This is a genomic window from Streptomyces sp. ME02-8801-2C, assembly GCF_033793965.1.
Lineage (GTDB): Bacteria > Actinomycetota > Actinomycetes > Streptomycetales > Streptomycetaceae > Streptomyces.
Genome location: NZ_JARAXP010000001.1, coordinates 115344 through 172566 on the forward strand (window position 1 = coordinate 115344; position 57223 = coordinate 172566).

The 57223-nt window shown below is 70.1% G+C and carries 51 protein-coding genes and 1 tRNA gene (2 of these 52 only partly in view); 31 read left to right on the forward strand and 21 right to left on the reverse strand.

Annotation, left to right across the window (positions count from 1 at the left end; all coding sequences use genetic code 11):
• Positions 1-470, forward strand: the 3' portion of a protein-coding gene (hisF, locus tag PV396_RS00535; RefSeq protein WP_319199554.1) for an imidazole glycerol phosphate synthase subunit HisF. It extends 286 nt beyond the left edge of the window; 470 of the gene's 756 nt are visible here — the last part of the coding sequence; its start codon lies off the left edge, out of view; the stop codon is at positions 468-470.
• Positions 471-567: 97 nt separating this feature from the next.
• On the opposite strand, the gene PV396_RS00540 is transcribed toward hisF, so the two are convergent.
• Complete coding sequence (locus tag PV396_RS00540) at positions 568-1203, reverse strand: TIGR03085 family metal-binding protein (RefSeq protein ID WP_319199555.1); 636 nt, start codon at positions 1201-1203, stop codon at positions 568-570.
• 81 nt (positions 1204-1284) lie between these two features.
• Here PV396_RS00540 and hisI point away from each other — a divergent pair, with 81 nt between their 5' ends.
• The 11 genes from hisI (at position 1285) to lgt (ending at position 10295) form a co-directional block, all read left to right on the forward strand.
• Positions 1285-1710: a phosphoribosyl-AMP cyclohydrolase gene (gene hisI / locus PV396_RS00545; protein ID WP_319199556.1), complete on the forward strand. Its 426-nt coding sequence runs from the start codon at positions 1285-1287 to the stop codon at positions 1708-1710.
• An 11-nt stretch (positions 1711-1721) separates the two neighbouring features.
• Positions 1722-3200 (forward strand): anthranilate synthase component I, encoded by a 1479-nt coding sequence (locus PV396_RS00550; protein WP_319199557.1) that lies wholly within the window; start codon positions 1722-1724, stop codon positions 3198-3200.
• Positions 3201-3275: 75 nt separating this feature from the next.
• On the forward strand, positions 3276-3923 hold the full coding sequence (locus PV396_RS00555; RefSeq protein ID WP_319199558.1) for a TIGR02234 family membrane protein: 648 nt from the start codon (positions 3276-3278) through the stop codon (positions 3921-3923).
• A gap of 132 nt (positions 3924-4055) precedes the next feature.
• Complete coding sequence (locus PV396_RS00560) at positions 4056-4310, forward strand: HGxxPAAW family protein (protein ID WP_319199559.1); 255 nt, start codon at positions 4056-4058, stop codon at positions 4308-4310.
• 92 nt (positions 4311-4402) lie between these two features.
• Entirely contained in the window at positions 4403-4852 is a 450-nt protein-coding gene (locus tag PV396_RS00565; RefSeq protein ID WP_319199560.1) for a DUF2752 domain-containing protein, read from the forward strand.
• A 164-nt stretch (positions 4853-5016) separates the two neighbouring features.
• Complete coding sequence (gene trpC / locus PV396_RS00570; RefSeq protein ID WP_319199561.1) at positions 5017-5826, forward strand: indole-3-glycerol phosphate synthase TrpC; 810 nt, start codon at positions 5017-5019, stop codon at positions 5824-5826.
• Between the two features lie 22 nt (positions 5827-5848).
• Positions 5849-6022, forward strand: coding sequence for a tryptophan biosynthesis modulator TrpM (gene trpM, locus PV396_RS44965; protein WP_416071310.1), 174 nt, complete (start codon positions 5849-5851; stop codon positions 6020-6022).
• 178 nt (positions 6023-6200) lie between these two features.
• Complete coding sequence (trpB, locus tag PV396_RS00575; RefSeq protein WP_319199562.1) at positions 6201-7484, forward strand: tryptophan synthase subunit beta; 1284 nt, start codon at positions 6201-6203, stop codon at positions 7482-7484.
• Entirely contained in the window at positions 7481-8299 is an 819-nt protein-coding gene (gene trpA, locus PV396_RS00580; RefSeq protein WP_319199563.1) for a tryptophan synthase subunit alpha, read from the forward strand. Before trpB ends, trpA begins: the two co-directional genes overlap by 4 nt.
• Positions 8300-8401: 102 nt before the next feature.
• Positions 8402-9178, forward strand: coding sequence for a DsbA family protein (locus PV396_RS00585; RefSeq protein WP_319199564.1), 777 nt, complete (start codon positions 8402-8404; stop codon positions 9176-9178).
• Between the two features lie 118 nt (positions 9179-9296).
• A complete protein-coding gene (gene lgt / locus PV396_RS00590; RefSeq protein ID WP_319199565.1) occupies positions 9297-10295 on the forward strand; it encodes a prolipoprotein diacylglyceryl transferase in 999 nt (332 codons plus the stop codon).
• A gap of 63 nt (positions 10296-10358) precedes the next feature.
• Here the strand turns inward: lgt and PV396_RS00595 are convergent, their stop codons facing one another.
• From PV396_RS00595 to PV396_RS00620, 6 genes are read right to left on the reverse strand one after another with little or no spacing between them, the layout of a single operon-like run.
• Positions 10359-11192 carry a CoA ester lyase gene (locus PV396_RS00595; protein WP_319199566.1) on the reverse strand — a complete coding sequence of 278 codons (834 nt, stop codon included), beginning with the start codon at positions 11190-11192 and terminating at the stop codon, positions 10359-10361.
• Positions 11189-12397 carry a CoA transferase gene (locus tag PV396_RS00600; protein ID WP_319199567.1) on the reverse strand — a complete coding sequence of 403 codons (1209 nt, stop codon included), beginning with the start codon at positions 12395-12397 and terminating at the stop codon, positions 11189-11191. The genes PV396_RS00595 and PV396_RS00600 overlap by 4 nt, the downstream gene beginning before the upstream one ends.
• A complete protein-coding gene (locus tag PV396_RS00605; RefSeq protein WP_319199568.1) occupies positions 12394-13860 on the reverse strand; it encodes an ADP-ribosylglycohydrolase family protein in 1467 nt (488 codons plus the stop codon). The genes PV396_RS00600 and PV396_RS00605 overlap by 4 nt, the downstream gene beginning before the upstream one ends.
• Positions 13848-15047, reverse strand: a complete 1200-nt coding sequence (locus PV396_RS00610; protein ID WP_319199569.1) for an ADP-ribosylglycohydrolase family protein — start codon at positions 15045-15047, stop codon at positions 13848-13850. The genes PV396_RS00605 and PV396_RS00610 overlap by 13 nt, the downstream gene beginning before the upstream one ends.
• Before the next feature lie 8 nt (positions 15048-15055).
• A complete protein-coding gene (locus PV396_RS00615) occupies positions 15056-16318 on the reverse strand; it encodes an ADP-ribosylglycohydrolase family protein (RefSeq protein WP_319199570.1) in 1263 nt (420 codons plus the stop codon).
• Between the two features lie 25 nt (positions 16319-16343).
• Complete coding sequence (locus tag PV396_RS00620; RefSeq protein WP_319199571.1) at positions 16344-17438, reverse strand: ADP-ribosylglycohydrolase family protein; 1095 nt, start codon at positions 17436-17438, stop codon at positions 16344-16346.
• 308 nt (positions 17439-17746) lie between these two features.
• Here PV396_RS00620 and PV396_RS00625 point away from each other — a divergent pair, with 308 nt between their 5' ends.
• The 3 genes from PV396_RS00625 to PV396_RS00635 all read left to right on the forward strand — a co-directional run bounded on the left by PV396_RS00625 (position 17747) and on the right by PV396_RS00635 (position 24918).
• Positions 17747-18478 carry a VIT1/CCC1 transporter family protein gene (locus PV396_RS00625; RefSeq protein WP_319200584.1) on the forward strand — a complete coding sequence of 244 codons (732 nt, stop codon included), beginning with the start codon at positions 17747-17749 and terminating at the stop codon, positions 18476-18478.
• 364 nt (positions 18479-18842) lie between these two features.
• Positions 18843-23465, forward strand: a complete 4623-nt coding sequence (gltB, locus tag PV396_RS00630) for a glutamate synthase large subunit (RefSeq protein ID WP_319199572.1) — start codon at positions 18843-18845, stop codon at positions 23463-23465.
• Entirely contained in the window at positions 23458-24918 is a 1461-nt protein-coding gene (locus tag PV396_RS00635) for a glutamate synthase subunit beta (protein ID WP_319199573.1), read from the forward strand. Before gltB ends, PV396_RS00635 begins: the two co-directional genes overlap by 8 nt.
• Before the next feature lie 101 nt (positions 24919-25019).
• Here PV396_RS00635 and PV396_RS00640 read toward each other — a convergent pair whose 3' ends face one another.
• The gene (locus tag PV396_RS00640; RefSeq protein ID WP_319199574.1) at positions 25020-25859 is read right to left on the reverse strand and encodes a chitosanase; all 840 of its coding nucleotides are present in this window, start codon (positions 25857-25859) and stop codon (positions 25020-25022) included.
• A 90-nt stretch (positions 25860-25949) separates the two neighbouring features.
• On the opposite strand from PV396_RS00640, the gene PV396_RS00645 reads away from it, so the two are divergent.
• The 6 genes from PV396_RS00645 (at position 25950) to PV396_RS00670 (ending at position 31888) form a co-directional block, all read left to right on the forward strand.
• Positions 25950-26669 (forward strand): VWA domain-containing protein, encoded by a 720-nt coding sequence (locus PV396_RS00645; RefSeq protein ID WP_319199575.1) that lies wholly within the window; start codon positions 25950-25952, stop codon positions 26667-26669.
• A gap of 75 nt (positions 26670-26744) precedes the next feature.
• Positions 26745-28385: a cytochrome bc complex cytochrome b subunit gene (locus PV396_RS00650; protein ID WP_319199576.1), complete on the forward strand. Its 1641-nt coding sequence runs from the start codon at positions 26745-26747 to the stop codon at positions 28383-28385.
• 55 nt (positions 28386-28440) lie between these two features.
• Positions 28441-29226: an SDR family oxidoreductase gene (locus tag PV396_RS00655; protein ID WP_319199577.1), complete on the forward strand. Its 786-nt coding sequence runs from the start codon at positions 28441-28443 to the stop codon at positions 29224-29226.
• Between the two features lie 31 nt (positions 29227-29257).
• On the forward strand, positions 29258-29872 hold the full coding sequence (locus tag PV396_RS00660) for a TetR/AcrR family transcriptional regulator (protein WP_319199578.1): 615 nt from the start codon (positions 29258-29260) through the stop codon (positions 29870-29872).
• Positions 29873-29916: 44 nt separating this feature from the next.
• Positions 29917-31074, forward strand: a complete 1158-nt coding sequence (locus PV396_RS00665; RefSeq protein ID WP_319199579.1) for an acetyl-CoA C-acetyltransferase — start codon at positions 29917-29919, stop codon at positions 31072-31074.
• 52 nt (positions 31075-31126) lie between these two features.
• A complete protein-coding gene (locus PV396_RS00670; RefSeq protein WP_319199580.1) occupies positions 31127-31888 on the forward strand; it encodes an SDR family oxidoreductase in 762 nt (253 codons plus the stop codon).
• A gap of 160 nt (positions 31889-32048) precedes the next feature.
• Here PV396_RS00670 and PV396_RS00675 read toward each other — a convergent pair whose 3' ends face one another.
• Positions 32049-32792, reverse strand: a complete 744-nt coding sequence (locus tag PV396_RS00675; RefSeq protein WP_319199581.1) for an ankyrin repeat domain-containing protein — start codon at positions 32790-32792, stop codon at positions 32049-32051.
• A 75-nt stretch (positions 32793-32867) separates the two neighbouring features.
• On the reverse strand, positions 32868-33779 hold the full coding sequence (locus PV396_RS00680) for a hypothetical protein (RefSeq protein WP_319199582.1): 912 nt from the start codon (positions 33777-33779) through the stop codon (positions 32868-32870).
• Between the two features lie 222 nt (positions 33780-34001).
• Here PV396_RS00680 and PV396_RS00685 point away from each other — a divergent pair, with 222 nt between their 5' ends.
• From PV396_RS00685 to PV396_RS00715, 7 genes are all read left to right on the forward strand, one after another.
• Positions 34002-34760, forward strand: coding sequence for a serine protease (locus PV396_RS00685; RefSeq protein ID WP_319199583.1), 759 nt, complete (start codon positions 34002-34004; stop codon positions 34758-34760).
• A gap of 332 nt (positions 34761-35092) precedes the next feature.
• The gene (locus tag PV396_RS00690) at positions 35093-35983 is read left to right on the forward strand and encodes an AraC family transcriptional regulator (protein ID WP_319199584.1); all 891 of its coding nucleotides are present in this window, start codon (positions 35093-35095) and stop codon (positions 35981-35983) included.
• An 87-nt stretch (positions 35984-36070) separates the two neighbouring features.
• Positions 36071-36415 carry a chorismate mutase gene (locus tag PV396_RS00695; RefSeq protein WP_319199585.1) on the forward strand — a complete coding sequence of 115 codons (345 nt, stop codon included), beginning with the start codon at positions 36071-36073 and terminating at the stop codon, positions 36413-36415.
• Between the two features lie 141 nt (positions 36416-36556).
• The gene (locus PV396_RS00700; protein ID WP_319199586.1) at positions 36557-37033 is read left to right on the forward strand and encodes a two-component system response regulator; all 477 of its coding nucleotides are present in this window, start codon (positions 36557-36559) and stop codon (positions 37031-37033) included.
• 148 nt (positions 37034-37181) lie between these two features.
• Positions 37182-39689 carry an aminopeptidase N gene (gene pepN, locus PV396_RS00705; RefSeq protein ID WP_319199587.1) on the forward strand — a complete coding sequence of 836 codons (2508 nt, stop codon included), beginning with the start codon at positions 37182-37184 and terminating at the stop codon, positions 39687-39689.
• A 215-nt stretch (positions 39690-39904) separates the two neighbouring features.
• The gene (locus PV396_RS00710) at positions 39905-41269 is read left to right on the forward strand and encodes a pyridoxal phosphate-dependent decarboxylase family protein (RefSeq protein ID WP_319199588.1); all 1365 of its coding nucleotides are present in this window, start codon (positions 39905-39907) and stop codon (positions 41267-41269) included.
• Positions 41266-42753, forward strand: a complete 1488-nt coding sequence (locus PV396_RS00715; protein WP_319199589.1) for a lysine N(6)-hydroxylase/L-ornithine N(5)-oxygenase family protein — start codon at positions 41266-41268, stop codon at positions 42751-42753. Before PV396_RS00710 ends, PV396_RS00715 begins: the two co-directional genes overlap by 4 nt.
• Before the next feature lie 39 nt (positions 42754-42792).
• Here PV396_RS00715 and PV396_RS00720 read toward each other — a convergent pair whose 3' ends face one another.
• Positions 42793-44607, reverse strand: coding sequence for a bifunctional metallophosphatase/5'-nucleotidase (locus PV396_RS00720; protein WP_319199590.1), 1815 nt, complete (start codon positions 44605-44607; stop codon positions 42793-42795).
• A gap of 149 nt (positions 44608-44756) precedes the next feature.
• Here PV396_RS00720 and PV396_RS00725 point away from each other — a divergent pair, with 149 nt between their 5' ends.
• Positions 44757-45485 (forward strand): SIMPL domain-containing protein, encoded by a 729-nt coding sequence (locus tag PV396_RS00725; protein WP_319199591.1) that lies wholly within the window; start codon positions 44757-44759, stop codon positions 45483-45485.
• A 134-nt stretch (positions 45486-45619) separates the two neighbouring features.
• The gene (gene pyk, locus PV396_RS00730) at positions 45620-47056 is read left to right on the forward strand and encodes a pyruvate kinase (protein WP_319199592.1); all 1437 of its coding nucleotides are present in this window, start codon (positions 45620-45622) and stop codon (positions 47054-47056) included.
• A 46-nt stretch (positions 47057-47102) separates the two neighbouring features.
• Here pyk and PV396_RS00735 read toward each other — a convergent pair whose 3' ends face one another.
• Together PV396_RS00735 and PV396_RS00740 are read right to left on the reverse strand one after the other, a co-directional pair.
• Positions 47103-47879: a helix-turn-helix domain-containing protein gene (locus PV396_RS00735; RefSeq protein WP_319199593.1), complete on the reverse strand. Its 777-nt coding sequence runs from the start codon at positions 47877-47879 to the stop codon at positions 47103-47105.
• Between the two features lie 80 nt (positions 47880-47959).
• Positions 47960-48042: transfer RNA gene (locus PV396_RS00740), tRNA-Leu, on the reverse strand.
• 100 nt (positions 48043-48142) lie between these two features.
• Between PV396_RS00740 and PV396_RS00745 the strand changes: the two genes are divergently transcribed.
• The gene (locus PV396_RS00745) at positions 48143-48799 is read left to right on the forward strand and encodes an ANTAR domain-containing response regulator (protein WP_319199594.1); all 657 of its coding nucleotides are present in this window, start codon (positions 48143-48145) and stop codon (positions 48797-48799) included.
• A gap of 87 nt (positions 48800-48886) precedes the next feature.
• Here the strand turns inward: PV396_RS00745 and PV396_RS00750 are convergent, their stop codons facing one another.
• From PV396_RS00750 to PV396_RS00785, 8 genes are all read right to left on the reverse strand, one after another.
• Positions 48887-49603: an ABC transporter ATP-binding protein gene (locus PV396_RS00750; protein ID WP_319199595.1), complete on the reverse strand. Its 717-nt coding sequence runs from the start codon at positions 49601-49603 to the stop codon at positions 48887-48889.
• Positions 49600-50472: an ABC transporter ATP-binding protein gene (locus PV396_RS00755; RefSeq protein ID WP_319199596.1), complete on the reverse strand. Its 873-nt coding sequence runs from the start codon at positions 50470-50472 to the stop codon at positions 49600-49602. Before PV396_RS00755 ends, PV396_RS00750 begins: the two co-directional genes overlap by 4 nt.
• 5 nt (positions 50473-50477) lie before the next feature.
• Complete coding sequence (locus PV396_RS00760; protein ID WP_319199597.1) at positions 50478-52250, reverse strand: ABC transporter permease subunit; 1773 nt, start codon at positions 52248-52250, stop codon at positions 50478-50480.
• Positions 52251-52255: 5 nt separating this feature from the next.
• Entirely contained in the window at positions 52256-53188 is a 933-nt protein-coding gene (locus PV396_RS00765; protein WP_319199598.1) for a branched-chain amino acid ABC transporter permease, read from the reverse strand.
• A gap of 108 nt (positions 53189-53296) precedes the next feature.
• On the reverse strand, positions 53297-54481 hold the full coding sequence (locus PV396_RS00770) for a branched-chain amino acid ABC transporter substrate-binding protein (protein WP_416071324.1): 1185 nt from the start codon (positions 54479-54481) through the stop codon (positions 53297-53299).
• A 272-nt stretch (positions 54482-54753) separates the two neighbouring features.
• Entirely contained in the window at positions 54754-55431 is a 678-nt protein-coding gene (locus tag PV396_RS00775; RefSeq protein WP_319199600.1) for a hypothetical protein, read from the reverse strand.
• Between the two features lie 68 nt (positions 55432-55499).
• Positions 55500-55964, reverse strand: a complete 465-nt coding sequence (locus PV396_RS00780; protein ID WP_319199601.1) for a hotdog fold thioesterase — start codon at positions 55962-55964, stop codon at positions 55500-55502.
• Positions 55965-56034: 70 nt separating this feature from the next.
• Positions 56035-57223 carry the 3' portion of an FdhF/YdeP family oxidoreductase gene (locus tag PV396_RS00785; RefSeq protein WP_319199602.1) on the reverse strand. 1091 nt of this gene lie beyond the right edge of the window, so only the last 1189 of its 2280 coding nucleotides appear in the window; the start codon falls outside the window, past its right edge; its stop codon occupies positions 56035-56037.

Here is a 57223-nt window from a genome sequence, read left to right on the forward strand (position 1 = left end):
CCGGCGCCGACAAGGTCGGCGTCAACACAGCGGCCATCGCGCGGCCCGACCTGATCCGCGAGATCGCCGAGCGGTTCGGCCGGCAGGTGCTGGTGCTGTCCGTGGACGCCCGCCGCACCGAGTCCGGCTCCTTCGAGGTCACCACCCACGGCGGCCGACGCGGTACCGGGATCGACGCCGTCGAATGGGCCCACCAGGCCGCCGAACTGGGCGCCGGGGAGATCCTGCTCAACTCCATGGACGCGGACGGCACCAAGGACGGGTACGACATCGAGATGATCGAGGCCGTACGCAAGCACGTACGCGTGCCGCTGATCGCCAGTGGGGGAGCTGGTCGGCTTGCCGACTTCGCGCCCGCTGTCGCGGGTGGGGCGGATGCGGTTCTGGCCGCCTCTGTGTTCCACTTCGGGGATCTTCGGATCGGGCAGGTCAAGGATGCGCTTCGGGCGGCTGGGTATCCCGTTCGGTGACGCGCGGTTCTTTTGCTGCGGGCCCGGTGGGGGCTTGTCGCGCAGTTCCCCGCGCCCCTGAACCGCGCCCCTGTCGGGCGCGGTTCAGGGGCCCTCCTCAGATGCCGAGCTGTTTCGACTCGTGCAGCTTGGTGATTGCTTCCTTGTCGCCCTCGAGTTCGACGTCGGCGGCCGACTGGCGGCCGAGGGCGAAGAGGAGCAGTTCCGACGGCTCGCCGGTTGCCGTGACCACCGGGGTGCCGCGGTGGGCGACCGCCGTCTGGCCGTTCGGGCGGCGCAGCACCAGGCCCGTCGCCGCGCCCCGGCCCGCCAGCCGGGCGGTGCGCTCCAGGCGGGACCACAGGGCGTCCTGGAACACCGGATCCAGCTCGCGGGGCGTCCAGTCGGGCCGTGCCCGGCGCACGTCCTCCGTGTGGACGTAGAACTCGACCGTGTTCGACGCCTCGTCCACCTGCTTCAGCGAGAACGGCGAGAAACGCGGCGGGCCGGTACGGATCAGCTGGATCAGCTCCTCGTACGGCTTGTCGGCGAACTCCGCCATGACCCGCTCGAGACGGGATCCCAGCTGCTTGATCAGCAGCCCTCCGGCGGCGTCCGGCCGGCGCTCGCGCACCACCACGTGAGCGGCGAGATCACGGGTCCGCCAGCCCTCGCACAGCGTCGGGGCGTCGGGACCCTCGGTCTCCAACAGGTCGGCGAGAAGAAGTCGTTCACGCTTCGCATAGGTAGACATGCCGCAAGCCTACGACCGCCCCCACGGTCCGCCCAATGGACATCACCGTGGAGTGTCAGTGGGGCGCGGCACAATGGGCCCATGACCAGCAGCACGCCCCCGCCCGGCAGGACCGGCGGCCCCAGCCCCCTGGCCCCGGAGATCGCCGCGCGCCTCAAGCGCGGTCCCGACGGGCTCGTCCCCGCCGTCGCCCAGCAGTACGACACCGGTGAGGTGCTCATGCTCGGCTGGATGGACGACGAGGCGCTGCACCGGACCCTGACCACCGGCCGCTGCACCTACTGGTCGCGCAGCCGCCAGGAGTACTGGGTCAAGGGCGACACCTCAGGCCACTTCCAGCACGTCAAGTCCGTCGCCCTCGACTGCGACGCCGACACCGTGCTCGTCAAGGTCGACCAGGTGGGCGCCGCCTGCCACACCGGCGCGCGGAACTGCTTCGACGCCGACGTCCTGCTCGACGTGTCGCTCGAGGACGCCGATTCCGGCGTCCTGCCCCAAGGTCAGTAAGGTCAGCGGCCATGGACCTCGAGACCTTCCGCAAGCTGGCCACTGACCGGCGCGTCATCCCCGTCACCCGCAAGCTCCTCGCCGACGGCGACACCCCGGTCGCGCTCTACCGCAAGCTCGCCGCCGAACGCCCCGGCACCTTCCTGCTGGAGTCCGCCGAGAACGGCCGGTCCTGGTCCCGCTACTCCTTCGTCGGCGTCCGCTCCGACGCCACCCTCACGGCCCGCGACGGCCAGGCCCACTGGCTCGGCACCCCGCCCGTCGGCGTGCCCACCGACGGCGATCCGCTCGTCGCCCTGCGCGCCACCATCGAGGCCCTCCACACCCCCCACGAGGACGGCCTGCCGCCCTTCACCGGCGGCATGGTCGGCTACCTCGGGTACGACATCGTGCGCCGCCTGGAGAAGATCGGCCCCGGCGAGCGCGACGACCTCCGGCTGCCCGAGCTGACCATGCTGCTCACCAGCGACCTGGCCGTCATGGACCACTGGGACGGCTCGGTCCTGCTGATCGCCAACGCGATCAACCACAACGACCTCGACACGGGCGTCGACGAGGCCTACGCCGACGCCGTGGCCCGTCTCGACGCCATGCAGGCCGACCTCTCGCGCGCGGTCGCCCAGCCGCCCGCCGCGCTCCCGCCGTCCGAGCTCCCCGAGTACACGGCCCTGTGGGGCGGCCCCGACTACCAGCTGGCCGTCGACGACATCAAGGAGCGCATCCGGGCCGGGGAGGCCTTCCAGGTGGTCCCCTCCCAGCGCTTCGAAACCCCGTGCACGGCAAGCGCGCTGGACGTCTACCGGGTCCTGCGCGCCACCAACCCGTCCCCGTACATGTACCTGTTCCGCTTCGACGGGTTCGACGTCGTCGGATCGTCTCCTGAGGCCCTCGTCAAGGTCGAGGACGGTCGCGCGATGGTCCACCCCATCGCCGGCACCCGGCACCGCGGGGCGACCCCGCAGGAGGACCAGGCCCTCGCCGAGGAACTGCTCGCCGACCCCAAGGAGCGCGCCGAGCACCTCATGCTCGTCGACCTCGGGCGCAACGACCTCGGCCGGGTCTGCGAGCCCGGCTCCGTCGAGGTCGTCGACTTCATGTCCGTCGAGCGGTACTCGCACGTCATGCACATCGTCTCGACCGTCACCGGCCGCGTGGCACCCGGCCGTACCGCATTCGACGTCCTGACGGCCTGCTTCCCGGCCGGCACGCTCTCCGGAGCGCCCAAGCCGCGCGCGATGCAGATCATCGACGAACTCGAGCCGTCCAGGCGGGGGTTGTACGGCGGCGCCGTCGGCTACCTCGACTTCGCGGGCGACTCCGACACCGCCATCGCCATCCGCACGGCCCTCCTGCGCGACGGCACGGCCTACGTCCAGGCGGGCGCCGGCGTCGTCGCCGACTCCGACCCGGTCGCGGAGGACAACGAGTGCCGCAACAAGGCGGCGGCGGTCCTGCGCGCCGTCCACACGGCGAACCGGCTCGGCCGGTAGCCGGCTCCCGATTGTCCGAATGGGGTGCTTCTCACGTGAACCCCGGGTGACGGTTCGCCCGGGGTTCAAGCGATAGTGGGGTACGTGACTGCCGTACCCGTACCTCCCCCGCGTTCCGAAGCCCCCGTCCCCGGCCGGGCCGGCCGGCTCAGCCTCGCCGTCGCCCTGCTGGCCGGTGCGCTCGGCGCGGCCGTCGCGCTGCTCGCCACCCGCCAGCGCTGGTCGGAGGGCACTGCGTCCGTGGCCGGCGGCGCCTTCCCGCTGACCGCCAGGGGCAGCGACGTCACGGGCGTCCCCGCGGCGCTCGCCGTAGTGGGCCTCGCCGCGCTCGTCGCCGTCTTCGCCGTCCGCCGCTCCGGCCGCCTCCTGGTCGCCGGACTGCTCGCCCTCTCCGGCGCCGGTACGGTCGCCTCGGCCCTCCTCGGCGCCTCCGACAGCTCCGCGCTCGACGAGAAGGCCGCGCAGGCCACCGGCGACACCGCGGCCACCGTGAACAGCCTCAGCCACACCCCCTGGCCGTACGCGGCCGCCGCGGGCGGTGCGCTGATCCTCCTCGCCGGACTTCTCGCCCTGCGCTACGGCCGCCTGTGGCCCGCCATGTCCGGCCGGTACGAGCGCGGCGGCGCCCCCCGCCCGCGCCCCCGGGCGAAGGCCGCAGACCCCGACCGGCCCGAGGAGATCTGGAAGGCGCTGGACCGGGGCGAGGACCCCACGGGGGCATAGTCCCTTCGGGCGACTCGCTCGGCCGACCCCGGGCGTCCCGCACACGTGCGCGTGCGGGACAATGGGCGACGAGCGTCCGGCTCACCACGTACTGCATTCAACAACCGGCAACTCAGCAACGAGGAGCAAGTCATGGCGGGCAGCAGCCACGGTCACACTTTGGCCGCCTGGACCGGCGTCACCATCTCCATCATCGGTTTCTGCGTAGCAGGCGCCTTCATGGTGATGGCCGAGCCGCTGGGCTTCTGGGCCGGCATGGTGCTCTCGGTCCTCGGCGGTGTCGTCGGCTGGATCATGGCCGCGATGGGCCTCGGCAAGCAGAAGCCGACCACCCAGGGCCGCCAGGGCCACCAGGTCGCGAGCGAGCCGGCGGGCGCCGGCAGCTGAACCCCGTAGGGGACCGGTTCTCGTACCGGCAGGGGCGGCCCGGCGAAGCGCCGGGGCCGCCCCTCGCGCGTGTACGGCCCACAAGGGGCAGAATGCGTCGGGTGAACACCGAGCGGGCTCAGCAGGACGTGTCGACGGGCGTCGGGGCCGTGGCGGGACGGGTGGCCCTGCCCGGCGGGGTGCTCGCGGCCGTCGCCGGGGCCTTCGCCTACGTCGGGACGGTCGACCCCAACGAACCCGGCCACTACCCCGTCTGCCCGCTCCTGCGCCTGACCGGCGTGTACTGCCCCGGCTGCGGCGGTCTGCGCAGCGCCTACGCCTTCGTGCACGGCGACTGGGCGACAGCCCTCGGGGCCAACGCCCTCGCCGTGGCCGGCTACCTCGCCTTCGCCGTCCTGTGGACCGTCTGGGTGGTCCGCGCGGCGCGCGGACGGCCGATGCGGATCGATCTCGGGCCGGTGCAGCTGTGGAGCCTTGGAGCATTACTGCTGGTCTTCACGGTTGTCCGGAATCTGCCGTTCGGTGGCTGGCTCCACCCTTGATCAACAACGAATGTCCAGGTAGTGGGACCGGTGTCAACCGGATGTGAGGGGCATGCCCTCCTGCGGATACCATCGGAGTGACCAGCTTTGACAGTTTGTGCAGCTTCGATGCTGTGAATGGTTTGAACAGTCAATCGCCTACCGTCTGGAAGGGGGCCGCTCGCGTGAGTGTGCTCGACGAGATCATCGACGGAGTCCGTGCCGACCTCGCGGAACGGCAGGCGCGCGTCAGCCTCGACGAGCTCAAGGAGCGCGCGGCGAAGGCTCCGGCCGGCAAGGACGGGGTCGCCGCACTGCGCGGGGACGGCGTCAAGGTCATCTGCGAGGTCAAGCGGTCCAGCCCGTCCAAGGGCGCGCTGGCGGCGATCGCCGACCCGGCCGGCCTCGCGGCGGACTACGAGGCGGGCGGCGCGGCCGTCATCTCCGTCCTCACCGAACAGCGCCGCTTCGGCGGGTCGCTCGCGGACCTGGAGGCGGTGCGCGCCCGGGTGGACATCCCGGTGCTGCGCAAGGACTTCATCGTCACGTCCTACCAGCTGTGGGAGGCGCGGGCGTACGGGGCCGACCTGGCCCTGCTGATCGTCTCGGCCCTCGACCAGCCGGCCCTCGAGTCCCTCATCGAGCGCGCGGAGTCCATCGGACTCACCCCGCTCGTCGAGGTGCACGACGAGGACGAGGTCGAGCGGGCGGTGGACGCGGGGGCCCGGATCATCGGGGTCAACGCGCGCAACCTGAAGACCCTGGAGGTCGACCGCTCCACGTTCGAGCGGGTCGCCCCGGAGATCCCCGACAACATCGTCAAGATCGCCGAGTCCGGTATCCGCGGCCCGCACGATCTGATCGCGTACGCCAACGCGGGCGCCGACGCGGTGCTGGTTGGCGAGTCGCTGGTCACCGGGCGCGATCCCAAGTCGGCGGTGTCCGATCTGGTGGCGGCGGGGGAGCATCCCGCGCTGCGGCACGGGCGCGGCTGAACTCCGGCTAGAGTTGGCGCCGATGACACTCACCCTGACCTCCATGGACCGGTACGCCCGCCTTGCGCGTGGCTGCCGGCCTCGTGGTTGCCGCGCGCCGGCGCGGAGGGTGCACGGTCGGCGGGTTCGGTATGTCATCGGGGACGAGCCCGGACAGGTCAACGGGATGCGATGGCCCTGCGGGGCTTGGCAGTAGGGGTTCCGTTTTCGGCCGCGGGTTTGGTGTGGCCGGTCGCGCAGTTCCCCGCGCCCCTTCAGGGGCGCGTCTTCGGCGCCCCGTGTTTCCTCAGGCGCCGTTCTGCTCAGCCCCCCTCTCACGCCTCCCATGTCCAGATCGACCCCGGGGCTTCGAGGCCCCTGGAGGTAGCAGCCCTATGTCCAGTGAGTTCTTCATTCCTGATCCGGTGGGTCAGGTTCCCAGCGTTGACGGGTACTTCGGTGCCTTTGGTGGCAAGTTCATTCCGGAGGCGCTTGTCGCTGCCGTGGACGAGGTCGCCGTCGAGTACGACAAGGCGAAGTCCGACCCCGAGTTCGCCCGTGAGCTCGACGATCTGCTCGTCCACTACACCGGGCGGCCCAGTTCCCTCACCGAGGTGCCCCGGTTCGCCGAGCACGCCGGCGGCGCCCGGGTCTTCCTCAAGCGGGAGGACCTGAACCACACCGGGTCCCACAAGATCAACAACGTGCTCGGGCAGGCCCTCCTCACCAAGAGGATGGGCAAGACCCGCGTCATCGCCGAGACCGGCGCCGGTCAGCACGGGGTCGCCACCGCCACCGCCTGTGCGCTGTTCGGGCTCGAGTGCACCATCTACATGGGCGAGATCGACACCCAGCGCCAGGCCCTCAACGTGGCCCGGATGCGCATGCTCGGCGCCGAGGTCATCGCGGTGAAGTCCGGCTCGCGCACCCTCAAGGACGCCATCAACGAGGCGTTCCGCGACTGGGTCGCCAACGTCGACCGCACGCACTACCTGTTCGGGACCGTGGCCGGGCCGCACCCCTTCCCGGCCATGGTGCGCGACTTCCACCGGGTCATCGGTGTCGAGGCCAGGCGGCAGCTCCTCGAGCAGGCCGGGCGGCTGCCCGACGCCGCCGTCGCCTGTGTGGGCGGCGGGTCCAACGCCATCGGCCTCTTCCACGCGTTCATCCCCGACGCCGACGTACGGCTCATCGGGTGCGAGCCCGCCGGGCACGGTGTCGAGACCGGCGAGCACGCGGCCACCCTCACCGCAGGCGAGCCCGGCATCCTGCACGGGTCGCGCTCGTACGTCCTGCAGGACGAGGAGGGGCAGATCACCGAGCCCTACTCCATCTCCGCCGGACTGGACTACCCGGGCATCGGGCCCGAGCACTCCTACCTCAAGGACAGCGGTCGCGCCGAGTACCGCGCGGTCACCGACGACGCCGCCATGCAGGCGCTGCGCCTGCTGTCCCGTACCGAGGGCATCATCCCGGCCATCGAGAGCGCGCACGCGCTGGCCGGTGCCCTCGAGGTCGGCAAGAAGCTGGGCAAGGACGGCCTGATCGTCGTCAACCTCTCCGGGCGCGGCGACAAGGACATGGACACCGCCGCCCGGTACTTCAACCTGTACGACACCGACGCCGAGGTCGCCGCCAACGCGGCCGACACCGCCGAGATCGAGGGGGACGCCAAGTGAGCGGGAACAATCAGCTGCTGACCGACACCCTCGCCGGTGCCAAGGCCGAGGGACGCTCCGCCCTCATCGCCTACCTCCCCGCCGGGTTCCCGACCGTCGACGGCGGGATCGACGCCATCAAGGCCGTGTTCGACGGCGGCGCCGACATCGTCGAGGTCGGGCTGCCGCACAGCGACCCGGTGCTCGACGGGCCGGTCATCCAGACCGCCGACGACATCGCCCTGCGCGGTGGCGTCAAGATCGCGGACGTGATGCGCACGGTCCGGGAGGCGTACGAGGCCACCGGGAAGCCGGTGCTCGTCATGACGTACTGGAACCCGATCGACCGCTACGGCGTCGAGCGGTTCACCGCCGAGCTGGCCGAGGCGGGCGGCGCCGGGTGCATCCTGCCCGACCTGCCCGTGCAGGAGTCGGCGCTGTGGAGGGAGCACGCCGAGAAGCACGGCCTCGCGACCGTGTTCGTCGTCGCGCCCAGCAGCAAGGACGCGCGGCTCGCCGAGATCACCGCGGCGGGCAGCGGGTTCGTGTACGCCGCCTCGCTCATGGGTGTCACGGGGACGCGGGCGTCGGTCGGTGCCCAGGCCCAGGACCTCGTCCAGCGCACCCGGGCCACCGGTACGGACCTGCCGGTCTGTGTCGGGCTCGGTGTCTCCGACGCGGCGCAGGCCGCCGAGGTCGCCGGCTTCGCCGACGGTGTGATCGTCGGATCGGCCTTCGTGAAGCGGATGCTCGACGCGCCGGACCACGCGGCCGGTGTCGAGGCCGTGCGGGAACTCGCCGCCGACCTCGCGAAGGGCGTACGCGGCGCGGCGTGAGCCGCACGGCGTAAACGGGCGGGACATTTCGCACAGCTCGCCCGAACGGGTGGACCTGGGGCCGGGGAGACGCAATGCGTCTCCCCGGTTCGTTCTGCGGGTGTGAGCGAGAAGAATCGTGACGGAAAGCGCACCGCCCGCGAGCGGCTGGCGGTCGAGCGTGAGAAGCAGAAGTCCGCGGAGAAGCGGCGGCGGGTGCTGATCGTGGGCGCCAGTGTCGTCTGCGTGCTGGGACTCGCGGCGGTGATCGGCGTCATCGCCGCGAACTCCGGCAAGGACAGCAAGAGCGAGAGCGCCGGCCCGGTCGTGGCACCTTCGGGCGCGCAGGGCAAGGACAGCCTCGCGGTCCCCGCGGGCGAGGAGAGCGCCAAGTCGACGCTCACCGTGTGGGAGGACTTCCGCTGTCCGGCCTGCCAGTCCTTCGAGACCAACTACCGCTCGACCATTCATGAGTTGACGGCCGCGGGCAAGCTGAAGGTGGAGTACCACCTGGCGACGATCATCGACGGCAACATGGGCGGCAGCGGCTCCCGCCACGCCGCGAACGCCGCCGCCTGCGCCCAGGACGCGGGCAAGTTCACCGCGTACCACGACGTCCTGTACGAGAACCAGCCGCAGGAGACCGACGACGCCTACGCGAAGGACAGCAAGCTCATCGAACTCGCGGCGAAGGTCGACGGGCTCGACACACCCGCGTTCCGGACGTGTGTCGAGGACGGCACGCACAACAGCTGGGTCGTGAAGTCGAACGAGGCGTTCCGGAGCGGTGGCTTCGGCGGCACGCCGACCGTGCTGCTGAACGGGAAGAACATCTACCAGGACCAGACGATGACGCCGGCGAAGCTGAAGCAGATGGTGGAGGCCGCCGACAAGGCGTAGGGCCCCTGGAGCCTCCGGGGCGGTGCCGAGAGCCGAACCGGAGGCGCCTCCCGTTATGGAGCCGTTGCCCGGGGCGGCTCACATCCGCCGCGTCCGTCAAGGTAGCGTCGGGACTGCCATGGAAATCGCCTACATTCCCAGTCCGTCGCGCGGGGTGCTGCATCTTGGACCCATTCCGCTGCGCGGCTACGCCTTCTGCATCATCATCGGTGTCTTCGTCGCGGTCTGGCTCGGCAACAAGCGCTGGCTCGCCCGCGGTGGCCGACCCGGCACGGTGGCCGACATCGCGGTCTGGGCCGTGCCCTTCGGCCTGGTCGGTGGCCGCCTCTACCACGTGATCACGGACTACGAGCTGTACTTCAGCGAGGGCCGCGACTGGGTGGACGCCTTCAAGATCTGGGAGGGCGGCCTCGGCATCTGGGGCGCGATCGCCCTCGGCGCGCTGGGCGCGTGGATCGGCTGCCGGCGCCGGGGCATCCCGCTGCCCGCGTGGGCCGACGCCCTCGCCCCCGGTATCGCCCTCGCGCAGGCATGCGGGCGATGGGGCAACTGGTTCAACCAGGAGCTGTACGGGCGGGAGACCACCGTCCCCTGGGCTCTGCACATCACCTCCTCGACGGACGGCCGGGTCCCGGGCTACTACCACCCGACGTTCCTGTACGAGTCCCTGTGGTGCGTCGGTGTCGCGCTGGTGGTCATCTGGGCCGACCGCCGCTTCACGCTGGGACACGGACGGGCGTTCGCGCTGTACGTCGCGACCTACTGTGTAGGCCGCTTCTGGATCGAGTACCTGCGTGTCGACGACGCCCACCACGTTCTGGGCATGCGGCTCAACAACTGGACCGCGATCGTCGTGTTCATCGCCGCGGTGGTCTACTTCGTCCTCTCGGCGAAGAAGCGGCCGGGCCGGGAGGAAGTCGTGGAGCCCCACGCGGAGGTCTCCGACGGTTCGGCGGAAGACGGTGCGGAGGCCGACGCCGACGCCGTCGCCGGCTCCGACGACAAGGGTGACGGCGAATCGGCGGAGGTGAAGGCCGAGGCCGATACGGACGGAAAGGCCGACTCCGAGGACGGGCCCAAGGCCGAGGCCGGAGCGGAACCGACCAAGAAGAGCTGAGCGCGGCCGTACGAGCTCGAGGGCGCCCCCGGACACCGGGGGCGCCCTCGGTCGTTGTCGGGGTCAGGGACGGTCGCGGTCGGCCAGGGACAGGGTTCTGCGGGCCGCCGAGACCACCGCCGCGTCGATGAAGCGGCCGTCGGGGAGGGCCTGGGCGCCCTCGTCCGTCGCCGCGGCCTTGACGATCTGCTCGGCCTCCTCGATCTCCTCCGGGGTGGGGAGGTACGCGCGTTCGATGACCGGGAGCTGGCGGGGATGGATGGCCGCCCGGCCGAGGAAGCCCAGGGCGCGGCCGTGGGCGCAGGACGCGGCCAGGGTGTCCAGGTCCCGGGTGTCCGGGTGGACCGACTGGGGCGGCGGGGCGAGGCCGGCCGCCCGTGCGGCCACGACGACCCGGGAGCGGCACCAGTCGAGGCCCGCGTCCCCTCGTACCCCCAGATCGGCCCGGAGGTCGGCCTCGCCGAGCGCGATGCCTCGCAGCGCGGGGTGGGCGGTCGCGATGGCGAAGGCGTGTTCGATGCCGAGGGCGGTTTCGAGCAGGGCGTGGAGTGGGGGAAGGGGGCGCGCCTCGGGCGTGCGGGTGGCCACGCGGACGACGTCCTGCGGAGCCGTGACCTTCGGGAGCCGAAGGCCCGAGACGCCGGGGAGGCCTGCGAGGGCTTGGAGGTCGGGGGAGGCCAGGGGGCCGTCCAGGGCGTTGATCCGGACGTGGACCGGGACCGGCTGGGGGTCGGTGAGACGCTCGGCGGTGGCTGTGCGGGCGTACTCCTTGCGGTCCGGGGCGACCGCGTCCTCCAGGTCGACCACGACCACGTCGGCGCCGCAGGAGAGGGCCTTGGACACCACCTCGGGGCGGTCGCCGGGGACGTACAGCCAGGTCAGAGGGACGGCCGTCACAGGGCTCCCTCGGTTCGCAGAGTGTCGATGTCGGGGCCGGTCAGGCCCAGTTCGGTGAGGACGGCGGTGGTGTCCGCGCCGTGCGGGCGGCCCGCCCAGCGGATCGCGCCGGGGGTGGCGGACAGCCGGAAGAGGACGTTCTGCATACGGATCGGGCCGAGGTCGGGGTCGTCGACTGTGGTGATGGTGTCGAGGGCCTGGTACTGCGGGTCGGTCATCACCTCCCGTACGTCCTGGATGGGGGCCACCGCCGCCTCCGCCTTCTCGAAGGCCGCGAGGACCTCGGAGTGGGAGTGGCGGGCGATCCACGCGCCCACCGCCTCGTCGAGGACGTCCGTGTGCCGGGCGCGGTCGGCGCCGGTGGCGAACCAGGGCTCGTCGATCAGCTCCGGGCGGCCGACCAGGCGCATCACGCGCTCGGCGATCGACTGGGCCGAGGTCGACACGGCGACCCAGGTGCCGTCGGCCGTGAGATAGGTGTTGCGGGGCGCGTTGTTCTGCGAGCGGTTGCCGGTGCGGGGCTGGACATGGCCCAACTGGTCGTACCAGAGCGGCTGCGGGCCGAGGACGCCCAGGATCGGCTCGATGATCGCCATGTCGACGACCTGCCCCTCACCGGTGCGGTCGCGGGCGGACAGGGCCGTCATGACCGCGTACGCCGTCGCCAGGCCCGCGATCGAGTCGGCGAGGCCGAAGGGCGGGAGCGTCGGGGGTGCGTCCGGTTCGCCGGTGATCGCGGCGAAGCCGCTCATCGCCTCGGCGAGGGTGCCGAAGCCGGGGCGGTGGGCGTACGGGCCGAACTGGCCGAAGGCGGTGACCCGGGCGAGGATCAGACGCGGGTTGACGGCGGACAGCTCGGGCCAGCCCAGGTCCCATTTCTCCAGGGTGCCCGGGCGGAAGTTCTCGATGACGACGTCGGCGGTGGCGGCGAGCCGGAGAAGGGTGCGTCTGCCGCCGGGGCGGGAGAGGTCGAGGGTCATCGTGCGTTTGTTGCGGCCCAGCATCTTCCACCAGAGGCCGTGGCCGTCCTTGGACGGGCCGTGGCCCCGGGAGGGGTCCGGTTTCGACGGGTGCTCGATCTTGATCACCTCGGCGCCGAAGTCACCGAGCATCGTCGCGGCGAGCGGGCCGGCGAAGAGGGTGGCCAGGTCGAGGACGCGGAGGCCGGTGAGGGGGGCTGGGGTGGGTGTGGGGGTGTATGTCATGGGTGGGGTGCCTCCAACTGGGTTAGAGAGCTGGTCAGTTGGGCGAGGGTGTCGAAGCCTGTGCCGTTGAAGTCCCCGACGGAGGTGGCGAGTCGGTTCTTCAGGGGGCTGGTCCAGCGGTCGGGGAGGGCGGCGGGGGAGCCCGCGAGGAGCGCGGCGATGCTTCCGGCGGTCGCGCCGTTGGAGTCGGTGTCCCAACCGCCGGACACGGCACGGCAGATGGAGCCGGTGAAGTCGCCGTCGGCGTGGGTGAGGGCGGCGGCGATCAGGGCGGTGTTCGGGATGGCGTGGACCCAGTGGTACGTGGACGCGTGGGTGGCGTGGAGTTCGTCGACGACCGTGGTGAAGTCGCGGTGGGAATCGGCCAGTTGGATGCCGTGGGTGACGGCCTTGGCCAGGCGCGAGCGCGGGGGGACCACTGTGAGGCCGGTGCGCAGACAGGTATGGATGTCGTGGGTGCCGGTGGCGGCCCGGGCGATGGTGGCCGCCGTGAACATCGCCGCGTAGACGCCGTTGGCGGTGTGGGTGAGGGTCGCGTCGCGGTAGGCCTGTTCGGCGGCGGTGGCCGGGTCGCCGGGGTTGGTCCAGCCGTGGACGTCGGCGCGGATCAGGGCGCCGATCCATTCGCGGAACGGGTTGCGATGGCGGGCGGTGAACGGGGGTTCCAGGCCGGAGAGGAGGTTGCGGTAGGCGATGCGTTCGGCCGTGAAGGTGCGGCCTGCGGGGAGTTCGTCGAGCCAGAGTTTCGCGACGTCCGTGGTGGTGAAGCGGGGGCCGTGGCGTTGGAGCAGGAGGAGGTTGAGGAGGGGGTAGTTGAGGTCGTCGTCCTCGGGCATGCCGTCGATGTTCTCCGCGAGGGAGGTTGCCGCCGAGCGGCGGTTCCAGGGGTGTGCCTGGGCTAGTTCCTCGGGGAGGCCTCTGGCGGTGAACCAGGTGTTCAGGGGCCAGTTGCCGGTGGACTGGGCGAGTTGGCGGATGGCGGTGAGGGGGAGTTTTTCGACGGGTTTGCCCAGGAGGCAGCCTGCGGCTCTGCCCAGCCAGGCTGCTTCCAGGCGGAGCCGGAGTCGAGCCGGCGTCGGGGGTGGGTCGCTCAGCGGCGCTTGCCGGGTGCCGCCTGCGCCCACCCGTGCCGCCCCAGCGGCACGACTGCCCGCAGGCTGGGCGGGTTGGGCGGGCGGGGTGGGCCAGTTGGGGCAGAGGGTGCGGATTTGGGGGAGGGGGGTTGGTTCGTCGTCTGTCAGTTTGCTGGGGAGATCTGCCAGTTCGTCCAGGAGGTCCTCTGCCAGCAGTCGCAGGTAGCGGGAGACCGGGGCGGACGACGCGCCCGCGCGGGGTGGGGCCTCCGGGCCGCCCGCCGCTCGCCAGCGGGCGGCGATCCTGCCGGGCTCGCGGCCGTCCTGGGCCGCCTGGCGCAGTTCATGGCCGATCAGGTCCTCCGGCTGGACCCAGGTCAGTCGGAGCATCCAGGGCTCCTGAGCTGGGCGAACGCCCTCTCGTGGGAACGGCGTCGGTCGGCGTCCCGGGCGAAGACCTCCCGCGTGACCTCGGTCAGCGTCCGGGCCGGTTCCCACAGGTCGAGGCGGCTCGCCTCGGCGACCGTCTTCGACCAGTCGGACGGCACCTCGGAGCCCAGCGCGCCGGCGAGCGCCCCCGCCATCGTGGCGATCGAGTCGCAGTCACGGCCGTAGTTCACCGAACCCAGCACCGCGTGCCGGTAGTCGCCGCCCGACACCACCAACATGCCCAGCGCCACCGGGAGTTCCTCGATGGCGTGCAGACGCGACGGGCGACGGGCGCCCAGCGACGGGTTGCGGTAGTCCGCGCCGACCGTGTCGTACGGAGCCACCGTCTCCCGCAGTGGCCGCAGCGCCGACTCGAAGTCCGTGTAGCGGGAGGCCACTTCGCACACCGTCTCGATCGCCGCTCGGGTGCCGTCCTTGGCCAGGGAGAGGCATGCGCCGATCACCGAGTCGGGGGTCGCGCCCGGGACGCAGGCCGCCGACACCGCCGTCGCGAAGACCGCCGCCGCCTCCCTGCCGTACGAGGACTGGTGGGCGCCCGCGACGTCGGCGGCCTCGGTGTACGCGCCCGCCGGGTTGGCCGCGTTGACCAGGCCGACCGGGGCCATGTACATCGCCGCACCGCAGTTGACGATGTTGCCCACGCCCGCCTCGCGGGGGTCGATGTGCCCGTAGTGGAGTCGGGCCACGAGCCATTTCTCCGCCAGGAAGACGCGTTGGAGGGGGAGGGCCTCGGCCTCCAACTCGGGGATCCAGCGCGGGTTCGTCATCAGGTCCGGGACCAGGTGGTCGGCGATCGCGTACGCGTCCAGGTGGTCGCGGACCTGCGCGTACACCCGTACCAGCGCATGGGTCATCAAGGTGTCGTCGGTGACGTGGCCGTCGCCCTTGTGGTACGGGGCGATCGGGCGGGCGGTGCGCCAGGCGTCGCCGTTCCAGGGGCCGACGATGCCGTGGACGCGGCCCGCGTGGCGTTCGAGGATCTGCTCCGGGGTGTACCCCTCGACGGGTCCGCCGAGCGCGTCGCCGACGGCCGCGCCGACCAGGGCGCCGGTGATCCGCTCGTCCAGACCCGCCAGTTGGGCGTCCGCCCGGCCGCCCAGTTGGCTTTCTGATGTTTTGGGTGTCATGTCGCGAATCATCCTCCAGGGGTGACCCGTTGTGTCGCTTCCAGCAGTTCGGCGAGTTCCACGAGGTCGGTGCCGGTGAGCCGGGGCAGGGCGCAGCCGGAGAGGGTGCGGCAGGCGTCCCGCCAGGCCGCCGGGATCGCGGCGGCGCCGCCGAGCGCGCCGGTGAGGGCGCCCGCGAGGGCGGGTGCCGAGTCCGCGACCCGTGACAGACACGCCGCCGCCGGGACCGCCTCGGCGAGCCGGCCGTGTGCGGCGGTGGCCAGTGCGAGGGCGACCGGGACGGTCTCGGCGGCCGCGATGCCGTAGCTGTAGACGTGGTCCACGATCTGGTGTTCCAGGAGGGGGACCAGGGCGAACGCGCTGTCCGTGTCGTGCGCGAGCTTCAGCGCGTGGCGGGTGTTGCGGCCGATCTCGGTGGACTCCGGGAGTTCCGCCAGCGCGGCCGTCACGCACGCCTCGACCTCCTCGCCGACCAGGGCCAGTGAGAGCGCCGCCGCCATCGCGCGGGCGCCGTGCACGCCGTCGCCGTCCTGGGTGTAGCGGGCGTCGAACTCGGCCAGTTCGGCGGCGAGTCGGGGGTCGCCCGGGTGGGCCGCCGCCAGCACACAGGCCCGTACGCAGGCAGCGTCGTCGAAGAAGTGGGGGTTGTCGTGGCCGGTGGCGGGTGGGCGCAGGCCGGCGGCGAGGTTGCCGAGGCCGGCCCGGACGGAGATACGGGCGCGCAGGGGCAGTACCGCCGACTCCACCTCGGGGGCGCGTTCCGCGGCGGCCGCCACCTCGCTGGCGACCGCGTTCCATGACAGGTCGATGGCGGCTCGCGCCCGGCGCTCCCGGCTGAGGTCGCCCAGTACGCCGTCGTCGCCGGCCCGCAGCAGGGCCTCGGCCGCGAAGGCCGCCCACTCGGCGTCGTCGGAGGGGCCGAGGCGGAGGGGCTCAGGGGGTTGGTTGAGGGCGATCGGGACGGGGAGGGTGGTGGTCGCGTTCTGTTCGGCGAAGGTGTCCAGTTCGCGGGTGAGGCGGCGGGTCCAGTCGGGCATGCGGGCGGCTCGGTGGCGGGCGGCGGGCCATCCGGCGGCGTCGCCTGCGGCCAGGCCCAGCAGTAGGCCCTCGATGCGGTTGCTGGTCATGGGCGGGCCTCGGCTTCGGGTCGGGGGTGGGGGGTGGGTTTTCTCGCCCCCGCCGCCCCTACCCGTCCCATCCTTCTCGGGGGCTCCGCCCCCGAACCCCCGCTCCTCAAACGCCGGAGGGGCTGATAGAGGGGCTGCAAGCAACGTCGGAGACGTTGAAAGGGTGGGTTCACTGATGTGTCTCCGTGGCGGGTGTCGTGTTGTCGTCTGCGGCGAGGACGTACGCCGTCCGGTCCGGTACAGCGGGTTTTGCGCCCCACTTGCCGCCCTCTCCCGGGGTCAGTAGTTCCGCGATGTCGAGGATGTGGTGGCCTGCCATGGAGGGGAGGCAGGTGCCGCGGGCCGGGCCGATCGGCTGTGTCCAGTGGGGCGGGATCGCCGAGGCGCCGCGCGTCGCGCCCGCCAGGGCGCCCGCGACGGCCGCTGTCGTGTCGGCGTCGCGGCCCATGTTGACGGCTGTCAGCACCGATTCCGTGAAGTCGCCGTCGGCCGCCGCGTACGCGCCGAAGGCGAGGGCGACCGCCTCGGGGGCCAGGTCGGTCCAGGGATAGCCGCCGATCACCACGGCGGAGCGGACCGCGCGTTCGCCCCGGTGGGCGACCGCCACCGCCCGGCGCAGGGAGCGTGCCGTCCAGGAGTCGTCGGGGACCACCGCCAGGGCGGAGGCCACCACGGCGATGGTCGGCGCGCCCGCCATCGCCGCCGCCACGCCCGCCGCCACCGCCTGGCCGCCGTAGATGCCCTCGCCGTCGTGGCTCACCGAACCGTCGATCGCCACCAGCCGGGCCGCCTCGGCCGGGCGGCCCGCCGCGAAGACACCGAAGGGGGCCGCGCGCATCGCGAGGCCGTCGCTCCAGGCGTGCCGGTGCTGGGCCGAGATCGGGGCCGCGAGGCCGCGGCGCAGGTTTTCCAGCGTGCCGCGTTCGCTGAATCCCGCGCCCCGGAAGGGCCCCTCGTCGAGGTCGGCGATCCAGTGGTGCCAGGCCGCCTCCACATGGGCCGGGGTGAGGGCCGAGCCGTGCCGGGCGAGGAGGAGGCCCGAGAAGATCGCGTACTCCGTGTCGTCCGTGCCGGCCGGGTTCTCGGCCACGTAGCCCGTGATGCGGCCCCAGCGGGCGCGGATCTCCGAGGGCTTCATGTTCTCGGCGGGGGCGCCGAGCGCGTCCCCCACGGCCAGACCGAGCAGGGCGCCGCGTGCTCTGTCGCGGAGTACGGCGGCGTCTTGGGGCGCCGGGACCGAGGGAATGCAGGCGATCGATGCCATACGCGGCCTCTCCTCCGGAGGGTTCCGGGGGCTCCCTCCCGGGGAGCGGAACCCTTTGCGGAACTGTCCCACCGGAGGGGTTCACACGAGCCTCAGGCGCCCCAGCATCACCCGGTCGACATTTGTGCAAGCCCGCACACGGATGAGCGATCTAGGCGAATGCGCAGGTGAGGGCAGCCTTTCCTTGCTGGCGGACGGGGCCTCGGCGGCGTACTTTTAGGGTTGTCGAAAAGTGGAATCAGTCCAACTTGGAAACATTCCAGAAGCAACGCCAGAAGCGACAGCGGCAGAACCAGTTGGGGGACGGCATGGCCATCATCGACACCGAGGCGGCGCTGCACGAGGCGCACCGCGACAACCACACCCACCGGGATGTCAGTGGTGGGTGGCTGCGGCCGGCCGTCTTCGGGGCGATGGACGGGCTCGTCTCCAACCTCGCCCTGATGACCGGTGTCGCGGGCGGATCCGTCTCGCACCAGACCGTCGTCATCACCGGGCTCGCCGGCCTTGCCGCCGGCGCCTTCTCCATGGCGGCCGGCGAGTACACCTCCGTCGCCTCGCAGCGCGAGCTCGTCCAGGCCGAACTGGACGTCGAGCGGCGGGAGTTGAGAAAGCACCCCCAGGACGAGGAGCGTGAGCTCGCCGCGCTCTACGAGTCCCGGGGTGTCGAGCCGGAGCTCGCCCGTGAAGTGGCCCGGCAGCTCTCGCGCGACCCCGAGCAGGCGCTGGAGATACACGCCCGCGAGGAGCTGGGCATCGACCCCGGCGACCTGCCCTCGCCCGCCGTCGCCGCGGTGTCCTCCTTCGGGGCGTTCGCGCTGGGCGCCCTGCTGCCCGTACTCCCGTATCTTCTGGGGGCGACCGCGCTGTGGCCCGCCGTCCTGGTCGCGCTCGTCGGGCTCTTCGCCTGCGGTGCGGTGGTGGCCCGGGTGACCGCTCGGAGCTGGTGGTTCAGCGGGCTGCGGCAGCTCGCGCTGGGTGGCGCGGCAGCCGGTGTGACGTACGCCCTGGGCAACCTGTTCGGTGCGGCCGTAGGATAGGTGACCGTGCACTTATGCGTTGGGCCGCATAAGTAGCCGTTACTCGCTGGTTTCGAACGCTTAACCACGGGGCATGAGCCGTAAGCGCTGTGGGCAATGAAGCCTGCGGCGCACCTGCGGGGAGGGCGACGACGCTCTCCTCGCCATGGGTCGGGGGACAACGATCTGTCCGCTTCGACCCCCAATTGCTTCCACCGCAGCGCGGTCACCACCCCGCGCACCGCGGTGTCCGCATGTTGGTACGCGATATCCGGTTCCCGAGAATCGCCCCATCATGTAACCTGCGTGAAATTTTGCACTCCAAGAGGGCCAGCGTCGTCCCTCGGCTTAATGCATATGCCACACAACGACGACGGGAGAGCCGATGCGTACGCCGCGCCAGCCGTCCCAGCATTCCGAGAATGGCCAGAAGTGGTCCTTCATGGATGCTCGCCCTGCTGCGCAGGGTATGTACGACCCCCGCAACGAGCACGACGCCTGTGGCGTCGGCTTCGTGGCCACCCTCACCGGCGAGGCGAGCCATGCGCTGGTCGAGCAGGCGCTCACGGTTCTGCGTAACCTCGAGCACCGCGGTGCCACCGGCTCCGAGCCCGACTCCGGCGACGGCGCCGGCATCCTGTCGCAGGTCCCGGACGCGTTCTTCCGCGAGGTGGCCGGATTCGAGCTGCCCGAGGCCGGCGCCTACGCGGTCGGCATCGCCTTCCTCCCGGAGGAGACGGCGACCGAGACCGACCCGACGACCGCCGAGGCCGTCTCACGCATCGAGACGATCGCAGCCGACGAGGGCCTGACCGTCCTCGGCTGGCGCGAGGTCCCCGTCGCCCCCGGACTCCTCGGCGCCACCGCCCGCTCGACGATGCCCGCCTTCCGGCAGATCTTCGTCGCGGACAGCGCCGCGGTGCCCGCCAAGGGCATCGACCTCGACCGCAAGGCCTTCGCGCTGCGCAAGCGCGCCGAGCGCGAGGTCGGCGTCTACTTCCCCTCGCTGTCCGCGCGGACCATCGTCTACAAGGGCATGCTGACCACCGGCCAGCTCGAGCCCTTCTTCCCGGACCTGTCCGACCGCCGCTTCGCGTCGGCCGTCGCGCTCGTCCACTCGCGTTTCTCCACGAACACCTTCCCGTCGTGGCCGCTCGCCCACCCGTACCGCTTCGTCGCCCACAACGGCGAGATCAACACGGTCAAGGGCAACCGGAACTGGATGCGGGCGCGTGAGTCGCAGCTCGTCTCCGACCTCTTCGGCGACAAGGGCCTGGACCGGGTCTTCCCGATCTGCACGCCCGACGCCTCCGACTCCGCGTCCTTCGACGAGGTGCTCGAGCTGCTCCACCTCGGTGGCCGTTCGCTGCCCCACTCCGTGCTGATGATGATCCCGGAGGCGTGGGAGAACCACGACTCCATGGACCCGGCCCGCCGCGCCTTCTACCAGTTCCACTCCACGATGATGGAGCCCTGGGACGGCCCGGCCTGTGTCACCTTCACCGACGGCGTCCAGGTCGGCGCGGTCCTCGACCGCAACGGACTGCGCCCCGGCCGCTACTGGGTCACCGACGACGGCCTCGTCGTCCTCGGCTCCGAGGTCGGCGTCCTCGACATCGACCCCGCGAAGGTCGTCCGCAAGGGCCGCCTCCAGCCCGGCAAGATGTTCCTCGTCGACACCGCCGAGCACCGCATCATCGAGGACGACGAGATCAAGGCCGGCCTCGCCGCCGAGCAGCCCTACGCGGAGTGGCTGGAGGCCGGCGAGATCGAGCTCTCCGACCTCCCCGAGCGCGAGCACATCGTGCACACCCACGCCTCGGTCACCCGCCGCCAGCAGACCTTCGGCTACACCGAGGAAGAGCTGCGCGTCATCATCGCGCCGATGGCCAAGACCGGCGGCGAGCCCCTCGGTTCCATGGGCACCGACTCGCCGATCGCCGCGCTGAGTGAGCGTCCCCGCCTGCTCTTCGACTACTTCACCCAGCTGTTCGCGCAGGTCACCAACCCGCCGCTGGACGCCATCCGCGAGGAGCTGGTCACCAGCCTGCGCTCCTCCCTCGGCCCCGCCAGCAACCTGCTGGAGCCGACCGCCGCCTCCTGTCGCAGCGTCACCCTGCCCTTCCCGGTGATCGACAACGACGAGCTGGCCAAGCTCATCCACATCAACGCCGACGGCGACATGCCCGGCATGAAGGCCGCGACCCTCTCCGGCCTCTACCGGGTCAGCGGCGGCGGCGACTCCCTCGCCGCCCGCCTCGACGAGATCTGCGCCGAGGCCGACGCGGCCATCGACAACGGCGCCCGCCTCATCGTCCTGTCGGACCGCCACTCGGACGCCGAGCACGCCCCGATCCCGTCGCTGCTGCTCACCGCCGCCGTCCACCACCACCTCATCCGCACCAAGCAGCGCACCCAGGTGGGCCTGCTGGTCGAGGCCGGTGACGTCCGCGAGGTCCACCACGTCGCCCTGCTCATAGGCTTCGGCGCCGCCGCGGTGAACCCGTACCTGGCGATGGAGTCCGTCGAGGACCTGGTCCGCGCCGGTACATTCCTGCCCGGCAGCGAGCCCGAGCAGGCAATCCGCAACCTGATCTACGCGCTCGGCAAGGGCGTCCTCAAGGTCATGTCCAAGATGGGCATCTCGACCGTCGCCTCCTACCGGGGCGCCCAGGTCTTCGAGGCCGTCGGTCTCGACACGGCCTTCGTCGAGAAGTACTTCAACGGCACCGCCACCAAGATCGGCGGCGTCGGCATCGACGTCATCGCCAAGGAGGTCGCCGCCCGGCACGCCAAGGCGTACCCCGCCTCCGGCATCGCCCCGGCACACCGCGCCCTGGAGATAGGCGGCGAGTACCAGTGGCGCCGCGAGGGCGAACCGCACCTGTTCGACCCGGAGACGGTCTTCCGCCTCCAGCACTCCACGCGCACCCGCCGCTACGACATCTTCAAGAAGTACACGGACCGGGTGAACGAGCAGTCCGAGCGCCTGATGACGCTGCGCGGCCTGTTCGGCTTCAAGTCCGACCGCCCCTCGATCTCCATCGACGAGGTCGAGCCGGTCAGCGAGATCGTCAAGCGGTTCTCCACCGGCGCCATGTCGTACGGCTCCATCTCCCTGGAGGCGCACGAGACCCTCGCCATCGCCATGAATCAGCTGGGCGCCAAGTCCAACACCGGTGAGGGCGGCGAGGACCCGGAGCGCCTGTACGACCCGGCGCGCCGGTCCAGCATCAAGCAGGTCGCCTCCGGCCGCTTCGGAGTCACCTCCGAGTACCTGGTCAACGCGGACGACATCCAGATCAAGATGGCCCAGGGCGCCAAGCCCGGCGAGGGCGGCCAGCTGCCCGGCCACAAGGTGTACCCGTGGGTCGCCAAGACCCGGCACAGCACCCCCGGTGTCGGCCTCATCTCGCCGCCGCCGCACCACGACATCTACTCCATCGAGGACCTCGCCCAGCTCATCCACGACCTGAAGAACGCGAACCCGCAGGCGCGGATCCACGTGAAGCTGGTCTCGGAGGTCGGCGTCGGCACGGTCGCCGCCGGTGTGTCGAAGGCCCACGCGGACGTCGTCCTCATCTCCGGCCACGACGGCGGAACGGGCGCCTCGCCGCTCACCTCGCTCAAGCACGCCGGTGGTCCCTGGGAGCTCGGCCTCGCCGAGACCCAGCAGACGCTGCTGCTCAACGGCCTGCGCGACCGCATCGTCGTCCAGACCGACGGCCAGCTCAAGACCGGCCGTGACGTCGTCATCGCCGCGCTGCTCGGCGCCGAGGAGTTCGGTTTCGCGACCGCGCCGCTCGTCGTCTCCGGCTGCGTCATGATGCGCGTCTGCCACCTCGACACCTGCCCGGTCGGCATCGCCACCCAGAACCCGGTGCTCCGCGACCGGTTCGCCGGCAAGGCCGAGTACGTCGTGAACTTCTTCCAGTTCATCGCCGAAGAGGTCCGCGAGATCCTCGCCGAGCTGGGCTTCCGCACCATCCAGGAGGCCGTCGGCCACGCCGAGTCCCTCGACGTGGAGCGGGCGATCACCCACTGGAAGGCGCAGGGCCTGGACCTGTCCCCGCTCTTCTACGTGCCGGAGCTGCCCGAGGGCACCCCGCTGCACCAGGTCATCGAGCAGGACCACGGCCTGGAGAAGGCGCTAGACAACGAGCTCATCAAGCTCGCCGCCGACGCCCTCGCCGCGAACAGCGCGACCGACGCCCAGCCGGTCCGCGCCCAGGTCGCCATCCGCAACATCAACCGCACGGTCGGCACGATGCTCGGCCACGAGGTGACGAAGAAGTTCGGCGGGGCCGGTCTGCCCGACGACACCATCGACATCACCTTCACCGGCAGCGCCGGCCAGTCCTTCGGCGCGTTCCTGCCGCGCGGTGTCACGCTGCGCCTCGAGGGCGACGCCAACGACTACGTCGGCAAGGGCCTCTCCGGCGGCCGGGTGATCGTCCGTCCCGACCGGGGCGCCGACCACCTCGCCGAGTACTCGACGATCGCGGGCAACACCATCGCGTACGGCGCGACCGGCGGCGAGCTGTTCCTGCGCGGTCGTACGGGCGAGCGGTTCTGTGTCCGCAACTCCGGTGCGACGGTCGTCTCGGAGGGCGTGGGCGACCACGGCTGCGAGTACATGACCGGCGGACGCGCGGTCGTCCTCGGCGAGACGGGCCGCAACTTCGCGGCCGGTATGTCGGGCGGTATCGCGTACGTCATCGACCTGAACCGCGACAACGTCAACGCCGGCAACGTGGACGCGGTCGAGGCCCTCGACGACTCCGACAAGCAGTGGCTGCACGACGTCGTGCGCCGCCACCAGGAGGAGAGCGGCTCGACGGTCGCCGAGAAGATCCTGGCCGAGTGGGATGTCGCGGTGGAGCGATTCAGCAAGATCATCCCCGGTACGTACAAGGCAGTGCTCGCCGCCAAGGACGCCGCCGAGCGAGCCGGACTCACCGAGTCCGAGATCACCGAGAAGATGATGGAGGCGGCGACCAATGGCTGATCCCAAGGGCTTTCTGAACCACGGCCGCGAGGTCGCCAAGTCCCGCCCGGTGGACGTCCGTCTCAAGGACTGGAACGAGGTCTACGTTCCCGGCTCCCTGCTGCCGATCATCAGCAAGCAGGCCGGCCGCTGCATGGACTGCGGTATCCCGTTCTGCCACAACGGCTGTCCGCTGGGGAACCTGATCCCCGAGTGGAACGACTACGCCTACCGCGAGGACTGGACGTCGGCGTCCGAGCGCCTGCACGCCACGAACAACTTCCCGGAGTTCACCGGCCGTCTGTGCCCGGCTCCGTGCGAGTCGGCGTGCGTGCTGGGCATCAACCAGCCCGCGGTGACCATCAAGAACGTCGAGGTCTCGATCATCGACAAGGCCTGGGAGACGGGCGATGTCGCCCCCCAGTCCCCGGAGCGCCTCTCCGGCAAGACGGTCGCGGTCATCGGCTCGGGCCCGGCGGGTCTCGCCGCCGCCCAGCAGCTGACGCGGGCCGGTCACACGGTCGCGGTGTACGAGCGCGCGGACCGCATCGGTGGCCTCCTGCGCTACGGCATCCCCGAGTTCAAGATGGAGAAGCGGCACATCAACCGCCGTATCGAGCAGATGCGTGCGGAGGGCACCCGCTTCCGTACCGGTATCGAGATCGGCCGCGACCTCAAGGCGACGGACCTGCGCAAGCGGTACGACGCCGTCGTGATCGCCGCCGGTGCGACCACCGCCCGTGACCTCCCGGTCCCCGGCCGCGAGCTCAAGGGCGTCTACCAGGCGATGGAGTACCTGCCCCTGGCGAACAAGGTGCAGGAGGGCGACTTCGTGGCCCCGCCGGTCACCGCCGAGGGCAAGCACGTCGTGGTCATCGGCGGCGGCGACACCGGCGCGGACTGCGTGGGCACCGCCCACCGCCAGGGCGCGGCCTCCGTCACCCAGCTGGAGATCATGCCCCGCCCGGGCGAGGAGCGGAACCCGGGGCAGCCCTGGCCGACGTTCCCCATGCTCTACAAGGTCACCTCGGCGCACGAGGAGGGCGGCGAGCGCGTCTACTCCGTCTCGACGACCCACTTCGAGGGCGACGAGCACGGCAACGTGCAGTGGCTGCACCTCACCGAGGTCGAGTTCATCGACGGCAAGCTGACCCCGAAGCCGGGCACGGAGCGGAAGATCCCCGCCCAGCTGGTCACCCTCGCCATGGGCTTCACGGGCACCGACCGCGACAACGGCCTGGTCGAGCAGTTCGGCCTGGACCTCGACGCGCGCGGCAACATCGCCCGCGACGCCGACTTCCAGACCAACGTCCCCGGCGTGTACGTCGCCGGTGACGCCGGCCGCGGCCAGTCGCTCATCGTCTGGGCCATCGCCGAGGGCCGCTCGGCGGCCCGCGGAGTCGACCGCTTCCTCACGGGCGCGAGCGACCTCCCGGCCCCGATCCGCCCGACGGACCGTTCCCTGACGGTCTGACGGGCCCACCAAAGACGTCCCGTACAACGGCGTACGGAACGAACACACCACGGCGCTCGCCACAGTCCCCGACCGGACGTTGGCGGGCGCCGCGGCACGTCCTACGGCACTTTGTACGTGTCCCCGTACACCTTCCACTCCAGCGGTGTACGCAGTTCCAGGTTCCCCTCGTCGAGGAAGCGCCGCTGGGCCGTGTCGAGGCGGCTGGTGTCCACGCCCGGCCTCTTGTCCAGCATCGCCTTGCGGCGGACGTCGAGGAACGCGCCCAGGTAAGCCTTCTCGGCGCCGCCCTCCGCCGGGCTGTCGGCCTTCCTCAGGGCGGCGGCGCGAATGCCGCCCGTGCTGAACCAGTCGTCGCCGGGACCGTGGTAGACCATCGCGTCGTAGTAGACGAACTGGCCCAGCAGTCCCAGCCCGTCACGGACGGCGAGCCGCAGCGCCGGTTCGAAGTATCCGACGTCCCGTTTCTCGTCCTGCGCCTGCCGGAACGCGGCGACCTTCGATTCCTGCTTCCAGGCCGCCGGGAACCCCGGATCGAGCCCCTCGTGCGAGTCCGTACCGTCGACCCTGCGCAGTGCGGGAAGGTAGGGCGCGAGCGCGTTGTCCGGGTGGTCCTTCGTGTAGTCCTCGACGAGGGTGAGCAGATCGTGGGTGCCCGTGCAGAAGCCGATGACGCCGGCCGTGTAGCCCTGTCCGTCGCCGATGTCCTCGACATAGCCGTACGCGCTGCGCCAGTCGAGCGTCCCGTTCTCGGCGCTCGCCACGATCTGCTGGGCGAGCTCCTTCTTCGCCGGGTCCGCGAGCGTGGTCTCCGCCTCCAACGGGCCGGCCTCCACCCGCTTGGCGTCGGGGCCGCGGGAGTCGTCCGACCTGACCGACAGGCAGGCTGTCGTCGCCAGCAGCGGCACAACGGCGAGGAGGAGAACGCCGGTTCGTTTCATGAGTCACAGAGTATGGGGGGCTGTCGCTCGTCCGGGTGACGTACTCTCAGCAATTGCGTCAGTTCGGCACATTCCGGTAAGGAGCCACCCGTGGCCGCGATCAGTCTCACCAAGGTGCAGGAGACAGCGCCCGCGCTGGTCAGCCTCTACAAGAGCGCCGGGGCGGCCGTGGACCGGCACGGGCTCGACGGTCAGCGGGCGGCCGTCTATCTGGTGATCGACTACTCCGGTTCGATGAAGCCGTACTACAAGGACGGCAGCGTGCAGGCGCTCGCCGACCGGGTGTTGGGGCTGGCGGCCCACTTCGACGACGACGGGACGGTACCCGTCGTCTTCTTCTCCACCGATGTCGACGCCGTGGCCGGAATCGCGCTCGACGACCACGCGGGGAGCGTCGACCGGATCGTGGCCGGGCTCGGTCACATGGGCAAAACCAGCTATCACCTCGCCATGGACGCCGTCATCGAGCACTACCTCGACAGCGGGTCGACGGCCCCCGCCCTCGTCGTCTTCCAGACGGACGGCGGGCCCATCAACAAGCTCGCCGCCGAACGGTACGTCTGCAAGTCGGCCCGGCTGCCGCTGTTCTGGCAGTTCATCGGCTTCGGGGACGCCGGCAGCAAACAGTTCGACTTCCTGCGCAGGCTCGACGAGCTGGCGGTGCCGCAGCGGCGGGTCGTCGACAACGCCGGGTTCTTCCACGCCGGTTCGGACCCGCGCGCCGTCTCCGACGACGAGTTGTACGACCGTCTGGTGGGGGAGTTCCCGAAGTGGCTGGTCGCCGCTCGGGCCGAGGGAATCGTCGGCTGACACCGGCGTACGCACCGTTGGCATCGGCGAGCCCTCGTGCCACCCTGAGGAAGATCCGAGGGGGAGGCAGTACGGATGAACACGGCTTCGGGCAAAGGGAGTTACGCGCGCAGAGGCGAGGTTCCGAGGGGTGAGAAGCTGGCCGACTGGGCCGACGGACGGCTGGGCCTCTACGCCCTCGCCAAGGCCAACATGCGCAAGGTCTTCCCGGACCACTGGTCCTTCATGCTCGGCGAGGTCTGCCTCTACAGCTTCCTCGTCCTGATCCTCACCGGTGTCTACCTCACCCTGTTCTTCGAACCGAGCGGCGTCGAGGTCGTCTACAACGGCACGTACACACCGCTCAACGGCGTCATCATGACCAGGGCGTACGAGTCCACGCTCGACATCAGTTTCGACGTGCGCGGCGGACTGCTGATCCGGCAGATCCACCACTGGGCGGCGCTCGTCTTCGTCGCCGGGATGCTCATCCACATGATGCGGGTCTTCTTCACCGGCGCGTTCCGCAAGCCGCGCGAGCTCAACTGGGTTTTCGGCTGGACCCTGTTGTTCCTCGGCATCATCACCGGCCTGACCGGCTACTCACTCCCCGACGACCTGCTCTCCGGCACCGGCCTCCGCTTCGCCGACGGCGCGATCCTGTCCGTCCCGGTCGTGGGGACGTACCTCTCCATGTTCCTCTTCGGCGGGGAGTTCCCGGGCCACGACATCATCTCGCGGCTCTTCCCGATCCATGTGCTGTTGCTGCCGGGGATCATGCTGGGGCTGGTCGTCGCCCATCTGATCCTGGTCTTCTACCACAAGCACACGCAGTACCCGGGGCCCGGCCGCGACGAGAAAACCGTCGTCGGGATGCCCCTCCTGCCGGTCTACATGGCGAAGGCGGGCGGCTTCTTCTTCCTCACCTTCGGCGTGCTGGCCGTCATGGGTGCCATCGCCAGCATCAACCCCGTCTGGGCGTTCGGCCCCTACCGCGCGGACCTTGTCACCACCGGCGCCCAACCCGACTGGTACCTCGGCTTCTCCGAGGGGCTGATCCGGGTGATGCCGGGATGGGAGATCAACGCCTGGGGCCACACCCTGGTGCTCGGCGTCTTCATTCCCTTCTCCCTCTTCCCGCTCATCATGGCGGCCATCGGCGTCTATCCGTTCATCGAGGGCTGGATCACCGGCGACCGACGCGAGCACCACATTCTCGACCGACCGCGCAACGTCCCGGTCCGTACGGGACTCGGCGTGGCCTGGCTGAGCCTCTACGGCGTGCTGCTGATCGGTGGCGGCAACGACATCGTGGCCACCCATCTGCATCTGTCGATCAACACGATCACCTGGTTCGTGCGGGTCGGTTTCTTCGTAGTGCCGGTGGTCGCCTTCGTCGCGACGAAGCGGATCTGTCTGGGGCTCCAGCGCCGCGACCGCGACAAGGTGCTGCACGGCAGGGAGACGGGGGTCATCAAGCGGCTTCCGCACGGCGAGTACATCGAGGTCCACGAACGACTCCCGCAGGAGGCGCTGTTCACCCTCACCCAGCACGAACAGTCCCCGCCGTACGAGATCGGCCCGCTCGTCGACAGCAACGGCGTCCGGCGCCGGGTCACGCCCGCACAGCGGCTGCGGGCACGGCTGGCCCGGTCCATGTTCGGGCCCGACACCCGGATCCCCAAGCCGACACCGGAGGAGTACCGGGAACTCACGAGCGGCGATCACCACCACTGAGTCCTCTGGCCCGCCCACCTTCCCTAACAAGTGTTTGGTAGGTTACGGTGGGTTCATGGGAGACGTCGACAGTCCGGCGTACGTACCCGGACATGGGCTGCTGAAAGGCCGCACCGCCGTGATCACGGCAGCCGCGGGCGCGGGGATCGGCGGGGCCACCGCCCGCCGCTTCCTCGAGGAAGGCGCTCGCGTGCTGATCAGCGACGCGCACACCCGGCGGCTCAAGGAGTACGAGGGGGAGCTGGCGGGGGAGTTCGACGGTGTCGACGCGCTGCCCTGCGACGTCACCGACGAACGCCAGGTGCAGGCACTCTTCGACATGGCCGTGCGTGTGCACGGCCGCCTCGACATAGTCGTCAACAACGCCGGTCTCGGGGGCACTTCGACCCTCGTCGACATGGCGGACGAGCAGTGGTCGAAGGTGCTCGACGTGACGCTGGGCGGCACATTCCGGTGCGTACGGGCCGCGTTGCGCGCCTTTCGCGAGGGCGGGTCGGGTGGCGTGATCGTCAACAACGCGTCCGTCGTCGGCTGGCGGGCCCAGGCCGGGCAGGCGCACTACGCCGCCGCGAAGGCCGGTGTCATGGCGCTGACCCGCAGCGCGGCGATCGAGGCGGCCGAGTACGGGGTCCGGGTCAACGCGGTGTCACCGAGCCTCGCCATGCATCCCCACCTCGTGAAGGTGACCACGCCCGAACTCCTGGCCGAACTGACGGCCCGTGAGGCCTTCGGGCGGTACGCCGAGCCCTGGGAGATAGCCAACGTCATCGTGTTCCTGGCCTCCGGCTACTCCTCCTACCTGACCGGAGAAGTCGTCTCCGTCAGCAGCCAGCACCCGTAGGCCGGCTCATGTCTGGGACCACAATGGACGCGTGCCTCCTACGAAGAAGAAGCCCCAGGTGACCGCCGTGCCCGCCCGCCGCCGTGAACTCCTCGACACCGCCGCCGAGGTGTTCGCCGAACAGGGCTACAACGCCACCACCGTACGCAAGATCGCGGACCACGCCGGCATGCTCGCGGGCAGCCTCTACTACCACTTCGACTCCAAGGAATCGATGCTGGAGGAGATCCTGCGCACGTTCCTCGACGAACTGTGGAACGGCTACGACATCGTCCTGGACGCCGAGTCCGGGCCCCGCGAAACGCTGGAGGCGCTGGTCACCGAGTCGTTCAGAGAGATCGACCGGCATCGCGCCGCCGTCGCCATCTACCAGAAGGAGTCCCAGCACCTCGTCACGCAGGAGCGGTTCGCGTTCCTCGCCGAGTCACAGCGCAGATTCGAGAAGGCGTGGCTGTCCACGCTCGAACGCGGAGTCGCCGCCGAGGTCTTCCGCGCCGACCTCGACATCCGCCTCACCTACCGCTTCGTGCGCGACACCGTGTGGGTCGCCGCGTCCTGGTACCGGCCGGGCGGACAGCACAGCCCGGAGGAGATCGCCCGCCAGTACCTGTCGATGGTCCTGGACGGAATCGCCGTACGTGAATAGCCGCATTGTGCAGCCGCATTGTGTAGCCCTGTGAGGGAGTTGCCATGGCCGAGGCCTATATCGTCGAAGCGGTCCGTACGCCCGTCGGGCGGCGCGGGGGTGGTCTGAGCGGTGTCCATCCGGCGGACCTCGGCGCGCACGCGCTGACGGCGCTCATGGCGCGGTCCGGGGTCGACCCGGCCGCCGTCGAGGACGTCGTCTTCGGGTGCCTGGACACCGTGGGACCGCAGGCCGGTGACATCGCCCGCACCAGCTGGCTGGCCGCCGGGCTGCCCGAGGAGGTGCCGGGCGTGACCGTCGACCGGCAGTGCGGGTCCTCCCAGCAGGCCGTGCACTTCGCCGCGCAGGCCGTGCTGTCCGGCACCCAGGACCTGGTCGTCGCGGGCGGCGTCCAGAACATGTCGATGATCCCGATCGCCTTCGCCTCCCGCCAGGCGGCCCTGCCCCTGGGGCTCACGGAGGGCCCCTTCGCGGGCAGCGCGGGCTGGCGGGCACGGTACGGGGAGCGGCCGGTGAACCAGTTCGCCGGCGCCGAGATGATCGCCGCCAAGTGGGGCATCAGCAGGCAGGACCAGGAGGAGTTCGCCCTGCTCTCGCACGAGCGGGCGGTCCGGGCCATCGACGAGGGCCGCTTCACGCGCGAGACCGTGCCCTACGAGACGGTGGACGTCGACGAGGGCCCGCGCCGGGACACCTCCCTGGCCAAGATGGCCGGCCTGAAACCCGTCATCGACGGCGGCACCATCACCGCCGCCTGCTCCTCCCAGGTCTCCGACGGCGCCGCCGCGATGCTCCTCGCCTCCGAGCGGGCGGTACGCGAACACGGGCTGCGGCCCCGAGCGCGCGTCCACCATCTCTCCGTACGGGGCGAGGACCCCATCCGGATGCTGACGGCGCCGATCCCGGCCACCGCCCACGCCCTCAAGAAGACCGCCATGTCCATCGACGACATCGACCTCGTCGAGATCAACGAGGCGTTCGCCCCGGTGGTCCTGGCCTGGCTGAAGGAGACCGGCGCGGATCCGGCCAGGGTCAACGTCAACGGCGGTGCGATAGCCCTCGGCCATCCCCTGGGTGCGACAGGCGTCAAGCTGATGACGACCCTCCTGCACGAACTGGAGCGCACGGGTGGGCGGTTCGGGCTCCAGACGATGTGCGAGGGCGGGGGGCAGGCGAACGTGACGATCATCGAACGGCTGTGAACGGCTGTGAACGGCTGTGAACGGCTCGGGGAAGGGTGGGGGGAGGGGTTCGGTGGGCGGTGCGGTGAGTGGGCGGGTCGCGCTTGTCACCGGTGGTACCCGGGGAGTCGGCGCGGGGGTTGCCCGTGCCCTCGCCGAGGCGGGGGCGGAGGTGGTGGTCTGTGCTCGTCGACCGCCCGAAGTCCCGTTGCCTGGTGTGGAGTTCAGGGCCGTCGATCTTCGGGACCGGGCCGCCGTGTACGACTTCGTCGGGGGGCTGCCTCGACTCGATGTGCTGGTCAACAACGTGGGGGGGAGTCCCTATCGGCCTTTGGGTGGAGGCGCGGATGTCGAGCGGCATGTGCGTGTTGTCGAGTTGAATCTGATCACGCCGCTCACTGTCTCCCTCGCCGCGTACGAGCATCTGAAGCGGGCCCGGGGGTCCGTCGTGATGATCGGCAGCGTCAGCGGGAGCCGGCCCTCGCCCGGGACCGCCGCGTACGGGGCCGCCAAGGCGGGGCTGGAGCATCTCGCTCGGTCGATGGCCGTGGAGTGGGCTCCGGAGGTACGGGTCAACACGCTTGTCGTCGGCATGGTTCGCACGGAACAGTCCCATCTGCACTACGGGGGTGTTGACGGGGTTGAGGCCGTTGCTCGCACGGTTCCTGCGGGGCGGCTTGCGGAGCCGGGTGATGTGGGGGGTGCGGTGGTGTTTCTCGCGTCCGATGCGGCGGCGTATGTCAGTGGGGCGAGTCTGTTGGTGCATGGTGGGGGGGAGTGGCCGGCGTTTCTGGATGCGGCTACGGCCAACAAGGGTGGGGGTGACGGCGGATGAGGGCTGGCCTGTTTTTTCGCCCCCGCCGCCCCTACCCGTCCCATCCCTGGGGGCTGTGCCCCCAGGCCCCCCTACGGCCCTGAACGGGCCTTGTCCTCAAACGCCGGACGGGCTGAAGGTGTCGGCCCGGGCTGTCGTGCGGCAGTAGGTGATGGTGGCCTCATCCGAGGCCCAATACCCCCTCCAACACCTCCACGATCTCCGCGTGGCCGGTTCCCTGGTCTGTCTCTGCCACTGTGGTTCCGTCTCGGACCAGTTCCACGGACACGCTGTCCGGCCAGCGGCGCGTCACGTACTCGCCGCCGAAGCCGTGGGCGCGTGCCAGGCTCGCCCGGAGTTCTGTCGCGATGTCCAGGCGGGTCCAGCGGCGGGCCTCCGTCAGTGCTTCCACCCTCGACCCGGCGCCGTGGGCCAGCAGGGAACGTACGCAGGCGGGAGAGCCCCGGCGGGCGGCCGTGACCAGTGGGGGTTCGCCGGTCGGGCCGGGGCGGTTCGGGTCGGCGCCCGCTGCCAGGAGGGCCTCGGACACCGACGCGTGACCGCATCGCAGGGCCCAGGCCAGGGCCGTGAAACCGAACGCCTCCACCGCGTCCGGCACGGCCCCGGAAGCGAGCAGGGCGCGCACGACCTCGGTGTGGCCGCCGCAGGCCGCCCCGCACAGCGGGAGGTCGGAGCCCACGCTCAGCCGGTCGGGCGCGGCACCGGCGGACAGCAGCAGCCGTACGATGCCGGGCGCGTCGCTCACCGCCGCCACATACAGGGCGGTCTGGCCGTCCTCGTCCACCGCTTCCGGGCTCACCCCGAGGCGCAGCAGCCGTACGACCGCGTCCTCGTCACCTTCGTACACCGCGGTGAAGAGATCGCGCTCGCGCTCACTGCCGTTCGGAGGTCGCTGCCCGTTCATACCTTCCGACCATCGCTCCCCAAGAGGCGGTGAGGCAAAGGGTTTCGGGGTGAAATGCCCCACGTTTCCCTGATGTCACGTGTCGCACTCCAGCACCGTCCGGCACACCCCGCACCGCGCCCGCATCCGCCCTCGCACCGGCACCCTGATGCGCTGGTGACAGGTCGGGCAGGGGAACGAGACCCGCAGCCGGTCGTGTTCCTCCTGCCTGGCGGGAGTGAAGCTGTACGGGACACCGGGCGGTTGGGAAACCGTCGGCGCGTGCTGGTCCTGGGCATGGCGGCGGTCGCGTGCGTACTGTCGGCGGCCCGTCCAGCCGGCCGCTGTCAGCGGGGGCTGGCGTGTGTCCCGGCGGGCCAGCTCCCTGCCCGCCGTGTACGCCGTGTACGCCTGCGGGCTGGTGAACCAGATCGCCGGGTCCTCGTCGAACACCAGCGCCCGCTTGGCCAGGACGTACCCGAACTCCTCCGGCGTGAGATAGCCGAGCTTCTGCGAGGAGGTCGCGTCCTCCCGGAAGGCGTCCAGGAGCAGCCAGCCCGCGCCCAGGTAGGCCGCCGCCGTGTCCGTGAGGATCTCGTTGTCCCGCGTACCCGGGAAGGACAGGTCGAGGCGGTGCAGATAGACATGCATCACCTCGTGGGCGAGGGCCGCGCCGATGTCCCTGCGGTGGGTGCGGAAACGGTCGTTCAACTCGATGAAGTACTCGGGTCCCGCCGCCAGTTCGACATTCGCCGCGTGGGTCATCGCACGGAAACCGACGATCATGCGCGCGTCCGGAAGCCGGTAGTGCCGAACCATCTCGCGGGCCACGCGCTGCACACCCGGATACAGGTCGTCGGTGTCGCAGAAGGCCACGTCGGCAGGGGCCACGCTGGTCGAGAAGGTCTGGACGGTGTCGTACGACAGCCTTTTGTAGAGCGCGTTGATCGCGGCCCGCACCGTCTCCAGATGTGGGTAGCCGTGCTCAACCGGTCCGCCGTTCGCCACGTCCTCACCCCCAGACGCCCTGAACCCTTCTCCGCGATACGTGCCGGGGAGCCGTCAGTAAGAGCGGATTTCCCTCCGTCCGGTTCCCTCAAGGGCACGTGAGATGTGCCCTTGCCCCGCACCCGCATCGATCTTCATACTTGCGTTCTTTGTCATCACACCCCCGCACATACGAAAGGACGTACGTTGATCCCTACCTCGTCGGCCGGAAGAGGTCTCTCCGTGGTCAAGCGGGCCGCGGCGGTCGGGGCCGCGGCCCTCGCGATCGCGAGCCTCCAGCCGCTGGCCGCCCAGGCCGCGCCCGCGCCGGTCATAGGAGGAACGCCCGCCGCGCAGAACGAGTTCCCGTGGCTGGTGCACCTCTCGATGGGCTGCGGTGGCGCGCTCTACAAGAAGGACGTCGTCCTGACCGCCGCCCACTGCGTGGACGGCTCCGGTACCAACACCGGCATCACCGTCACCGCGGGCGTCGCCGACCTGAACGCCTCGGGGGCGATCAAGGTCAAGTCGACCAAGGTCCGCCAGGCCCCGGGCTACGACGGCATGGGCAAGGACTGGGCGCTCATCAAGCTCGCCCGGCCGATCAACAAGCCCACGCTCAAGATCGCCACGACCACGCAGTACAACCGCGGCACGTTCACCATCGCGGGCTGGGGCGACACCAAGGAGAACCAGGGCACCGGCACGACCAAGCTCCTGAAGGCCACCGTCCCCTACGTCAGCGACGCGGGCTGCAAACTGCACTACGGCAAGCGTCTCGTGCCCGGTGACGAACTGTGCGCCGGCTACCTCGCGGGCGGCGTCGACACCTGCCAGGGCGACTCCGGCGGGCCCATGTTCCGCAGGGACAACACCGGCGCCTGGATCCAGGTCGGCATCGTCAGCTGGGGCGACGGCTGCGCCCGGCCCGGCGTACCCGGCGTCTACTCCCAGGTGTCCACGTTCGCGAAGGACATAGCCCGGGCGGCGTCCGCGCTGTAGGACCCCGAGTCCGGCGGGGCGGCCAGCCCCGCCGGATGCTTCCCTCACGCGCGCGGGGGCCGGGCGCCCAACGCGGCAGGTGTGGGCGCCGGTTCGGGCCGGGGTGCGTCCCCGTATCCGAAGAGCGCCGCCGCGGCGCGTCCCCGTACCCGGAGAGCGCACCCACCGTGAACTCGCCCGGGTCCCCCGTCCGCACCCCTGGCGGCCGACAGCGTCCATGGACGAAGATCAGCGCCAGTTGGACCTTGGACCTCTCAGACCTTGGGCGCTGGACCCGGTTCCCGGATCGGCGGCTCGGAGAGGCGACCGCGACGCGGGCGGGAGGAACGCGGATGTACCGCACCTGGATGCGCTTCTTCAGCCCCGCGCCCGCCCACCACCGGCTCGGCCTCGTCTGCCTCGGCGTCGGCCTCCAGCACGGCGCCCTGCCCACGGTCGGCCCCCGCGTCCTCGACCACCACGTGGCCGTCGTCGTCAGCGGCGGCCGGGGCTGGTTCCAGGGCTCCGACGGACGCCGCAGACCCGTCACCGCGCCCGCCCTGATCTGGCTCACCCCCGGCACCGCCCACCACTACGGGCCCGACCCCGACACCGGCTGGGACGAGGCGTTCGTCGACTTCACCGGCCCCGCCACCGCCACGTACGCCGAACTCGGCTACATCGAACCCGAGCGGCCCCTCGTCCCCCTCACCGACGCGGGCCCCGCCCGAGCCGTGATCCGACGCATGGCCCGCGCCGCACGCCGCGACAACCCCATCCTCGAGGTCGAGACGGCAGCCGCCGTACACGAACTCCTCGTCACCCTGCGCCGCACCCGCGCCGACCTCGCACCCGACGGCGACCAGGTCCTCGCCGCCCTCGCCCGCGACGCCTGCCTTCCCCTGACCGTCGCCGAACACGCCGCCCGGCACGGCATGACCCCCGCCGAACTGCGCACCGCCGTACGACGCGGCGCCGGCTGCAGCCCCAAGGACTACCTCCTGGGCATCCGGCTGAGCCGCGCCAAGGAACTCCTCGCCACCACCGAACTGCCCGTCGCCACAGTCGCCCGCCGCGTCGGCTACGACGACCCCGCCTACTTCTCGCGCCTGTTCACCCGCCGCGTGGGCATGGCCCCGGTTCGTTTCCGTGCTCAGCAGCGGCGCACTGTCCCCGGCGGCTGGAGCGACCGTGTTCCCGATCCCGCCGACCCACCGATGATCGAACACCCGCACGCCACGTAACACCGAGATCGCGCCTACCTCACCCACCCCGTGAAACCCCGACGCCCCACGAGCCCGCCCGATTCGCGCCACGTAATGTGGACGCCCATGACCACCAGCAACAACCGTGAAGTCGACCCCACGATCCGCGCGGAACTGGGCCGGCTGCGCGAGAGCATCGACAACATCGACGCCGCCGTCGTCCACATGCTCGCCGAGCGCTTCAAGTGCACCCAGCAGGTCGGCCACCTCAAAGCCGCCCATCAGCTGCCCGCCGCGGACCCCAACCGCGAGGCCCAGCAGATCGCCCGGCTGCGCCGACTCGCCGAAAGCGCCAACCTCGATCCCGCCTTCGCCGAGAAACTCCTCAACTTCATCATCGCCGAGGTGATCCGACACCACGAGCGCATCGCCGACGACGCCCTGAACGGCGGGAAACCGTCGGTGAGTTGACCACCGGGGCGTGACAGCCGGGCACCCGCGGAGGCATGCTGCGCAGTGCACTCCATGTGCACTCGCAGTCAACTGACGAGCACTGCGCGTCAGCGTCAGCGGGCACCTGCTGGTTGTCCACACGGGAGGGGACGTCGGGCCATGCCGTCGGATGCCAGGATCCTCATCGTCGACGACCACGAGGACACCCTGTACGCCCTGGAGAGCGCCCTGGCCCCCCTCGGCCACCCGCTCGCCCGCGCCACCAGCGGCGACGAGGCGCTCAAACAGGTACTGCGCGGGCAGGTCGGCCTCCTCCTGCTCGACGTCCGGATGCCGGGCGACGGCGGCCTCGACGTCGTGCGCTACCTGCGCCGGCTCGAACAGACCCAGCACATCCCCGTCGTCCTGCTCACCGGCTTCGGCCCCGACGCCGAACTCACCTCCACCGCCTTCCGACTCGGCGTCGCCGACCTCGTCACCAAACCCATCGACCCCTGGACCCTGCGCACCAAGGTCCGCTACCTCTACGACGCCCACCGCCGCCACCAGGCCCTCGAACAGGAGGTGCGGGACCTCCGCGCCCTCGTCAAGGACCACGACGCGCTCACCCACGCCCTGGAGGACGACCGCGCCTAGGCGCCGCGTCCGCGCACCGCCAACAGGCCGCGAACGGCCCACAAACGGTCTCGCGAGCCGCACCGGAGGCAGGGGCGCACGAACGGACAAACACCGTGTACCGATCCGCCCCTGTGCCCTGTCAGCGGCATCAGGCAGCATGTCCTCCATGTCCGTACTGACGCGCGACGAAGCGCAAGCCCGTGCCACCCTCCTGGACGTCCACCGGTACACGGTCGAACTCGACCTCACCACCGGGGACGACACCTTCGACTCCCGTACCGTGATCCGCTTCGCGGTGACGGCGGGCCACACCGGCGCGGACACGTTCGTCGAGGTCAGGCCCGCCGAGCTGCGCTCCGCCACCCTCGACGGCCGCCCCCTGGACACCAGCACCCTCACCGACGGCCGACTGCCCCTGACCGGCCTCGCCGAGGGCGAGCACGAACTGCGTGTGGACGCCGCGATGCGCTACTCCCGCACCGGCGAGGGCATGCACCGCTTCACCGACCCCGTCGACGACGAGACCTACCTCTACACCCAGATGTCCCTGGAGGACGCGGCAGCCGTCTTCGCCAACTTCAACCAGCCCGACCTCAAGGCCGTCTTCGAGTTCACCGTCCGCGCCCCCGAGGGCTGGACCGTCCTCGCCAACGGCATCACCACGGAGACCGCCGACGGACTCTGGCAGGCCGCCCCCACCCCCCGCATCTCCACCTACCTCGTCGCCGTCGCCGCCGGCCCCTGGCACTCCGTCCGCAGCGAACACCGCGGCCTCCCCTTCGGCCTCCACTGCCGCCGCTCCCTCGCCCCCCACCTCGACGCCGACGCCGACGAACTCCTCGACATCACGCGCGCGTGCTACGACCGCTACCACGAGAAGTTCGAGGAGCCCTACCCCTTCGACTCCTACGACCAGGCGTTCGTCCCCGAGTTCAACTTCGGCGCCATGGAGAACCCCGGCCTCGTCACCTTCCGCGACGAGTTCGTCTACCGCTCCGCCGTCACCGACACCGAACGCCAGACCCGCGCCATGGTCATCGCCCACGAGATGGCCCACATGTGGTTCGGCGACCTCGTCACCCTCCAGTGGTGGGACGACATCTGGCTCAACGAGTCCTTCGCCGAGTACATGGGCTACCAGACCCTCACCGAAGCCACCCGCTACACCGACACCTGGACCGACTTCGGCGTCTCCCGCAAAGCCTGGGGCTACGACGCCGACCAACGCCCCTCCACCCACCCCGTCGCCCCCGAAGCCGTCGACGACACCGCCGCCGCCCTCGTCAACTTCGACGGCATCTCCTACGCCAAGGGCGCCTCCGCCCTGCGCCAACTCGTCGCCTGGCTCGGCGAGAAGGACTTCCTCACCGGCATCAACACCCACTTCGCCCGGCACAAGTTCGGCAACGCCACCCTCGCCGACTTCATCGACTCCCTCGCCGCCGCCACCGAACGCGACGTCCACGCCTGGGCCGACGCCTGGTTGCGCACCACCGGCGTCGACACCCTCACCCCACGCCTCACCAACGGCGACGCGGCCGGCTACACCCTCACCGTCCGCCACGACGGCAGCCGCCCCCACCGCGTCGCCATAGGCCTCTACGACCACGACGTGGCCGGCGACGGCACCCTCGCCCTCCGCGAGCGCCTCGACCTGGACATCCCGCAGGACGCCCCGCACCCCATCGGCAAACGCCCCGCCCTGCTCCTCGTCAACGACGGCGACCTGACCTACGCCAAGGTCCGCTTCGACACCGAGTCCTTCAAGACCGTCCGCGCCGCCCTCTCCGGCATCCCCGACCCGCTCACCCGCGCGGTCGTCTGGAACGCCCTGCGCGACGCCGTACGCGACGGCCAACTCCCGCCCGCCGACTACCTGGAGACCGTCCGCGCCCACCTCCCGCGCGAAACGGACCTCGCCCTCGTCCAGGGCGTTCTCACCTTCGCCTCCACCGTCGTCGCCGACCGCTACCTGCCCCCGCAGGAACGCCCCGCGGCCCTCGCCACCCTCGCCTCACTGTGCCGCGACCTCATCCGACGCACCGAGGACGGCGACCACCCCGGCCTGCGGCTCATCGCCGTACGCCACTTCATCGCCGTCGCCGCCCACCCCGACACCATCGCCGCCTGGCTCGCCGACGGCACCGTCCCCGGCGGCCCCGAACTCGACCCCGAACTGCGCTGGCGCGTCCTGGCCCGCCTCGCCGTACTGGGCGCCACCGACGAGACGGAGATCGACGCGGAACTCGCCCGCGACCCCAGCGCCTCCGGCCAGGAAGGCGCCGCCCGCTGCCGCGCCGCACTGCCCGACCCCGAGACCAAACGCCGCGCCTGGGAACAGATGTTCACCGAGGACACCCTCTCCAACTACCTCTTCGTCGCCACCGCCCAGGGCTTCTGGCAGCCCGAACAGACCGACCTCACCGAGGAGTACGTCAAGCGTTACTGGACCGACGCCGTCGCCGTCGCCGCCCGCCGAGGCCCCGCCATGGCCGACGCCGCCGGCCGCTGGGCCTTCCCGGCGGGCGCCGTCACCCCCGAAACCCTCCGCCTCGGCGAGAAGTGCCTGCGCGACGCCGCCCCCATACCGTCCCTGAGCCGCAAACTCATCGACCAGCTCGACGACCTGGCACGCGCACTGCGCGTCCGGGAAGGGGCACCGGAACAGGCGTAACGCCCCAGGGGGCCGGAACGGGCACGAAGGGGCACGGAACAGCCGACCGGCGCACAGGCGCGCGCGTGGGGCAGGGGCCACCCCTCTGCCCCACACACCCGCCCCACACAACTCCCGTACCCCCTTTCGGGTTCCGATCGTTGGTCTTCCCGGGCGCGTCGCCCCAGCCCCGTCCAAGCTGGAACTCCCCAGCCACGCGCCCCGGGAGGACCACCATGCGCATACCGCCCCTCGCCTCGGGCGCCCAAGGCCCCGACGCCCTGCGGCCGTTGCTCGACACGGTCCTCGACGCCCTCGCCGACGGCGGACAGGCGCGCCGAGGCCCCCTCCCGGCCGGCGGACCCGCGACCGTCGCCCAGCGCATGCGCGACGCCCTCGGAGACGTACTGCCCGACCAGGGCGACCCAGGCGCCCTCCACGACCTCGTACGCGCCCTCGCCGAAGGCGCCGCCGACCCCGCCCACCCTCACTGCGCCGCCCACCTCCACTGCCCACCCCTCGCCGTCGCCACCGCCGCCGACCTCGCCGCCGGCGTCCTCAACCCGTCCCTCGACTCCTGGGACCAGGCCCCGGCCGCCTCCGAACTCGAAACCCTCGTCACTCGCGCCCTCGCCGCCGAGACCGGCGCCGCCGACGCCCTCGTCACCACCGGCGGCACCGAATCCAACCAACTCGCCCTGCTCCTCGCCCGCGAGGCACACCCCGGCGTCCGCCTCGCCCACGGCGCCAACGCCCACCACTCCCTGCCCCGCGCCGCCTGGCTCCTCGGACTCCCCGAACCCGTCGTGATCCCCGCCCCCGCCGGCACCCTCGACCCCGCCGCCCTCGACGAAGCCCTGACGGCACTGGCAGGCCCCCGCGGCTCTCTCCTCGTCGCCGCCACCGCCGGGACCACCGACGCCGGACTCATCGACCCACTGCCCCAGATCGCCGCCCTCTGCGCCGCCCACGGCGCCCGACTCCACGTCGACGCCGCCTACGGCGGGGGACTCCTCCTCAGCGAACGCCACCGCCCCAAACTCACCGGCCTCGAACACGCCGACACCGTCACCCTCGACCTGCACAAACTCGGCTGGCAACCCGTCGCCGCAGGCCTCCTCACCGTCAAGAACCCGGGCGACCTCACCGCCCTCGCCCACCGCGCCGACTACCTCAACGCCGACGACGACACCGAAGCAGGCCTCCCCGACCTCCTCGGCCGCTCCCTGCGCACCACCCGCCGACCCGACATCCTCAAGATCGCCGTCACCCTCAAAACCCTCGGCCGCCAAGGACTCGCCGCCCTCGTCGACCAGGTCTGCGAGCACGCCCAGGAGTTCGCCCGCCAGATCCGGGCCCACCCCGGCTTCGAACTCCACGACGCGCCCACCATCAGCACCGTCCTCTTCCGGCCCACCGAAGCAACCGACGACGCCGTCGCCGACGTACGCCGAAAACTCCTCCACGACGGCCGCGCCGTACTCGGCCGAGCCCACCTCGACGGCCGCCTCTGGCTCAAAGCCACCCTCCTCAACCCCCACACCCGGCCCGACGACCTGGCAGCACTCCTGAAACTTGTGGAAGGAAACACCCCCCGATGACACCCCCCACGCCCGCCGACAGTCCGGTGCCCGCCGCCCCCACCCCCCACACCCCGGACACCCCCCACGACCTCGTCGGCATCGGCATCGGCCCCTGCAACCTCTCCCTCGCCGCGCTCGCCCAGCCCCTCGCCGACCTCGACACCGTCTTCTACGAACAACACCCCCGCTTCGACTGGCACCCCGGACTCCTCATCGAGGGCTCCACCGTCCAAGTCCCCTTCCTCGCCGACCTGGTCACCCTTGCCGACCCCACCAGCCCCTGGTCCTTCCTCAGCTACCTCAAGAGCCTCGACCGGCTCTTCCCGTTCTACTTCGCCGAGCGTTTCCACACGCGCCGCGCCGAATACGACGCCTACTGCCGCTGGGTCAGCCAGAACCTCCCCCGACTCCACTTCGGACACCAGGTCGACGCCGTCCGCTGGAACCCCGAACGAGACGTCTTCGAAGTCGACTACACCCAACTCGACACCGACGGCGAAGCCGAAGCCCTAGGCCGCACCTACACGAAGAACGTCGTCCTCGGCATCGGCAGCGAGCCCTACATCCCCGAACCCCTCAAACCCCTCGTCGAAGCCCCCACCGTGCCCGTCCTGCACGCGGCCGACTACCTCGCCCACCGCGACCGGCTCCTCACCGCCGAACACATCACCGTCATCGGCTCAGGACAGACCGGCGCCGAGATCTTCCTCGACCTCCTGCGCCACCGCCCCGCCGGCCGCGAGAAAATCCACTGGCTGGGCCGCACCGAGGCCTTCGCCCCCATGGAGTACTCCAAACTCGGCCTCGAACACTTCACCCCCGACCACACCCGCTACTTCCACGCCCTCACCGAACCCGTACGCGACCGCCTCATCGCCGCGCAGTGGCAACTCCACAAGGGCATCAGCGCCGACACCATCGCCGCCATCCACGACGAGCTCTACAACCACACCCTCCACGGCGGCTGGCCCGACGCCGTCCTCACCCCCGGCGTCCACGTCCGCACCGCCGGCCGCGTCGCCACCACCAAAGTCGAACTCCACCTCGAACACACCCAACAGGGCACCCGCTCCCGCCTCACCACCGACGCCGTCGTCCTCGCCACCGGCTACCGAGACCGCCCCCTCGACCGCATCCTCGCCGGCCTCGACCCCTACCTCCGCCGCGACAACGCCCAACGCCCCCGCATCGACGAACAGTTCAGACTCGTCCTCGACCCCGCCATCACCGGCACAGGCAGCCACGTCTACGTCCAGAACGCCGAACTCCACACCCACGGCGTCGGCACCCCCGACCTCGGACTCGTCGCCTGGCGCAGCGCCGCCATCCTCAACTCCCTCACCGGCAGCGCCCCCTACCCCCAGCCCACCAGAACCGCCTTCACCACCTTCGGCCTCGACCAACCTCTGCCCGCCGTACCCACCCCCCGACAGAGCCAGGAACGAGACCAACGAGAAAAGGGCCAGCACCAAGTGCTGACCCCCCTCGTGGACGGAATCTGACAACCAGACGACCGAACGAACGACCGGCTGGAACGCCGGCTAGAACACCGGCGTACCGTCCCGCGTCAACTTCCAGTCCACCGACGCGAACTCCTTCGGATTCAGCACGCCCTTCGCCGTCACCCACTCGGAGATCCGCGTCCGGATCTCCGTCGACTCCGACCACAACTCCGGCGCCGACGCCACATGCGGGAACGCCCCACCACCGTTGGCACGGTAGTTGTTCACCGCGAACACGAACTGCTGGGAGTCATCCAGCGCCACACCGTTGTAGGCCAGGTTCCTGATCCGCGAACCCGCCGCCTGCGCGATGTCGATGTCGTACGTCAACCCCGACACATAGTCGTAGTTGTAGTCCGGCCGGTTCTCCGCGTTCGTCAACTTCTCCACGTCGACAGGCGCACCCGCCGCCGTCCGCACGAAATACTGCGCCGAGTACTCCAGGTACGCCCGCACCTGCGCACCCGTCAGCAACTTCGCGACCAGCGTGTTGTCGTACACATACAGACTCGACAGATCCCGAATGGTCACCTCACCGGCCGGGATCTCCGACGTCCGCGAGAACGGCGACGCCTGCGCGATCACCGGCAGCGACGCATACGACGTCCCCACCATCGCCGCCGTGACCACGTCCTCCTGGACCCTCGTGATCAGGTCGATGATCGGAGCGTCCGTGTAACGCGCCTCCACCGTCGTCAACGTGTCCGTCGCCGTACCGACCACCTGGTTGACGTACGCCACGACCACGTCGTGCTCGTCCTTCAGCAGCTTGGTGATCCTCGGATCGTCCGCGACCGTCTTCGAGTCACGCACACTCGCCGCGACCGACTCGACAGCCCACTTCCCCTTCTCGAAGACCAGCTCGAAATCGAACAACGACAACCGCTCCGCGTACGCCAACGGCTCCGACAGCACCACCGTCTTCCCGGTCGCGGTGTTCGTGACCTTCAGCTCGGCGATCTCCGTGTGCGCGTGCCCGACCAGAATCGCGTCGATCCCCGGCACCTGCTGCGCCACCAGCGCCGCCGAGTTCTCGATGTACGGCAACTGGTCACCGTACGAAGAAGTCCCCGAAGACCCCGAGTGCGCCGACACCACCACCACATCCGCGCCCATCGAACGCAGCTTCGGCACCCACTTCGCCGCCTGCTCCTCCAGACCCGGGAACGTCAGCTTCCCCTGCACATACGCCTTGTCCCAGATCGCGATACCCGGGTTCGTCAGCCCCAGCACCGCCACCTTGACCGGCGGAGCACCCTTCACCTGGAACGTCTTCATGAAGTACGGAGGAAACGCCGGCTTCAGCGTCTTCGCGTCCAGCGCGTTCGCACCCAGCAGCGGGAAACGGCACTGCGACTCGAACTTGCGCAGCGTCTCGATGCCGTAGTTGAACTCGTGGTTCCCGAGCGCCACCGCGTCGTACCCGATGGCGTTCATCGCCTGCGCCATCGGATGCACCGGACCACCCTTCGCGGTGATCGGGTCCACCTTCGCGTAGTAGTACGTCAGCGGAGTGCCCTGAATCGTGTCGCCCGCGTCGAGCAGCAGCGTGTTGCAACGCCCCTTCTCCCTGCGGACCTGCTCCACCAACGTCGAGATACGGGCCAGCCCCTGCGCGTTGCCCTTCGCGTCGGAGTACTCCGCGTTCTTGAAGTAGTCCCAGTTGAAGATGTGCCCGTGCAGATCCGTCGTCCCCATCACGGTCAGCGAGTACCGCTTCAGCGGCTTCGAAGGCTTCACAGGCTTCCTCCCCTCCGCGGCCTCCGCCGCCGGAGCCACGACAGCACCGGTCAGCGCCACCCCCGCTCCCGTCACAGCGGACTTCTTCAGGAACTTCCGGCGGTTCAACGGCATGTTTCGTGCTCCTTGGGGAATGGTCAACGACGCGCGTAGATTCTGACCCGAGCATGACCGGCGGCAACAGCCCCCGAAGGTTTCGATCTGGTGACCGGCAGACCCCACAACACCGTCCGCGACCACCGAACGAGTGACACAGTGGGCACATGACCTCCACCCCGGAGAACCCCACAGCCCCCACGACCGCCTTCCCCTACGGCACCCCCGACGCCCCCCGCATCGCCGTCCGCGGCGAAGCCCACCTCGAAGTCGACCCCGAGATCGCCCGCATCGGCATCACCGTCAGCGCAAGAGGCACCGACCGCCGCTCCGCACTGGACGACCTCACCCGCCGCAACACCACCGTCCTCGACCTGGTGAAAACCTACGGCGACGCAGTGGAACGCCTCGAAACGGGAGCCTTCTCCATCGCCCCCGAACTCACCAGACACGGCCGCGCCGAACGCGTCCGCGCCTACCACGGCCGCGTCCACCTCACCGCCGACCTCACCGACTTCACCGCCCTCGGCGAACTGACCAGCCGCCTCGCCGACCTCGACCTCACCCGCGTCGACGGCCCCTGGTGGGCCCTGCGCCCCGACTCCCCGGCCCACCGCGACGCCCGCCGACAGGCCGTACGAGAAGCCGTCCAACGAGCCCGCGAATACGCCGAGGCCCTCGGCACCACCCTCGCCGCCCTCGTCGAACTGGCGGACGTCGGCGCGGAGGCCGCACAGCCCATGGAGTACGGAGTCCAGTCCCGCTCCCTGCGCCGCGCCGCCTTCGCCGGCGCCGAGGTCGCGGACGAGGCAGCACCCCTCGACCTCGAACCACAGCGCCAACAAGTCTTCGCACAGGTGAACGCACGCTTCACGATGGTGCCGCCGAACCTGTGAACCGGGGCCCCGAAACGCTCATCGGAGCACCCCCTCGCCCAATTCAACAGTTGTCAACAACCCTTCACCCAACGGTTGTTGAGTCGTCATGCCGGGCCAATTCGCTACCCACCGGTAAGGCCTACGCTCGAACTATGCGCCGAGCAAAGATCGTCTGTACCCTGGGCCCCGCCACCGACTCGTACGACCAGATCAAGGCACTGGTCGAGGCCGGAATGGACGTGGCCCGCTTCAACCTCAGCCACGGCTCCTACGCCGAACACGAGGTGCGTTACCAGCACGTCCGCAAGGCCGCCGACGAAACCGGCCGCAGTATCGGCCTCCTCGCCGACCTTCAAGGCCCGAAGATCCGGCTCGGCCGCTTCACCGAAGGCCCCGTACTCCTCGAACGCGGCGACACCTTCACCATCACCGTGGAAGAAGGCGTCGAGGGCGACCGCCACACCTGCGGAACCACCTACGCGGGCCTCGCCGCCGACGTCACCCCCGGCGAACGCGTCCTCGTCGACGACGGCAAGGTCTGCCTCGAAGTCACCGCCGTCGACGGGCCCCGCGTCCACACCAAGGTCGTCGAAGGCGGAGTCGTCTCCGACCACAAGGGCCTCAACCTCCCCGGCGTAGCGGTCTCGGTTCCCGCACTCTCCGACAAGGACGAAGCGGACCTGCGCTGGGCCCTGCGCACCGGCTTCGACGTCATCGCCCTCTCCTTCGTCCGCAGCGGACGCGACATCGACGACGTCCACCGCATCATGGACGAGGAACACCGCCGCCTCCCCGTCATCGCCAAGGTCGAGAAGCCCCAGGCCGTCGACGCCATCGACGACATCGTCGCCGCCTTCGACGGCATCATGGTCGCCCGCGGCGACCTCGGCGTCGAAATGCCCCTCGAACAGGTCCCGATCGTCCAGAAGCGCGCGATCAAACTCGCGAAGCGCAACGCCAAACCGGTCATCGTCGCCACCCAGATGCTCGACTCGATGATCGAGAACTCCCGCCCGACCAGGGCGGAGGCGAGCGATGTGGCCAACGCGGTGATCGACGGCACGGACGCGGTGATGCTGTCCGGCGAGACGAGCGTGGGCAAGTACGCGATCGAGACGGTACGCACGATGGCGAAGATCGTGGAGGCGGCCGAGGAGGACATCCTGGCCAAGGGCCTGCCTCCCCTCACGGACCGCAACAAGCCCCGCACCCAGGGCGGCGCGGTGGCCCGGGCGGCAGCGGAGATGGGCGACTTCCTCGGCGCGAAGTTCCTGGTGGCGTTCACCCAGTCCGGCGACACGGTGAAGCGACTGTCCCGCTACAGGTCCCCGATCCCGCTTCTGGCCTTCACCCCGGACCCGGCGACGCGCTCTCAGCTGAGTCTGACGTGGGGCGTGGAGACGTACCTCGGCCCGCATGTCGAGTCCACGGACGCGATGATGTACCAGGTGGACGAGCTGCTGCTGAAGTACGGACGGTGCCAGAAGGGCGACGTGGTGGTGATCACGGCAGGCTCACCCCCCGGGGTCTCCGGCTCGACGAACCTGGTCAGGGTCCACCACATCGGCGAGGACGACAGCCCGAAGTAGGCGCTGAATGAAGGGCCCTTCCTGGGTGGAGGGGCCCTTTTTTGGTTTAGTGCTTGGGGCCTACGTGGGCGTCCATGAGGGCTACGGAGGCTTTGCGGGCGACGGAGATGTTCTTGGCGTTCGGTCGTTTCCAGCTGACGCCGACTTTGTCGAGGGTGTCGGTGTAGAGCCGCTTGATGTCGGGGGAGAGGTTCGTGAAGAAGTAGCGCGGGTACTCGTAGCGCTTGCGTTCACCTGCGATGAGCTTCTCGGTCCAGTTGATGATTCGGCAGCCGTCGGAGTGGATGAGGCCGCGGAGGAACTCCCACGGGTGCGAGTCGACGATGGCTTGCTGCCAGTTCTCGAGAACGATCCGGCGCTCGTGTTTCTTGCCTGGGCCATGCTGCGGGAACAGGCAGCGAAGGTGGTTGGAACAGAGTTTCACGTCGTGGCAGCCGATCTTGCGGGCGCGGCAGACCGAGTTGCTGGGGAAGACCGCGCGCATGGCCTGCTCACATTCGTCCATGAGGCCAGGCCAGGAGTCGTCGCAGGTGATCACGAGACTGGGGCTCCGGCTACCGGACCACTGGGCGATGTACCCATCGCCCAGATAGAGGCCCAGCAAGTAGGCGTACGCAACCGCGTCCAGGTCGCGGTCATGGCATCGAGGGCACTTCGGCGCTGTTCGCCCGGGGCACTCCCCGCGCTTTGCGCGATCCATGTGGAGCCACTTACCGACAGTGCCCGCAGGAACATTGAGTTGCCGTGCGACATCTGCGTTTCGCATGCCGCCGCGCACGAGTGTGACCGCCTTCTGTCGCACGTCAGTGCCGTGAAAGTTCATGCGAACACTCTGGGTCACTGATCGCGACGGAACGCAGTAAAAAGCGGAGGTTCACGAGAACGTGAACCTCCGCTTCCAAGTGCCCGGTGTGGGATTCGAACCCACATGCCCGAAGGCACGGTGGTTTGAGCACCGCGAGTATCGCCAATTCCTCCAACCGGGCTGGCAGGCGAGCTACGAAGGAGTGTACCGGGTCACCGTAGGGAGGTGCAGCTAGGTACGCTGCTGTTCAGCAGCGCCCCTGCCCTGATCAAGGAGCCCCCGTGACCGCCCCCGAGTCGCCCCAGCCCGCAGACGCGCCCGACGACGACAAGTCGCACGTGCCTCCGCTGACGACCCGTGTCGTCATCGCCGAGGACGAGGCGCTCATTCGGCTCGATCTCAAGGAGATGCTCGAAGAGGAGGGCTACTCCGTCGTCGGTGAGGCCGGCGACGGCGAGGAGGCCGTGGAGCTCGCCCGCGAGCACCGGCCCGACCTCGTCATCCTCGACGTGAAGATGCCGAAGCTCGACGGCATCTCGGCGGCCGAGAAGATCGCCGCCGAGTCCATCGCGCCCGTGCTGATGCTCACCGCCTTCTCGCAGCGCGACCTCGTCGAGCGGGCCAGGGACGCCGGGGCCATGGCGTACCTGGTGAAGCCGTTCAGCAAGAGCGACGTCGTACCGGCGATCGAGATGGCCGTGTCGCGGTTCAACGAGCTGCGGACGCTGGAGAAGGAGATCGCGGACCTCACCCAGCGCCTGGAGACCCGCAAGCTGGTCGACCGCGCCAAGTCGGTTCTGCAGACGGAGTACGGGCTGTCGGAGCCCGCCGCGTTCCGTTGGATCCAGAAGACGTCGATGGACCGGCGTATGTCGATGCAGCAGGTCGCGGAGGCGGTCATCGCGGACGCCGAGGAGAAGAAGGCGGCCAAGGGCTGACGCAGCCACAGAGTCGCCCAGGTGTACGAGGAGGCCCGCACCCCCGGCCGGGGGTGCGGGCCTCCTCGTACATACCGTCCTGGGGCGTCAGTCCTCGCCCAGGTACGCCTTGCGGACCGAGTCGTCGTGAAGCAGGTGGTCGCCGGTGCCGGAGAGCACGATGTTGCCGACCTCCATGACGTGTCCCTGGTCGGCGAGGGAGAGCGCCGCCTGGGCGTTCTGCTCGACGAGCAGGATGGTCGTGCCGGAGGCCTTGAGCTCGGCGATGGTGGCCATGATCTTCTGCATCATGATCGGGGAGAGGCCCATGGAGGGCTCGTCGAGCATGAGCAGCTTGGGCTGGGACATCAGGGCGCGGCCCATGGCGAGCATCTGCTGTTCGCCGCCGGAGAGGGTGCCCGCTGCCTGCTTCCTGCGTTCGCCCAGGATGGGGAAGAGGTCGTAGGCGCGCTGGATGTCCTTCTCGATGCCTGCCTTGTCGGTGCGCAGGAACGCGCCGAGCTGGAGGTTCTCGGTGATCGTCAGCCGGGGGAAGATGTGGCGTCCCTCGGGGGAGTGGGCGAGGCCCAGGGCGACGATCTTGTGGGCGGGGATGCCGGTGAGTGGCTTGCCGTCGAAGATGACGCGGCCGCTGCTGGGCTTGAGGAGCCCGGAGAGGGTGCGCAGGGTGGTGGTCTTGCCGGCGCCGTTCGTGCCGATGAGGGTGACGATCTGGCCGGCTTCGACGGTGAAGGAGATGCCCTTGACGGCTTCGATCTTGCCGTAGGCGACCTTGAGGTCCTCGACCTCGAGCAGGGCGGTCACTGGGCGGGTCCTTCCGTGCTGGTGGTGCTCTTCGCTCCGGAGGCCTCGGCGGCTTCGACTTCGGCGATCTCCTCGGCGCCGGGGGCGCCTTCGAAGGGGGTGCCGAGGTAGGCGGCGATGACGCGGTCGTCGTTCTGGACGACGTCGGAGGTGCCTTCGACGAGTTTTTCGCCTTGGACGAGACAGGCGACGCGGTCGCTGAGGTTGAAGATGAAGCGCATGTCGTGCTCGATGACGAGGACGGCGATGCCTCGGTCGCGGATGGCGAAGACGAGGTCTTCGGTCGCGCGGGTCTCCTGGGGGTTCATGCCGGCGGTGGGCTCGTCCAGGAGGAGGAGGCCGGGTTCGCTGGCCATGGCCCGGGCGATTTCGAGCTTGCGCTGTTCGCCGTAGGGGAGGTTGCGGGAGAGGTGGTCGGCCTTGTGGGCGAGGCCGATGAACTCGAGGAGTTCCATGGCGCGTTCGCGGGAGGCGGCTTCGGCCTTGCGGAAGCCGGGGCCGCGCAGGAGGGCCGACCAGAGGCCTTCCTTGGTGCGGGTGTGGCGGCCCACGAGGACGTTTTCCAGGACGGTCATGTTGGCGAAGAGCCGGATGTTCTGGAAGGTGCGGGCGATGCCGGCGCTGGTGACCAGGTGGGGCTTGGGCGGGAGGACCTTGCCCTTGTAGGCGACTGTGCCCTCGGTGGGGACGTAGAGGCCGGTGAGGCAGTTGAAGAAGGTGGTCTTGCCCGCGCCGTTGGGGCCGATGAGGCCGACGATCTCGCCGGTGTTGACGGTGAGGTCGACGTTGCGTACGGCGGTGAGGCCGCCGAAGCGCATGGTGACGCCGGTTGCTTCGAGGACGGGGCTGGTGGCCGTGGTGGTGGTCATGCGGGTCACGCCCCTGCCTTGGTGACGCCGACGGTGGTGTCGGGGAGGCCGTCTTCGGGGATGTCGAGTTGGCCTGTGTCGTGGAATTCGAGCTGGCGGCGCCGGTTGGCGATGATGCCTTCGGGCCGGAAGCGCATGAGGATCACGAGGGCGATGCCAAAGGCGAGAAGCTGGTACTCCTTGAGGAAGCCGAGCTTCTCAGGGAGGAGGTAGAGGAGGGTGGCGCCGAGGATGGGGCCGCCGACGGTGCCCATGCCGCCGAGGACGACCGCGGCGAGCAGGAAGGCGGAGTTCGGCGGTACGGAGCCGGCGAACTGGTAGGGGGCGGGGTTGACGCTGTAGCCGACGTGGGCGCTGACGGTGCCGGCGAGGCCGGCGAGGGAGGCGCCGAGTGCGAAGGCGATGAGCTTGACGCGGAAGCCGTTGATGCCCATGGCGGTGGCGGCCGTCTCGTCCTCGCGGATGGCGATCCAGGAGCGGCCGATGCGGGAGTCCGCGGCCCTGTTGAAGACGACCACGACGATCGCGGTGATGATCAGCATCAGCAGGAAGTAGTTCGCGAACCGGCCGAGGGTGATCGAGCCGATGTCGTGCGAGGTTCCGAAGTTGAAGCCGAAGATCTCCAGGTCGGGGATCATCGAGATGCCGTTGGGGCCGTTGGTGATGTTGGGGCCGGAGGTGCCGTCGAGGTTGTTGACGGTGATGCGGAAGATCTCTCCGAAGCCCAGGGTGACGATGGCGAGGTAGTCGCCGCGCAGTCGCAGGGTGGGGGCGCCGATGAGGACGCCGAAGACGAGTGAGGCGAGCATGCCGGTGAGCATGGCGGCCCAGAAGGGGAACTGGACGCCGGAGAACCGGGAGAACTCGGAGCCGGAGACGAGGGCTGCGGCGTAGGCGCCGACGCCGAGGAAGGCGACGTATCCGAGGTCGAGGAGGCCGGTGAGGCCGACGACGATGTTGAGGCCGAGGGCGACGGTGGCGACGACGAGGATGTTCACGCCGAGGTTGGAGTTGTGTTCGTCGTTCTCGACGAAGGGGAAGAGTGCCGCGGCGAGGAACGCCATGGAGGTGGCGAAGCCCTTGTGGCGGGCGTTGAGTACCGCGAGGCGGTCGAAGAGTCCGGCGGTGAGGAGTGCCCAGGCGCCGAAGACGACAAGCAGCAGATAGCCAAGGAACGTTTCGCTGGCCTCGGGGTCGACGCCGATGCCGTAGGCGAAGACGACCAGGGCGACGGCAGTGGCCGCGGAGATCACCAGGCGTTCGACCCAGCCGGGGAGCCTGCCCGCTGCGGGGATGTTCTCCGGCTTGGTGAGGTAGCTCTTGGCAGTGTCGCCGGGCTGGGGGAGCGCGAGGGCGCCGAGGAGGGCCGCGAGTGAGGCGATCGCGGCGATGTAGGCGCCGGGGTCGAGGGCTACGAGGCCCTTGAGGTCGACGGCGATGGCGATGGCGGTGAACCAGCTGACGGCGAACGCGGAGGTGGCGGCGAGGGCGACGGGCGCGGTGGCGCCTGCCGGGTTGAGCCAGTTGAGGCCGCGTACGTTCCAGAGGGTGAGCGCGTACAGGAGGGTGAGGACGCCGGCGACGAGGGCGAGGATCTGGAGTCCGGCGGGGGAGCCGTAGTAGGTGAGGTCCCCGGGGAATTCGGACGTGTAGGTCCAGGACATGAACGTGCTGGCGATGGTGCCGACGGCGCCTATGGCGACGAGGGCGCGGGCGGCGTTCTGCGGGAGTGCGATGAGGCCGCGCGGGGTGGCTGTGGTTTTCTCGGTGGTTGCCATGGTGGTCACGCCCTGTCCGCGACGCGTTCGCCGACCAGGCCTTGTGGCCTGAACAGCAGGACGAGGATGAGCAGGACGAAGGCCCATACGGAGGCCCAGCCGCCGCCGCCGAGCTGCTGCATACCGGGAATGCCGTCGATGTAGGAGGTGGCCATGGTCTCGGCGAGGCCGAGGACGAGGCCGCCGAGCATGGCGCCGTAGATGTTGCCGATGCCGCCGAGGACGGCGGCGGTGAAGGCCTTGAGGCCCATCTGGAAGCCCATGTCGTACTTGACCGAGCCGTAGCGCAGGCCGTAGGCGACCGCGGCGACCGCTGCGAAGAACCCGCCGATGGCGAAGGCGATCACGATGATGCGGTTGGTGTCGATGCCCATGAGCTGTGCGGTGTCGGGGTCCTGCGCGGTGGCCTGCATGGCGCGGCCGGTGCGGGAGAGGTTGACGAAGAGGGCGAGGGCCGCCATGCAGAGGGGGGCGGCGACGATGACGAACACCGAGCCGCTGCTGATGCTGACGGAGCCGAGGTGCCAGGGACCGAAGGGGAGCTGGGGGAAGTTGATGTCGGTCTTGGCGTCGGGGTACCCGTTGAAGACAACCTGCTGGAGGGCGAGGGAGAGGCCGATGGCGGTGATGAGGGGTGCCAGGCGTGGTGCTCCGCGCAGTGGTCGGTAGGCGAAGCGTTCGGCTCCGACGGCGATGAGGACGGAGACGATTCCGCCGCCGATGAGCATGGCCGGCAGGGCTAGCCACATGGATGTGCCATTGGGCAGAACGTAGAGATAGACCGTGAGTGCGCCGAAGCCGCCGGTCATGAAGATCTCGCCATGGGCGAAGTTGATGAGCTGGACGATGCCGTACACCATCGTGTAACCGATGGCGATCAGCCCGTACATCGAGCCGAGGAACAGCCCGTTGGCCAGCTGCTGCGGCAGAGTGTTCACCGCATGGCCTCCATGTGGGTGGTGGGAGTGAGCAGGGCGTGGAACGGGCCGCGCGGTGACGTGTGGTCATGGCCGCGCGGCCCGGGGTGGTGCTAGCGGCGGTGGGGATCAGCCGTTGAACGTGCCGCTCTTGACGGCCTTCCACTTGCCGTCGACGACCTGGTAGACGGTGAGCTGCTTGTTGGTCGTGTCACCGTACTCGTCGAAGGAGACGGGGCCGGCGATGCCGTCGAACTTGGTCTTCTGCACCTCGTCGACGATCTTGGCGCGGGCGCCGTCCGGGACCTTGCCGTCCTTAACGACGTTGCCGATCGCCTTGATGATGGCGGTGGCGGCGTCGTAGGAGTAGCCACCGTAGGTGCCGTAGTCGCCCTTGAGGCCGGAGGCCTTGTACTTCTTGATGAAGTCCGCGGCGGAGGCGAGGGAGTCGACGGGCTGGCCGACGGAGGTGACGAGGTCGCCTTCGGAGGTCTTGCCGGAGGTCTGGATGTAGGTGTCGGAGAACATGCCGTCGCCGCCGAACAGCGGGATCTTGGCGCCACCGTCCTTGAGCTGCTTGGTGAGCTTCTCCGACTCGTCGTACTGGCCGCCGTAGTAGACGAGGTCGGCCTTGGAGTTCTTGATCTTGGTGACGAGGGCCGAGAAGTCGGTGTCGCCGGTGTTGACGTGGTCGTCGCCGGCCACCTTGCCGCCGGCGCCGGTGAAGCCGGCCTTGAAGAGCTTGGCCAGGCCGGCGCCGTAGGTCTGCTTGTCGTCGACGATGAAGACGTTGCGCTTCTTCAGCGTGTTGTACGCGTAGTCGGCCGCGAAGCCGCCCTGGAGGGCGTCGGTGGTGGCGGTGCGGAAGTACGTCTTGAAGGGGCGCGTCTTCGTCGTCTGCCAGTTCTTGCCCTGGGTGAGCTCGGGCGCCGTGTTGGAGGGCGAGACCTGGACCAGGTTGGCGGTGGCGAAGACCTGCTGCATCTGGGTGGCGACGCCGGAGTTCAGCGGGCCGACGACGCCGAGGACCTTGTCGTTGCTGACGAGCTGGGTGGCGTTCGACTGGCCCTGGGCCGGGATCGCCTTGTCGTCGAGGGCGACGACCTTGAAGGTCACGCCGGGGACGGTGTTGTTCTTGTTGGCGTCGTCGACGGCGATCTGCACACCACCCTGGATGCCGAGGCCGGTGGCGGAGTTCTGGCCGGTCAGCGGGGCGTCTACGCCGATGATGATCTCGGTCTTTTTGTCGGTGTCATCTCCCTTGTCGTCGCGCGAACCGCAGGCGGTCAGTGCGAGTGCTCCGGTGGTGAGCATGGAGGTGAGTACGACGAAAGAACGCTGACGCACGATTAAATCCTCTCCCTGGCGCAGCGGCCCTGCTGGGCTGCCGTGTGTCTCGCCGGGCCGTACTGGGTGGAGCAGGTCGTGCTGTGGACGCGCCCGGCGGCGCGGTGACTGGCCGTGACTCTAAGCCCCTCGGTGGGTGGGAGCATATGGGAGGGCTTGCTTGTGACTTTCTTGTTATGACGTGTTGATTGATGATCCTTGGCGAACGCGGTTCTCAGCCACTTTGGCCGGAAATTTCGTCAGTCCATATTTTGAGAATCAGCGCGTCCGGTTGCCTCTGCCTGTGGCCTTGTGCTTGGCCGCGGGGGCAAAGGGTGGCAGGCCCGGGCGAGGAGCTCGGAGAGGTCGTCGGGGTAGGCGCCGCCGAAGTTGAAACGGTGCCGCTGTATTGCGCGTGTGTTACGCAGCGTTACGTCGAGAAATGGGTGGCGGGTGTCGCGGGGGAGGCGGGCGCAGTCGGCCACCGATATCTGGACGGTGATCCGGTGGGTGGTCCCGGCGTCGATGGCGGAGTTCTGCGCGGGCGAGATACGGGCGGTGAGACCCTCCGCTCCGGCGCCGGTGACGCGCAGGGTGACGGGCGGCCCGCTGTGCACGGTCACCGCGAAGCGGAACAGGCCGCTGGCGGGCGTGGAGTCGAAGGTCGCGGCGAGACCCGTGTACCGGAACGTGGTGACGTTCGCGGGCCCGGGCATGGGGACGAGGGTGCTGGTGGGGGCGGAGTCCTCCGGCGGCAGGAGGGCGATCACCGCGGCTGTCGTGGCGGCGAGCACGGCGGTGCCGACAACGGCTCTGCGGACTCGCGGCGGCGCGGCCTGCCAGCGGTCCGTGAGGCGTGGTGTGTCGGCACCGATGACTTCGTAAGTCTCTTGCGCGTCCGACGAGTTGACGGGCTCGACGGGGCCGATGCCGGTCATGCTCGCAGCCTCATGGGGGAACGGTAGCAACGGGGGCCCGCATTTCGGCCCGTCCGGCCGGCTCGTCCTCAGCCGGCCGCAGGCGCGTCCCGCAGCAGACACGTCAGCCGTGCCGTGCACACCCGCTTGCCGGCCTCGTCCGTGATCACGACCTCGTACGTCGCCGTCGAGCGCCCCCGGTGCACCGGTGTGGCCACGCCGGTGACCAGGCCGGAGCGGGCCCCGCGGTGGTGGGTGCAGTTCAGGTCCACGCCCACGGCGATCTTCGAGCTGCCTCCGTGGAGCATGGCGCCGACCGACCCCAGCGTCTCGGCCAGCACCGCGGACGCGCCCCCGTGCAGCAGCCCGTACGGCTGGGTGTTGCCCTCGACGGGCATCGTGCCGACGACACGGTCGGCCGACGCCTCGACGATCTGGACGCCCATCCGGTTGCCGAGGTGTCCCGCGGAGAACATGGCGACCACGTCGATACCGAGCGCCGTGTACTCGTCTATGACCTCTTGCGGGAACCTCACGTGCTGCTGCTCACCCATCGGGCCCGGCTCCGTTCTTCGTGATCGGCTGCGGCTTCCGCCCGCCTGTGTCCGTCCACTGAGCGAACGCTCAGTCGGTGGCCGATTGTTCCAGACGCACGACCACGGACTTGCTGGCCGGGGTGTTGCTGGTGTCCGCGGTGGCGTCCAGCGGGACCAGGACGTTGGTCTCCGGGTAGTAGGCCGCCGCGCAGCCGCGGGCCGTCGGGTAGAACACGATCCGGAACCCGGGCGCCCGGCGCTCGACGCCGTCCTTCCACTCGCTCACGAGGTCGACGTACGAGCCGTCGGCGACCCCGAGTACGCGCGCGTCCTCGGGGTTCACCAGGACGACCCGGCGGCCGTTCTTGATGCCCCGGTAGCGGTCGTCCAGGCCGTAGATCGTGGTGTTGTACTGGTCGTGCGAGCGCAGGGTCTGCAGCAGCAGGCGGCCTTCGGGAAGCTTCGGGAACTCGACGGGCGCCGCGGTGAAGTTCGCCTTGCCGGTGGCCGTCGGGAAGCGGCGTTCGTCGCGCGGGGCGTGGGGGAGGGCGAAGCCCGACGGGTCGGCCACGCGCGCGTTGAAGTTCTCGAAGCCGGTGATCACGCGCGCGATGCGGTCACGGACCGTGGCGTAGTCCTTCTCGAACTCCTCCCAGGGCGTGCGGGACTCCACGCCCAGGACGCGCCGGGCCAGTCGGCAGACGATGGCCGGCTCGGACAGCAGATGCGTGCTCGCCGGGTCCAGGCGGCCCCGGGAGGCGTGCACCATGCCCATGGAGTCCTCGACCGTCACGAACTGCTCGCCACTGCCCTGGAGGTCGCGCTCGGTACGGCCGAGCGTCGGCAGGATCAGCGCACGCGCGCCCGTGACGACGTGCGAGCGGTTCAGCTTCGTCGACACGTGCACGGTGAGGCGGGCGCGGCGCATGGCCGCCTCGGTGACCTCGGTGTCGGGGGAGGCGGAGACGAAGTTGCCGCCCATGGCGAAGAAGACCTTCGCGTCGCCGTCGCGCAGGGCGCGGATGGCCCGTACGACGTCGTAGCCGTGTTCGCGGGGCGGGGCGAAGCCGAACTCCTTCTCCAGGGCGTCGAGGAAGGCGGGTGCGGGGCGTTCGAAGATGCCCATGGTGCGGTCGCCCTGGACGTTGGAGTGGCCGCGCACGGGGCACACTCCGGCGCCGGGGCGGCCGATGTTGCCGCGCAGGAGGAGGAAGTTGACCACTTCGCGGATGGTGGGCACGGAGTGCTTGTGCTGGGTCAGGCCCATCGCCCAGCAC

What these genes read in the sequence shown, in the direction of transcription:
- PV396_RS00540 (WP_319199555.1), bottom strand. Translation starts at nt 1,203, where the DNA reads ATGTCTACCTATGCGAAGCGTGAACGACTTCTTCTCGCCGACCTGTTG.
- hisI (WP_319199556.1), top strand. Translation starts at nt 1,285, where the DNA reads ATGACCAGCAGCACGCCCCCGCCCGGCAGGACCGGCGGCCCCAGCCCC.
- PV396_RS00550 (WP_319199557.1), top strand. Translation starts at nt 1,722, where the DNA reads ATGGACCTCGAGACCTTCCGCAAGCTGGCCACTGACCGGCGCGTCATC.
- PV396_RS00560 (WP_319199559.1), top strand. Translation starts at nt 4,056, where the DNA reads ATGGCGGGCAGCAGCCACGGTCACACTTTGGCCGCCTGGACCGGCGTC.
- PV396_RS00565 (WP_319199560.1), top strand. Translation starts at nt 4,403, where the DNA reads ATGCGTCGGGTGAACACCGAGCGGGCTCAGCAGGACGTGTCGACGGGC.
- trpM (WP_416071310.1), top strand. Translation starts at nt 5,849, where the DNA reads ATGACACTCACCCTGACCTCCATGGACCGGTACGCCCGCCTTGCGCGT.
- trpB (WP_319199562.1), top strand. Translation starts at nt 6,201, where the DNA reads ATGTCCAGTGAGTTCTTCATTCCTGATCCGGTGGGTCAGGTTCCCAGC.
- lgt (WP_319199565.1), top strand. Translation starts at nt 9,297, where the DNA reads ATGGAAATCGCCTACATTCCCAGTCCGTCGCGCGGGGTGCTGCATCTT.
- PV396_RS00600 (WP_319199567.1), bottom strand. Translation starts at nt 12,397, where the DNA reads ATGACATACACCCCCACACCCACCCCAGCCCCCCTCACCGGCCTCCGC.
- PV396_RS00605 (WP_319199568.1), bottom strand. Translation starts at nt 13,860, where the DNA reads ATGCTCCGACTGACCTGGGTCCAGCCGGAGGACCTGATCGGCCATGAA.
- PV396_RS00610 (WP_319199569.1), bottom strand. Translation starts at nt 15,047, where the DNA reads ATGACACCCAAAACATCAGAAAGCCAACTGGGCGGCCGGGCGGACGCC.
- PV396_RS00620 (WP_319199571.1), bottom strand. Translation starts at nt 17,438, where the DNA reads ATGGCATCGATCGCCTGCATTCCCTCGGTCCCGGCGCCCCAAGACGCC.
- PV396_RS00625 (WP_319200584.1), top strand. Translation starts at nt 17,747, where the DNA reads ATGGCCATCATCGACACCGAGGCGGCGCTGCACGAGGCGCACCGCGAC.
- gltB (WP_319199572.1), top strand. Translation starts at nt 18,843, where the DNA reads ATGCGTACGCCGCGCCAGCCGTCCCAGCATTCCGAGAATGGCCAGAAG.
- PV396_RS00635 (WP_319199573.1), top strand. Translation starts at nt 23,458, where the DNA reads ATGGCTGATCCCAAGGGCTTTCTGAACCACGGCCGCGAGGTCGCCAAG.
- PV396_RS00640 (WP_319199574.1), bottom strand. Translation starts at nt 25,859, where the DNA reads ATGAAACGAACCGGCGTTCTCCTCCTCGCCGTTGTGCCGCTGCTGGCG.
- PV396_RS00650 (WP_319199576.1), top strand. Translation starts at nt 26,745, where the DNA reads ATGAACACGGCTTCGGGCAAAGGGAGTTACGCGCGCAGAGGCGAGGTT.
- PV396_RS00655 (WP_319199577.1), top strand. Translation starts at nt 28,441, where the DNA reads ATGGGAGACGTCGACAGTCCGGCGTACGTACCCGGACATGGGCTGCTG.
- PV396_RS00665 (WP_319199579.1), top strand. Translation starts at nt 29,917, where the DNA reads ATGGCCGAGGCCTATATCGTCGAAGCGGTCCGTACGCCCGTCGGGCGG.
- PV396_RS00675 (WP_319199581.1), bottom strand. Translation starts at nt 32,792, where the DNA reads ATGAACGGGCAGCGACCTCCGAACGGCAGTGAGCGCGAGCGCGATCTC.
- PV396_RS00690 (WP_319199584.1), top strand. Translation starts at nt 35,093, where the DNA reads ATGTACCGCACCTGGATGCGCTTCTTCAGCCCCGCGCCCGCCCACCAC.
- PV396_RS00695 (WP_319199585.1), top strand. Translation starts at nt 36,071, where the DNA reads ATGACCACCAGCAACAACCGTGAAGTCGACCCCACGATCCGCGCGGAA.
- PV396_RS00700 (WP_319199586.1), top strand. Translation starts at nt 36,557, where the DNA reads ATGCCGTCGGATGCCAGGATCCTCATCGTCGACGACCACGAGGACACC.
- pepN (WP_319199587.1), top strand. Translation starts at nt 37,182, where the DNA reads ATGTCCGTACTGACGCGCGACGAAGCGCAAGCCCGTGCCACCCTCCTG.
- PV396_RS00710 (WP_319199588.1), top strand. Translation starts at nt 39,905, where the DNA reads ATGCGCATACCGCCCCTCGCCTCGGGCGCCCAAGGCCCCGACGCCCTG.
- PV396_RS00715 (WP_319199589.1), top strand. Translation starts at nt 41,266, where the DNA reads ATGACACCCCCCACGCCCGCCGACAGTCCGGTGCCCGCCGCCCCCACC.
- PV396_RS00720 (WP_319199590.1), bottom strand. Translation starts at nt 44,607, where the DNA reads ATGCCGTTGAACCGCCGGAAGTTCCTGAAGAAGTCCGCTGTGACGGGA.
- PV396_RS00725 (WP_319199591.1), top strand. Translation starts at nt 44,757, where the DNA reads ATGACCTCCACCCCGGAGAACCCCACAGCCCCCACGACCGCCTTCCCC.
- pyk (WP_319199592.1), top strand. Translation starts at nt 45,620, where the DNA reads ATGCGCCGAGCAAAGATCGTCTGTACCCTGGGCCCCGCCACCGACTCG.
- PV396_RS00735 (WP_319199593.1), bottom strand. Translation starts at nt 47,879, where the DNA reads ATGAACTTTCACGGCACTGACGTGCGACAGAAGGCGGTCACACTCGTG.
- PV396_RS00755 (WP_319199596.1), bottom strand. Translation starts at nt 50,472, where the DNA reads ATGACCACCACCACGGCCACCAGCCCCGTCCTCGAAGCAACCGGCGTC.
- PV396_RS00760 (WP_319199597.1), bottom strand. Translation starts at nt 52,250, where the DNA reads ATGGCAACCACCGAGAAAACCACAGCCACCCCGCGCGGCCTCATCGCA.
- PV396_RS00770 (WP_416071324.1), bottom strand. Translation starts at nt 54,481, where the DNA reads ATGCTCACCACCGGAGCACTCGCACTGACCGCCTGCGGTTCGCGCGAC.
- PV396_RS00775 (WP_319199600.1), bottom strand. Translation starts at nt 55,431, where the DNA reads ATGACCGGCATCGGCCCCGTCGAGCCCGTCAACTCGTCGGACGCGCAA.
- PV396_RS00780 (WP_319199601.1), bottom strand. Translation starts at nt 55,964, where the DNA reads ATGGGTGAGCAGCAGCACGTGAGGTTCCCGCAAGAGGTCATAGACGAG.